This window comes from Trinickia sp. (assembly GCF_051954495.1).
Classification (GTDB): Bacteria; Pseudomonadota; Gammaproteobacteria; order Burkholderiales; family Burkholderiaceae; genus Trinickia.
Map to the genome: position 1 here is coordinate 1 of NZ_JBQCHR010000105.1, position 57671 is coordinate 57671.

General features: G+C 63.0%; 47 protein-coding genes and 2 pseudogenes (1 of these 49 running past the window's edge). 24 read left to right on the forward strand and 25 right to left on the reverse strand.

The window, feature by feature from the left end:
* The 9 genes and pseudogenes from ACTHNR_RS14030 to ACTHNR_RS14070 all read left to right on the forward strand — a co-directional run.
* Positions 1 to 2175: bifunctional salicylyl-CoA 5-hydroxylase/oxidoreductase (locus ACTHNR_RS14030; protein ID WP_440548269.1), on the forward strand; the 2175-nt coding region annotated here is incomplete at its 5' end.
* Entirely contained in the window at positions 2172 to 2969 is a 798-nt protein-coding gene (locus ACTHNR_RS14035; protein ID WP_440548270.1) for an SDR family NAD(P)-dependent oxidoreductase, read from the forward strand. The genes ACTHNR_RS14030 and ACTHNR_RS14035, both read left to right, overlap by 4 nt.
* Positions 2966 to 3535, forward strand: coding sequence for a MarR family winged helix-turn-helix transcriptional regulator (locus tag ACTHNR_RS14040; protein WP_440548271.1), 570 nt, complete (start codon positions 2966 to 2968; stop codon positions 3533 to 3535). The genes ACTHNR_RS14035 and ACTHNR_RS14040 overlap by 4 nt, the downstream gene beginning before the upstream one ends.
* A 52-nt stretch (positions 3536 to 3587) precedes the next feature.
* Positions 3588 to 4445, forward strand: coding sequence for an enoyl-CoA hydratase family protein (locus tag ACTHNR_RS14045; RefSeq protein ID WP_440548272.1), 858 nt, complete (start codon positions 3588 to 3590; stop codon positions 4443 to 4445).
* Between the two features lies 1 nt (position 4446).
* The gene (locus ACTHNR_RS14050; protein ID WP_440548273.1) at positions 4447 to 5706 is read left to right on the forward strand and encodes an acyl-CoA dehydrogenase family protein; all 1260 of its coding nucleotides are present in this window, start codon (positions 4447 to 4449) and stop codon (positions 5704 to 5706) included.
* On the forward strand, positions 5703 to 6164 hold the full coding sequence (locus tag ACTHNR_RS14055; protein WP_440548274.1) for an acyl-CoA thioesterase: 462 nt from the start codon (positions 5703 to 5705) through the stop codon (positions 6162 to 6164). Before ACTHNR_RS14050 ends, ACTHNR_RS14055 begins: the two co-directional genes overlap by 4 nt.
* Positions 6161 to 6556 carry a RidA family protein gene (locus ACTHNR_RS14060; protein WP_440548275.1) on the forward strand — a complete coding sequence of 132 codons (396 nt, stop codon included), beginning with the start codon at positions 6161 to 6163 and terminating at the stop codon, positions 6554 to 6556. Before ACTHNR_RS14055 ends, ACTHNR_RS14060 begins: the two co-directional genes overlap by 4 nt.
* 14 nt (positions 6557 to 6570) lie before the next feature.
* A complete protein-coding gene (locus tag ACTHNR_RS14065) occupies positions 6571 to 8208 on the forward strand; it encodes an AMP-binding protein (RefSeq protein ID WP_440548276.1) in 1638 nt (545 codons plus the stop codon).
* A 22-nt stretch (positions 8209 to 8230) separates the two neighbouring features.
* Positions 8231 to 8770: pseudogene (locus ACTHNR_RS14070) on the forward strand (IS3 family transposase); the annotation flags it as partial.
* A gap of 117 nt (positions 8771 to 8887) precedes the next feature.
* Here the strand turns inward: ACTHNR_RS14070 and ACTHNR_RS14075 are convergent.
* Positions 8888 to 9844 carry a DMT family transporter gene (locus ACTHNR_RS14075; protein WP_440548277.1) on the reverse strand — a complete coding sequence of 319 codons (957 nt, stop codon included), beginning with the start codon at positions 9842 to 9844 and terminating at the stop codon, positions 8888 to 8890.
* 116 nt (positions 9845 to 9960) lie between these two features.
* On the opposite strand from ACTHNR_RS14075, the gene ACTHNR_RS14080 reads away from it, so the two are divergent.
* Together ACTHNR_RS14080 and ACTHNR_RS14085 are read left to right on the forward strand one after the other, a co-directional pair.
* A complete protein-coding gene (locus ACTHNR_RS14080; protein WP_440548278.1) occupies positions 9961 to 11367 on the forward strand; it encodes a PLP-dependent aminotransferase family protein in 1407 nt (468 codons plus the stop codon).
* A gap of 317 nt (positions 11368 to 11684) precedes the next feature.
* Positions 11685 to 12661 (forward strand): annotated as a pseudogene (locus tag ACTHNR_RS14085) (IS5 family transposase).
* 405 nt (positions 12662 to 13066) lie between these two features.
* Here the strand turns inward: ACTHNR_RS14085 and ACTHNR_RS14090 are convergent.
* From ACTHNR_RS14090 to ACTHNR_RS14110, 5 genes are read right to left on the reverse strand one after another with little or no spacing between them, the layout of a single operon-like run.
* On the reverse strand, positions 13067 to 14245 hold the full coding sequence (locus tag ACTHNR_RS14090) for an ABC transporter permease (RefSeq protein ID WP_440548279.1): 1179 nt from the start codon (positions 14243 to 14245) through the stop codon (positions 13067 to 13069).
* Positions 14242 to 15387: an ABC transporter permease gene (locus ACTHNR_RS14095; RefSeq protein WP_440548280.1), complete on the reverse strand. Its 1146-nt coding sequence runs from the start codon at positions 15385 to 15387 to the stop codon at positions 14242 to 14244. Before ACTHNR_RS14095 ends, ACTHNR_RS14090 begins: the two co-directional genes overlap by 4 nt.
* A 12-nt stretch (positions 15388 to 15399) precedes the next feature.
* On the reverse strand, positions 15400 to 16095 hold the full coding sequence (locus ACTHNR_RS14100; protein WP_440548281.1) for an ABC transporter ATP-binding protein: 696 nt from the start codon (positions 16093 to 16095) through the stop codon (positions 15400 to 15402).
* A gap of 55 nt (positions 16096 to 16150) precedes the next feature.
* On the reverse strand, positions 16151 to 17404 hold the full coding sequence (locus ACTHNR_RS14105) for an efflux RND transporter periplasmic adaptor subunit (protein WP_440548282.1): 1254 nt from the start codon (positions 17402 to 17404) through the stop codon (positions 16151 to 16153).
* Positions 17405 to 17454: 50 nt separating this feature from the next.
* Positions 17455 to 18990 carry an efflux transporter outer membrane subunit gene (locus ACTHNR_RS14110; protein WP_440548283.1) on the reverse strand — a complete coding sequence of 512 codons (1536 nt, stop codon included), beginning with the start codon at positions 18988 to 18990 and terminating at the stop codon, positions 17455 to 17457.
* A gap of 717 nt (positions 18991 to 19707) precedes the next feature.
* Here ACTHNR_RS14110 and ACTHNR_RS14115 point away from each other — a divergent pair.
* Positions 19708 to 23433 carry a CheR family methyltransferase gene (locus tag ACTHNR_RS14115; RefSeq protein WP_440548284.1) on the forward strand — a complete coding sequence of 1242 codons (3726 nt, stop codon included), beginning with the start codon at positions 19708 to 19710 and terminating at the stop codon, positions 23431 to 23433.
* A gap of 86 nt (positions 23434 to 23519) precedes the next feature.
* Here the strand turns inward: ACTHNR_RS14115 and ACTHNR_RS14120 are convergent, their stop codons facing one another.
* The 13 genes from ACTHNR_RS14120 to ACTHNR_RS14180 all read right to left on the reverse strand — a co-directional run bounded on the left by ACTHNR_RS14120 (position 23520) and on the right by ACTHNR_RS14180 (position 40915).
* Positions 23520 to 24134, reverse strand: a complete 615-nt coding sequence (locus tag ACTHNR_RS14120; protein ID WP_440548285.1) for a helix-turn-helix domain-containing protein — start codon at positions 24132 to 24134, stop codon at positions 23520 to 23522.
* On the reverse strand, positions 24131 to 27295 hold the full coding sequence (locus tag ACTHNR_RS14125) for a multidrug efflux RND transporter permease subunit (protein ID WP_440548286.1): 3165 nt from the start codon (positions 27293 to 27295) through the stop codon (positions 24131 to 24133). The genes ACTHNR_RS14120 and ACTHNR_RS14125 overlap by 4 nt, the downstream gene beginning before the upstream one ends.
* A 92-nt stretch (positions 27296 to 27387) precedes the next feature.
* Positions 27388 to 28989: an ABC transporter ATP-binding protein gene (locus ACTHNR_RS14130; protein WP_440548287.1), complete on the reverse strand. Its 1602-nt coding sequence runs from the start codon at positions 28987 to 28989 to the stop codon at positions 27388 to 27390.
* The gene (locus tag ACTHNR_RS14135; protein ID WP_440548288.1) at positions 28989 to 30098 is read right to left on the reverse strand and encodes an ABC transporter permease; all 1110 of its coding nucleotides are present in this window, start codon (positions 30096 to 30098) and stop codon (positions 28989 to 28991) included. Before ACTHNR_RS14135 ends, ACTHNR_RS14130 begins: the two co-directional genes overlap by 1 nt.
* Complete coding sequence (locus tag ACTHNR_RS14140) at positions 30052 to 31110, reverse strand: microcin C ABC transporter permease YejB (protein ID WP_440548289.1); 1059 nt, start codon at positions 31108 to 31110, stop codon at positions 30052 to 30054. The genes ACTHNR_RS14135 and ACTHNR_RS14140 overlap by 47 nt, the downstream gene beginning before the upstream one ends.
* 24 nt (positions 31111 to 31134) lie before the next feature.
* A complete protein-coding gene (locus tag ACTHNR_RS14145; protein WP_440548290.1) occupies positions 31135 to 33006 on the reverse strand; it encodes an extracellular solute-binding protein in 1872 nt (623 codons plus the stop codon).
* 142 nt (positions 33007 to 33148) lie between these two features.
* Entirely contained in the window at positions 33149 to 34354 is a 1206-nt protein-coding gene (locus ACTHNR_RS14150; RefSeq protein ID WP_440548291.1) for a tetratricopeptide repeat protein, read from the reverse strand.
* 10 nt (positions 34355 to 34364) lie between these two features.
* Positions 34365 to 34796: an ExbD/TolR family protein gene (locus tag ACTHNR_RS14155; protein WP_440548292.1), complete on the reverse strand. Its 432-nt coding sequence runs from the start codon at positions 34794 to 34796 to the stop codon at positions 34365 to 34367.
* 9 nt (positions 34797 to 34805) lie between these two features.
* Positions 34806 to 35231: an ExbD/TolR family protein gene (locus ACTHNR_RS14160; RefSeq protein WP_440548293.1), complete on the reverse strand. Its 426-nt coding sequence runs from the start codon at positions 35229 to 35231 to the stop codon at positions 34806 to 34808.
* 26 nt (positions 35232 to 35257) lie between these two features.
* Positions 35258 to 36169, reverse strand: a complete 912-nt coding sequence (locus tag ACTHNR_RS14165; RefSeq protein WP_440548294.1) for a MotA/TolQ/ExbB proton channel family protein — start codon at positions 36167 to 36169, stop codon at positions 35258 to 35260.
* Positions 36170 to 36301: 132 nt separating this feature from the next.
* Positions 36302 to 36997, reverse strand: a complete 696-nt coding sequence (locus ACTHNR_RS14170) for an energy transducer TonB (RefSeq protein ID WP_440548295.1) — start codon at positions 36995 to 36997, stop codon at positions 36302 to 36304.
* A gap of 219 nt (positions 36998 to 37216) precedes the next feature.
* Positions 37217 to 39961 carry a TonB-dependent receptor gene (locus tag ACTHNR_RS14175; protein ID WP_440548296.1) on the reverse strand — a complete coding sequence of 915 codons (2745 nt, stop codon included), beginning with the start codon at positions 39959 to 39961 and terminating at the stop codon, positions 37217 to 37219.
* A 378-nt stretch (positions 39962 to 40339) separates the two neighbouring features.
* Positions 40340 to 40915, reverse strand: coding sequence for a helix-turn-helix domain-containing protein (locus ACTHNR_RS14180; RefSeq protein WP_440548297.1), 576 nt, complete (start codon positions 40913 to 40915; stop codon positions 40340 to 40342).
* A gap of 714 nt (positions 40916 to 41629) precedes the next feature.
* Here ACTHNR_RS14180 and ACTHNR_RS14185 point away from each other — a divergent pair.
* Positions 41630 to 42379 carry a DNA/RNA non-specific endonuclease gene (locus tag ACTHNR_RS14185; protein ID WP_440548298.1) on the forward strand — a complete coding sequence of 250 codons (750 nt, stop codon included), beginning with the start codon at positions 41630 to 41632 and terminating at the stop codon, positions 42377 to 42379.
* Positions 42372 to 42638, forward strand: a complete 267-nt coding sequence (locus ACTHNR_RS14190) for a hypothetical protein (RefSeq protein WP_440548299.1) — start codon at positions 42372 to 42374, stop codon at positions 42636 to 42638. The genes ACTHNR_RS14185 and ACTHNR_RS14190 overlap by 8 nt, the downstream gene beginning before the upstream one ends.
* An 81-nt stretch (positions 42639 to 42719) precedes the next feature.
* On the opposite strand, the gene ACTHNR_RS14195 is transcribed toward ACTHNR_RS14190, so the two are convergent.
* Positions 42720 to 43010, reverse strand: a complete 291-nt coding sequence (locus ACTHNR_RS14195) for an addiction module antidote protein (RefSeq protein WP_440548300.1) — start codon at positions 43008 to 43010, stop codon at positions 42720 to 42722.
* 1 nt (position 43011) lies between these two features.
* Positions 43012 to 43260, reverse strand: coding sequence for a type II toxin-antitoxin system RelE/ParE family toxin (locus tag ACTHNR_RS14200; RefSeq protein ID WP_440548334.1), 249 nt, complete (start codon positions 43258 to 43260; stop codon positions 43012 to 43014).
* On the opposite strand from ACTHNR_RS14200, the gene ACTHNR_RS14205 reads away from it, so the two are divergent.
* A complete protein-coding gene (locus tag ACTHNR_RS14205) occupies positions 43162 to 43383 on the forward strand; it encodes a hypothetical protein (protein ID WP_440548337.1) in 222 nt (73 codons plus the stop codon). The genes ACTHNR_RS14200 and ACTHNR_RS14205 overlap by 99 nt on opposite strands.
* A gap of 256 nt (positions 43384 to 43639) precedes the next feature.
* Positions 43640 to 44179 (forward strand): Mpo1 family 2-hydroxy fatty acid dioxygenase, encoded by a 540-nt coding sequence (locus ACTHNR_RS14210; RefSeq protein WP_440548301.1) that lies wholly within the window; start codon positions 43640 to 43642, stop codon positions 44177 to 44179.
* On the opposite strand, the gene rarD is transcribed toward ACTHNR_RS14210, so the two are convergent.
* Together rarD and ACTHNR_RS14220 are read right to left on the reverse strand one after the other, a co-directional pair.
* A complete protein-coding gene (rarD, locus tag ACTHNR_RS14215) occupies positions 44167 to 45078 on the reverse strand; it encodes an EamA family transporter RarD (RefSeq protein WP_440548302.1) in 912 nt (303 codons plus the stop codon). The genes ACTHNR_RS14210 and rarD overlap by 13 nt on opposite strands.
* Positions 45079 to 45125: 47 nt before the next feature.
* Complete coding sequence (locus ACTHNR_RS14220) at positions 45126 to 45422, reverse strand: acylphosphatase (RefSeq protein ID WP_440548303.1); 297 nt, start codon at positions 45420 to 45422, stop codon at positions 45126 to 45128.
* A gap of 168 nt (positions 45423 to 45590) precedes the next feature.
* Between ACTHNR_RS14220 and ACTHNR_RS14225 the strand changes: the two genes are divergently transcribed.
* The 3 genes from ACTHNR_RS14225 (at position 45591) to ACTHNR_RS14235 (ending at position 50454) form a co-directional block, all read left to right on the forward strand.
* Positions 45591 to 48740 carry a sensor domain-containing protein gene (locus tag ACTHNR_RS14225; RefSeq protein ID WP_440548304.1) on the forward strand — a complete coding sequence of 1050 codons (3150 nt, stop codon included), beginning with the start codon at positions 45591 to 45593 and terminating at the stop codon, positions 48738 to 48740.
* Between the two features lie 88 nt (positions 48741 to 48828).
* Complete coding sequence (gene hpnA, locus ACTHNR_RS14230; RefSeq protein ID WP_440548305.1) at positions 48829 to 49839, forward strand: hopanoid-associated sugar epimerase; 1011 nt, start codon at positions 48829 to 48831, stop codon at positions 49837 to 49839.
* Between the two features lie 99 nt (positions 49840 to 49938).
* On the forward strand, positions 49939 to 50454 hold the full coding sequence (locus tag ACTHNR_RS14235) for a hypothetical protein (RefSeq protein WP_440548306.1): 516 nt from the start codon (positions 49939 to 49941) through the stop codon (positions 50452 to 50454).
* Between the two features lie 13 nt (positions 50455 to 50467).
* On the opposite strand, the gene ACTHNR_RS14240 is transcribed toward ACTHNR_RS14235, so the two are convergent.
* Entirely contained in the window at positions 50468 to 51649 is a 1182-nt protein-coding gene (locus tag ACTHNR_RS14240) for a glycosyltransferase (protein ID WP_440548307.1), read from the reverse strand.
* 350 nt (positions 51650 to 51999) lie between these two features.
* Between ACTHNR_RS14240 and ispH the strand changes: the two genes are divergently transcribed.
* The 4 genes from ispH (at position 52000) to ACTHNR_RS14260 (ending at position 56268) form a co-directional block, all read left to right on the forward strand.
* Positions 52000 to 52944 (forward strand): 4-hydroxy-3-methylbut-2-enyl diphosphate reductase, encoded by a 945-nt coding sequence (gene ispH / locus ACTHNR_RS14245; protein WP_440548308.1) that lies wholly within the window; start codon positions 52000 to 52002, stop codon positions 52942 to 52944.
* A 10-nt stretch (positions 52945 to 52954) separates the two neighbouring features.
* Entirely contained in the window at positions 52955 to 54106 is a 1152-nt protein-coding gene (hpnH, locus tag ACTHNR_RS14250; RefSeq protein ID WP_440548309.1) for an adenosyl-hopene transferase HpnH, read from the forward strand.
* Between the two features lie 90 nt (positions 54107 to 54196).
* Positions 54197 to 55627: a cache domain-containing protein gene (locus tag ACTHNR_RS14255; protein ID WP_440548335.1), complete on the forward strand. Its 1431-nt coding sequence runs from the start codon at positions 54197 to 54199 to the stop codon at positions 55625 to 55627.
* Positions 55624 to 56268 carry a response regulator gene (locus ACTHNR_RS14260; protein ID WP_440548310.1) on the forward strand — a complete coding sequence of 215 codons (645 nt, stop codon included), beginning with the start codon at positions 55624 to 55626 and terminating at the stop codon, positions 56266 to 56268. Before ACTHNR_RS14255 ends, ACTHNR_RS14260 begins: the two co-directional genes overlap by 4 nt.
* A 26-nt stretch (positions 56269 to 56294) precedes the next feature.
* Here the strand turns inward: ACTHNR_RS14260 and ACTHNR_RS14265 are convergent, their stop codons facing one another.
* Positions 56295 to 56891, reverse strand: coding sequence for an MlaC/ttg2D family ABC transporter substrate-binding protein (locus ACTHNR_RS14265; RefSeq protein WP_440548311.1), 597 nt, complete (start codon positions 56889 to 56891; stop codon positions 56295 to 56297).
* A 265-nt stretch (positions 56892 to 57156) separates the two neighbouring features.
* Between ACTHNR_RS14265 and ACTHNR_RS14270 the strand changes: the two genes are divergently transcribed.
* A protein-coding gene (locus ACTHNR_RS14270; RefSeq protein ID WP_440548312.1) for an MMPL family transporter crosses the window boundary here: on the forward strand, positions 57157 to 57671 show its 5' end (the start). Its footprint extends 2122 nt past the window's final position; the window shows 515 of its 2637 coding nt (coding positions 1-515); its start codon is at positions 57157 to 57159; its stop codon lies beyond the right edge, outside the window.

A 57671-nucleotide genomic window follows, 5' to 3' on the forward strand; every position in this document is an offset into this window, starting at 1 on the left:
GAGATGATCCTCGACGCGTTCAACCACTGGGACGACATCGACGTTCATTTCGGCGGCCGCACCATTCGCTCGTCGGGCCACGGCTTCTGCGGCATCGGCCGCAAACGTCTGCTCAATATCCTTCAGGCGCGCTGCGAGGCGCTCGGCGTCAAGCTCGTCTTCGAAACGAACGTCACGAACGACGACGAGTACGACGCCGATCTCATCATCGCTTGCGACGGCGCTAATAGCCCCATCCGTCAGAAGTACGCCGATACCTACCGTCCCGACATCGACCTGCGCGACTGCCGTTTCGTGTGGCTCGGCACGCACAAGCTGTTCGATGCGTTCACGTTCGCCTTCGAAAAAACCGAATGGGGTTGGTTTCAAGCACACGCGTATCGATTCGACCAAGACACTTCCACGTTCATCGTCGAAGCGCCCGAGCGCGTATGGCGCGCCGCCGGCCTCGACGAAATGAGCAAGGAAGACAGCATCGCCTTCTGCGAGCGGCTGTTCGCGAAGTATTTGGACGGGCATCCGTTGATGTCGAACGCCGCTCACCTGCGCGGCTCGGCCCAATGGATTCGCTTCCCGCGCGTCGTGAATCAAGAGTGGGTGCACTATCGGCCGCGGGCCAACGGCGGCGTGACGCCGATCGTGTTGATGGGCGACGCGGCGCACACCGCACACTTCTCGATCGGCTCCGGCACGAAGCTCGCACTCGAAGATGCGATCGCCTTGGCCGATAGCATCGATGCGCATCCAGACGATCTACGCGCGGCGCTCACGCACTACACGCAAACGCGCAGCGTCGACGTGCTGCGCATTCAAAACGCCGCCCGCAATTCCACGGAATGGTTCGAGCACGTTGACCGATACGCATCGTTCGAACCGGAGCAATTCGCCTATTCGCTGCTGACCCGCTCGCAGCGCATCTCTCACGAAAACCTGCGCGAACGCGATGCGGACTACGTCCGCTCGTTCGAACAATGGCTCGCAGAAAAAGCGGGCGCACGACACGCACGCGACGCCAAGCAATCGATTCCTCCGATGTTCACGCCATTCCGGCTGCGCGAGGTCACGCTCAAGAATCGTGTCGTCGTATCGCCGATGGCGCAGTACTTGGCCGTCGACGGTACGGTAGGCGACTATCACCTCACGCATCTGGGCGCGCGAGCCATGGGCGGCGCGGGGCTCGTCATGACGGAGATGACCTGCGTCTCGCCCGAAGGCCGCATTACACCGGGCTGCCCGGGCATGTACACGCCCGAGCATATGCGGGCTTGGCGCCGCATCGTCGATTTCGTGCACGGTACGAGCGATGCGAAGATCGGCATGCAGCTAGGCCACGCCGGTGCGAAGGCCTCGACCCGCGTGAGCTGGGAGGGCATCGATCAACCGCTGCCCGAGGGCAATTGGCCGATCGTCTCCGCATCGCGCCAGCAATACCTGCCCGGCATCAGCCAGTGGTCCCACGCCGCCACGCACGAGGAACTGCGTGAAATCGAAGCGCAATTCGTGCGCGCCGCGAAGATGGCCGACGAAGCCGGCTTCGACTGGCTCGAACTGCACTGCGCGCACGGATACTTTCTCTCGAGCTTCATTTCGCCGCTCACGAATCAGCGCACCGACGAGTACGGCGGCTCGCTCGAGAATCGCTTGCGCTATCCGCTGCAAGTCTTCAAGGCGATTCGAAACGTCTGGCCGCAAGGCAAGCCGATCTCGGTGCGGATTTCGGCGAACGATTGGGTCGAAGGCGGTACGACGCCCGACGACGCGGTGCAAATCGGGCGCGCCTTCAAGGCAGCCGGCGCGGATATGATCGACGTGTCGTCCGGGCAAGTCAGCAAGGCGGAAAAGCCCGTCTACGGCCGCATGTTCCAGACGCCGTTCGCCGACCGCATTCGCAACGAAGCCGGAATCGCCACGATCGCGGTGGGCGCGATTTCGGAAGCCGATCACGTCAACAGCATCATCGCGGCCGGCCGCGCCGATCTGTGCGCCGTCGCCCGGCCGCACCTCGCGAATCCGGCCTGGACGCTGACCGAAGCGGCCAAAATCGGCTATTTCGACGTTGCCTGGCCGAAGCAGTACACAGCCGCGAAATCGCAGCTCGAGCGCAACTTCGAACGCGAACGCGCGATGCATGCGGCGCCGGTCGCAGCAGCCGCCGCGGCGGAGGCGGCGCAATGAACGCCCATCCGCATTCGGCCACACGCGCACTCGACGATATGCATGCAGTCGTCACAGGCGGCGGCAGCGGAATAGGCGCGGCCATCGCCCAGGCGCTCGTCGATGCGGGCGCACGCGTGACGCTCATCGGACGCGACGCGGCGAAACTCGACGCCCAGCGCGAGCAGCTCGGCGCATCGCCGCTCGTCCACTGCGCGACCGCCGACGTCACGAAAGCCGAGGAAGTAGAGGAAGCATTCGCCCAAGCGCGCGATGCACTCGGCCCCGTCGACATTCTCATCAACAACGCCGGCCAAGCGCAAGCCGCCCCTTTCGCCAAAACCGATCTCGGCCTGTGGCAGCGCATGCTCGACGTCAATCTGACGGGTGTCTTCCTCTGCACGCAAGCCGCATTGCCTTCGATGATCGAACGCGGCTTCGGGCGCATCGTCAACGTCGCGAGCACGGCTGGGCAGATCGGCTATCCGTACGTCGCGGCGTACTGCGCCGCCAAGCACGGCGTGATCGGCTTGACGCGCTCCCTCGCGCTCGAAACCGCGACGACGGGCGTGACCGTCAACGCCGTCTGCCCCGGCTATACGGAAACGCCGCTGCTGCAGACGTCGCTCGATCAGGTCGTCTCGAAGACTGGCCGCAGCGCGGACGACGCACGCACGGCGCTGCAGCGCTCGAATCCGCAACGGCGCTTCATCACGCCCGATGAAGTCGCGCATGCGGTGCTGTGGCTCGTCATGCCCGAGTCGGGTTCGATCACAGGCCAATCGATATCCATTTCCGGTGGAGAAGTAATGTGAGCGAAGCCATTCGCGCATCGACGAAGAAAAAGGACAAAGACAAAGAGAAGGACAAGGCCGGCACGCGCGTGCAACGTGCGGAGAACGTCGTCGACCTCGAAATGAGCACCGGCGCGGACAGCCATATGAGCTTGCGCCTCTGGTTGCGTCTTTTAACGACGACGAACCTCGTGCAAACCGAGCTGCGCCGTCGGCTGCGCGCGGAGTTCGACACCACGCTGCCGCGCTTCGACTTCATGGCTCAGCTCGAGCGTCATCCCGAAGGGCTGAAGATGAGCGAGATCTCTCGCCGCCTCATGGTGACGGGCGGCAACGTGACCGGCTTGACCGATCAGCTCGAAAAAGAAGGGCTCGTTGCGCGCGACGCCGATCCCAACGATCGGCGCGCGTTCACAGTTCGGCTCACGCCCGCCGGCCGCACGCTATTCGACAAGATGGCGCAGGCGCACGAGCGCTGGGTGGTGGAGTTGTTCGGCGGGCTGGGCATCGACGACAAATCGAAGATGCACCAGCGCCTGGGCAAGCTCAAGGCGCATCTGCTCGATTGCATCGACAGCCAAAGCTGACGATCGAAATGCGCCGCGACGCTGGCCCGCGAATGAATAGGAGAACGAATCAATGACCGATGCTGCCTTCAACGCCGACGCTTTGCGTGCCGGCAATCGCACGACGCTCGTCTCGTATTCGCCCCACCACTTCGGCTGGCGGCTCGAGGCGGGCGTCGGGACGATTCTGTTGAATCGCCCGGAGCGCAAGAACCCCCTCACGTTCGATTCCTACGCCGAGCTGCGCGACTTGTTCCGGGAGCTCGCCTACGCGACGGACGTCAAGGCCATCGTCATCCATGGCGCGGGCGAAAACTTCTGCTCGGGCGGCGACGTGCACGAGATCATCGGCCCGCTGATCGGCCTGCCGATGCCGGAGCTGCTGATGTTCACGCGCATGACGGGCGATCTCGTCAAAGCCATGCGCCATTGTCCGCAGCCGATCGTCGCGGCCGTCGACGGCGTGTGCGCCGGCGCCGGTGCAATCATCGCGATGGCGTCGGATATGCGGCTGGCTACCGCGCGCAGCAAGCTAGCATTTCTCTTCACGCGGGTGGGCTTGGCCGGCTGCGACATGGGCGCCTGCTCGATCCTGCCGCGCATCATCGGCCAGGGACGCGCCTCCGAATTGCTGTTCACGGGCCGCTCCGCCTCGGGCGACGAAGGCCTCGCCTGGGGCTTCTACAACCGCCTTTGCGACCCCGAGCAATTGCTGGCCGACGCCGATGCGCTCGCCCGCTCGATCGCGTGCGGCCCGACGTTCGCCCACGGCGTCACAAAGAAGATGCTTCATCAGGAATGGAGCATGAGCGTGGACGAAGCGATCGAATCCGAGGCGCAGGCACAAGCGATCTGCATGGCGACGCGCGATTTCGAGCGCGCCTATCGCGCCTTCGCGGCCAAGACGCGCCCCACGTTCGAAGGGAATTGACATGATGCACACCGATCAGGCCTGCGGTTCGGACATGCTCGACTGGCCGTTTTTCGAGGATCGGCATCGCCGCTTGGCGCGCGAACTCGAAGCGTGGTGCCGGGCCAATCGAAGCCTGCTAGCTCATGACGAGCCGCCCGAATCCGGTCCGCATGGGCGGGCGAGCGTCGATGCACACTGCCGGCGGCTTGTGCGCGCGCTGGGCGAAGATGGATGGCTGCGCTACGGCGTGGGCGGCAAGGCGTTCGGCGGCCACGGCGATACGATCGATACGCGCGCCGTTTGCCTGCTACGTGAAACGCTCGCCAAGCATGCGGGTCTGGCCGATTTCGCGCTTGCCATGCAAGGGCTCGGCTCCGGCGCGATCTCGCTCGCGGGTACCGACGAGCAAAAGCAACGCTATCTGCCGCGCGTGGCGAGCGGGCACGCGATCGCCGCGTTCGCCCTGTCGGAGCCCGATGCCGGTTCCGATGTCGCCGCGCTCGCGCTCGCAGCCCGAGATGAAGGCGATGGCTATGTGCTCGACGGCGAGAAGACGTGGATCTCGAACGGCGGCATCGCCGATTTCTACGTCGTCTTCGCGCGCACCGGCGAGGCGCCGGGCGCGCGAGGGATCACCGCGTTCGTCGTCGATGCCGATACACCCGGCTTCGAAATTGCCGAACGCATCGACGTGATCGCGCCTCATCCGCTAGCCCGCCTTCGTTTCAACGGCGCGCGCGTGCCGAAGTCCCAAAGGCTCGGCGCGGCCGGCGAAGGCTTCAAGCTCGCGATGCGCACGCTCGATATCTTTCGGACGTCGGTGGCGGCCGCTTCGCTCGGCTTTGCCCGCCATGCGCTGGCCGAAGGGCTCGAGCGCGCGGCGTCGCGCCGCATGTTCGGGCAGACGCTCGGCGATTTTCAACTGACGCAAGCGAAGCTCGCCGAGATGGCGCTGACGATCGATTCCGCGGCCCTGCTCGTCTATCGCGCGGCGTGGATGCGCGATCAAGGCAAACGCGTGACGCGCGAAGCGGCCATGGCGAAATGGCACGCGAGCGAGGGCGCGCAGCGCGTGATCGATGCGGCCGTGCAGCTTTGGGGCGGTCAAGGCGTCTGCAGCGGGACGCCCGTCGAGACGCTTTATCGCGAGATTCGCGCCCTGCGCATCTATGAAGGCGCGACCGAAGTCCAGCAGTTGATCGTCGGGCGCGATCTGCTCAAAGAGCATGCGGCGAGCAAGGGCAATGAAGGCTCACACCCAGGCGGGCAATCGTCATGACCGAGCATGCCCCTGTCGTCTTCGAACGCCCGGTGCGGATTCGCTTCGCGCATTGCGATCCGGCCGGCATCGTGTTCTTCCCGCAATATCTGACGCTCACGAATGCGCTCGTCGAAGATTGGTTCACCGATTCGCTCGGCATCGACTATGCCCACATGATCGGCCAACGCCGCGTCGGGCTGCCCATCGTCAAGCTCGAATGCGAATTCGCGCGGCCGAGCCGGATGGGCGAGACGATCTCGCTCGCGTTGACGCTCCTGCGCATCGGGCGGCGTTCGCTCGATATCCGCATCGTTGGCCGCGGCCCCGACGAGGTGCGCTTCGCCGCCAATCAGGTGCTCGTCACGATGTCGCTCGATACAGGCGAATCGATCGGTATTCCCGATGATATCCGCGCGGCCCTCACGCACGCGGCCGCCCACCCCATTCACCCCGAACACGAAGGCACGACATCATGAAACGTCCGCTCTTACCGGCCGGATGGCCGAAACCGCGCGGCTATGCAAACGGTGTCGCCGCGCACGGCACGCAGATCTTCATTGCCGGCCAGATCGGCTGGGACGAAACGGCGCAGTTCCGCTCCGATTCGTTCGCCGATCAAGCACGGCAAGCGCTCGAAAACATCGTTGCCGTATTGAAGGAAGCCGGCGCGCGCCCCGAGCATCTGGTGCGGATGACCTGGTACGTGACCGATAAGCGCGAATACCTCGCGGCTTCGCGTGACATCGGTCAGGCGTTTCGCGAACTCATCGGCGATTACGACATCGCCATGAGCGCGGTACAAGTGGCCGCGCTCATCGAAGACCGGGCCAAAGTAGAAATCGAAGCCACCGCCGTGATCCCTGACTGACACCGGAGCGAGCCATGGAACCGTCAGCCCATGTCGATACGTTTGCGCGAGACAACCTGCCGCCGCAGGACCTGTGGCCGGTCTTGCTGCTCGATCAACCCGACATCGCCTATCCCAAGCGCTTGAACTGCGCGACGGAACTCCTCGACGCCACGATCGCCGCCGGCCATGGCGCACGCGTGGCGATCTGGTCGGATGACGGCGGAGCGCCCCGTGGCACGAGCTACCTCGAATTGAAAGCGATGGTCGATCGATGGGCCCACGTGCTCGTCGAAGACATGGCGCTCGTTCCGGGCAATCGCGTGCTGCTGCGCGGCCCGAACACCTTGCAGATGGCGGCGGCGTTCTTAGCCAGCCTGAAGGCGGGCCTTGTCGTGGTTCCTACCATGCCGCTGCTTCGTGCGAAGGAGCTCAAGCAGATCATCGACAAGGCGAGGATCCAAGCCGCCCTGTGCGATGCGCGGCTGATCGAAGAGATCGAGCGGTGCCGCAATTCGGAAAGCGAGTTTTTCTGCGCCGACTTGGCGGACGTGCGCGTGTTTCATAGCGACGCGCCGGAGGCGATCGAATCGCTTGCCGCGAACAAGCCTGCCGAGTTCTCGGCTTGCGATACGTCGGCCGACGATGTCTGCTTGATCGCCTTCACGAGCGGCACGACGGGCGCGCCGAAAGGCTGCATGCATTTTCATCGCGACGTGCTCGCCATGTGCGATCTGTTTCCGCGCCATGTCCTGCGGCCCACGTGCGACGACGTCTTTTGCGGCACCCCGCCGCTCGCTTTCACCTTCGGGCTCGGCGGGCTGCTCTGCTTCCCGATGCGCGTGGGCGCATCGACGGTGCTGATCGAAAAACTCACGCCCGAGACGTTGCTGCAAACCGTCGAGCGCTTCAAGGCGACGACGATGTTCACCGCCCCAACGTTCTATCGTCAGATGGCCGCGCTCGTCACGCGCTTCGATCTATCGAGCCTGACGAAAAGCGTATCGGCCGGCGAAGCGCTGCCGGATTCGACGCGCGATCTTTGGCGCAAGGCCACGGGAATCGAAATGATCGACGGGATCGGCGGCACGGAGATGATTCACATCTTCATCTCGTCGGCGGGCAAGGACGTTCGGCCTCACGCAATCGGAAAAGCCGTGCCCGGCTACGAGATCGCGGTGGTGGACGACGAGATGCGCCCCGTGCCGGTGGGGACAGTCGGCAAATTGGCCGTGCGCGGCCCCACGGGGTGCCGGTATCTAGCCGACGAGCGTCAAAAGAAATTCGTGCGTGATGGATGGAATCTGCCCGGCGACGCGGTCTATGTCGATGCCGACGGTTACGTGTTTTATCAAGCGCGCGCGGACGACATGATCGTCTCGGCCGGCTACAACATCTCGGGGCCGGAGGTGGAAAGCGTATTGATGCAGCACGAAGCCGTCGCTGAATGCGGCGTGATTGGCGCGCCCGATGACGAGCGTGGCCAAATCGTGAAAGCATTCGTCGTCGTGAAGCCTGGCTTCACAGCCGACGACGCGCTTGTCGCCCAGTTGCAGGCGTTCGTCAAACAAACGGTCGCGCCGTACAAGTACCCGCGCGTGATTCAGTTCATCGATGCCCTGCCCCGCACGGAGACGGGCAAGCTGAAACGGTTCGCGTTGCGAAGCATGTAGAAGCGGCTAATCCAACGCAAAGCGCATCAAGCCTCGCAAGCGGCTTGTACGGCAGGCGCCGGAGCCGCTGATCGTGCCGGCATCGGTCAATGCGGTGTGGTCGATGGATTTCATGCACGATCAGTTGAAGGACGGGCGCAGTATCCGGCTGTTCAACGTGATCGACGACTTTAACCGCGAAGCGTTGGGCATCGAGATCGACTTCTCGTTACCCTCTGCGCGCGTCATCCGGGCCCTGGAGCAGATCATCGGCTGGAGAGGAAAGCCGCTGGCGATAAGGTGCGATAACGGTCCGGAGTACCTGAGTGATGCGATCACGCAATGGGCTGCCACGCGGGGCATCGCGTTGAACTACATTCAGCCCGGCAAGCCGCAGCAGAACGCCTACGTGGAGCGATTCAACCGGACGGTACGCTATGAATGGCTGTCGCAATACTACTGGGACGACCTTGCGCATGTACAGCACTTCGCAACCGAATGGATGTGGCAATACAATCACGAGCGCCCGAACATGGGCCTTGGCGGCATGGCGCCGAAACAGCGGCTCATGGCCGCAGCATAGTCCCTACTTCTGACTAGCGTTAAAAGCGGGGGGATTACCGTCTCGCTTTGTGTGAGCGTAACGTAGTGCTGAGCAAGCGCCTGGCAGCAGACGAGTTAGATTAACACCGAGGTTTGCTCAGCGTTCCCTCGCGCTGCCACCGTAGTTTGAAGCAAAATTCCATTTTCGCTGATAGAGATTATTCGACAATAGTGACGTGCCAACCAGCAATGCCCCAAGTAACTGCCTCGAATCAATTGGCGCACCGGTCAGCGCAGTGATTGCAAATGCCGTCAAAGGCACAATGTCCAGAAACAGCACCCCATTGACAGGGGAAATAATCTTGTTTCCCATATTCCAGCACAGCACCGCCAGAACGCCCGCAATCAGCACCATATAGAAAAGATGCGGTAGGACAGACATGACGGTTTCCATGTTTGGCCGGGAATGGAAGGCAAGCGCAATCACCGCCTCATTTGAAGCCAGAATGGTGATGAGCCCAAGAAGCGTGGTGATCGCAGTATAACGATATGCACTCCACGTTGGAAAAAACGAGCCGCCCACAGTATAGAAAGCCCACGACACAGCACCCAATAGCAAAAACGCGGTGGATTCAAAAGTGATTGAATGCGCCAGTAGCGTCGCTGGGTTTCCCTTCGTAAGCACCAACATAACACCGACGAACGACATGACTATGCAACCGAAGGAAGTCGCAGACGGACGACTGCCACGTAATATCCAGTTGAGAACTTGAGTAAGCATTGGCGTTGTTGCTATCATGACAGAAGCCGATAGGGCGCCAGATTTTCCAGCCAACTGTTGACCGTGAAAAATAAAGAAGCCGTAGCCACAGAAGCCTGATGAACCTAGTAGCCACGCAAGCACGAAGCGCTCGCCTTTCAAATTTAGCGCTTGGGTTCCCTCCTTTGAAATAAGCAAAACCACGAAAATTGTTGCAGCTGCGCTGTATCGCATCGCCGTGAAGCTGAAGGGGTCAATCGTCGCGAGAGTCTCATCCATTACTGGAAATGAAATACCCCAAGACATTGCCGCGACCGCGCAGAGCGCTATGCCTGTCATGTACGTTTTTGGCACGTCTACTCCTTATAGGAATCGTCTCGATCATGCAATTCTAGGCTGACAGAAGCAGTACAGAAATGGACAGATTGAGTATAATTCAACGTACTGTCCTGCTCAAAAATGGAATACAGATGAGGAGTTTTTCGCGATCGCTCGTGTCTGATCAAACGTTGATCGAGCAAGTGGTTCGTTACCTTTTCGAGTCGATTGAATCGAACCGAATCCTTCCTGGCACCAAACTCCCGTCCATCAGGGAATTTGCGGCGGCGAGCAAGATCTCAAAGTCAACGGTCGTGGAGGCGTACGATCGGCTCGTTGCCCTAGGGTTCATATCTTCCAAGTCAAAGTCCGGTTTCTATGTGTTGGGGCGTCCTGCTGTATTGGACATTTCTAGACAAGGAGCCATGACAGATCGCGAAGTGGATCCATTCTGGATGCTGCGGCACTCATTGCAACTACCACCGGAATTTCTGCGCCCCGGATGCGGTTGGCTACCTACGGACTATTTGAATGGGGAAGGCATACGACGCGCTCTAGGGAGCATGCGTCGCGAGTCTGATACCACGTTGACAGAATATGGTCACCCTGCAGGCTTTCGAAATCTGCGTGAGCAGCTACAGAGATATCTCGCTGCTCGTGACATCGAGGTGGGAGTTGACCAGATTGTGCTAACCGACAGCGGCAGCCAAGCGTTGGATCTAGCCATCCGCCTGCTCGTTCAGCCTGGCGACACGGTACTCCTGGATGATCCTTGCTATTTCAATTTCCAGGCGAGTCTAAAAGCTCACAGGGTTAATGTGGTCGGGGTCCCCCTTACGCCAAGCGGACCGGACCTGACCGAATTCGAGCAGGCTGTCGCCCGGTCACGCCCTCGTTTATACATTACCAATTCGATTCTCCATAACCCGACCGGCGCATCCTTTACACCTGCCCATGCGCATAAGGTATTGCTCTTGGCGAGACAATATGATGTCTCGATTATTGAAGACGACACCCTCGCTGATTTAAACGAACGTCATGGAACGAGACTTTCTTCACTCGACCAATTACAACGCGTGATATACGTGGGCAGTTTTTCGAAGACTCTGTCAGGCGCAGTACGCTGCGGGCATATCGCAGCAAAGCCCGAATGGATCGACTCACTCGTTGACTTGAAGCTAGCTACGTCGTTTGGCAACAACGAATTGTCGGCAAGGCTGATTCACAAACTTCTTATTGATGGAACCTATAGGAAACACGTTGATGGCATCCGTCAACGTCTACGCCGCACCTCCGTCACTACGCGCAAACAGATAAAGAATTGCGGCATGAAGATTTGGGGAGACCCTGAGGGCGGCCTTTTTTTGTGGGCGGAAGCGAGCAAAGACTGCGATAGCTCCAAGATTGCACAGAAGGCTCTGCAGAATAACATTCTCCTCGCACCGGGAAATGTTTTTAGCGTCACCAAAGCAGCCAACCGCTTTTTCCGCTTTAACACTGCCAACTCACAAGATTCGAGAATTTTCGAGTTCTTAAAGAGTGAGCTCAACGTGCGTTAACGCCACGCTGTTATATACAACAACGCGACCGGTCCGCGGTGGCGAGAAAGGCGGTTTGGTTTGAATGACATAGCGCCGCGCTCGTAAACTGTAGGCGGATGTCGTTCACTCCGTGTCGTGATACACAAGTGTCGGCATCACCGTCATCGCGCAATAAGCGCATGGTTTCCGCGGCGATATGAACTTTCATAAGTGGTCGGACCTGAACAATCGTGCGAGGCGTATGCAGTAAGGCTGTGAAGCTAAAACGGTGTTGTTGGATTCGCAGGAAGCGGGCATATTGATGCACGTATCCTGCAAATCCTGACGAGATGTCGATGGGTCCGAAGACGCCGGTGCCAGAGGGAGATTTCTTCCGCCAACCGCTGCGCGAGCAGATCAACTTGAAGCATTCGTTGGTTCGCCTTGCCGACTTGATCGACTGGGAGCGGTTGAACGCGGTGATGAGTGCGAGTTTCGTGTCGCACCGAGGCCGACCGGCAACGTCGCCGCGGTGCATCGCCGGGCTGCTGTACTTGCAGCATGCCTTTGACCTGTCGGACGAAGAGGTGGTCTGGCAATGGCTTGAGAACCCGTATTGGCAGGTGTTCACCGGCGAGACGTACTTGCAGACGCAGCCGCCGGTTGATCCGTCGAGCCTGACGCGCTGGTGCAAGCGGCTGGGCGAAGCCGGCGTCGAAGAGTTGCTGGCCCAGGCGATCGAAGCGGCCAAGCGTGCGAACGTCATCAAGACGTCGAGCCTGAAGCGGGTAATCGTCGATACGACGGTCATGGAGAAAGCGATTGCCCATCCCACCGATTCGCGCCTGCTCGAACGTTGCCGGGAGCATCGGGTGAAGGCTGCTGCCCAGCATGGGCTGAAGCTGCGGCAGAACTACAACCGCGAAGCGCCGCGGCTGGCGGGCCAAATCGGCCGCTACGCGCATGCGAAGCAGTACAAGCGGATGAAGAAATCGCTGCGCACCTTGCGTTCTCGAGCGGGACGCGTTATGCGCGACGTCGAGCGGCAACTGGGCGACGTTGCTCAGCAAAGCCCGGCGGAGCTGGAAGATCTGATTGCCCGCACGAAGCGCATTCTCACGCAGAAGCAGAAGGACAAAAACAAGCTGTATGCGCTGCATGCGCCGGAAGTCGAGGCAATTGGCTTAAGGGTTCGTTGGGCGATGCGATTCATGCGGTGCTGTGCGGCGCTGGCCACAACCTGCGCATGATCCTGCGCAAGCTGCGGCTTTTTTACGCCCCGATTCTGGTCGCTTTGCTTAGCTTCAAAACCGCTACGCCGTCGGCAGCGTGAACTTTCTTGCCGGGTAAAACGAATTGTTCAGGGCCGACCAGCTAGCCGCGTTCCGCTCGAAGGTGGCCGTCCCGCTACGAACAGCCACCCGGGAGGAGCGGGCCCGTGTTTGCGCCATATTGCCGGATCGCGCCTTAGATGTTGGAGAAGAGCTTGTTACGCATGCAGAGCATGCACAGAACAGTCATCCAAGCGCGCTCCTTAGCGCAGCACCTCCTATCCAATCGGGAGAAGCCATGCAAGACGATGATGGAAACCGAACGCCATGTTGACGAAATCGAACAGATCGGCGGCACGTATGTGCTAAGTGCGAACGGGCGGCAGTACTCGATAGTCCGCCCAGAGGCCCCTTTCGCCTCCCGTCGCGGCCCAGGAGGCCGCCACGCAGCGCGCCCATCGACGCCCTCAACTCGCCCGCAACGCCGTGGCGATCGGCACGCGGGCCGCGCGTATCGCCGGCAACAAGCCGCCCAGCATGCCGATCGAGCACGCGACGAACACGCCGGACACGAGCAACGACGCGGTGACGGTCAAATGAAACACGATTTGGCTGAAGCCCGCGCCGAGCGTGTTGACCGTATTGCCGTTGAAGAACAGCCAGGCCGCCGCCGATCCGATCGCGCTGCCGATCACCGATAGCAACAGCGATTCCACCAGCACCGAGATCACGATCGGCATGCCGCTGAACCCGATCGCACGCAATGTTGCGATCTCCCTTGTGCGCGTCGACACGGCCGTATACATCGTATTGAGCGCCCCGAAGCATGCGCCCAGCGCCATGATGCCGCCGACGAAATACGCGAGCAGGTTCAGGAGTTTCGACAAGTTGCGCGATTGGGCCGCGTAGTAATCGGCTTCGCGCTGCACGCTCACCTTCAGCGTCGGGTCGGTCGTCAACGCGCCTTTGAAGCGGTCGAAGGCCGCGGCCGAATCGAGCATCACCGTCACCGATTGGAACCCGTTGCGCCGGTAGGCCGAGAGCACGGTTTCCACGTCGCCCTGCAACTCCGATTCGTGCGCATCGCCGCCGCTCTCGAAGATACCGACTACCGTCCACTCGGAATCGCGAAACGCGATGCGGCTGCCCAGTTCCAGCCCCTTGAACTGCGCGACGGCCGATTTGCCCACGATCAACTCGCGTACAGCCGGATGGAACATGCGTCCGGCGATCAAATGCATCTCGGGCCGCAGCTTCATCGCATTCGCGCTCACGCCGCGCAGCGTCACGTTCGCGTCGGCGTTGTCCTTTTTCTGCGGAAGGGCGACGATGACGACGGCTTCAGCGGAGGCGACGGGCCGCCCCGCTTCGTCCTTGCGCACGCCGGATGCATCCATGATCGTCTGCGCGTTTTCGCGATCGATCGTGCTTTCCAGTTCGGCCTGCGAGCCGGCACGCAGAACGATGGCCCGGTCGGCGCGCGCCGTGCCTTTGAGCGTGTGCTGGAAGCCCGCCGCCATCGCCAACACGGACACTAGAACCGCCACCGTCACGGCAATGCCGATGACGATCACCCAAGCCGTGCCGATGCGCTGCGGCAAGCTGCGCAGATTCATCGACGTCACCGCCAAAATTTGCTTGATCATGAGCGCAGCGCCTCCACGATGACGAGCCGCTTGGCACGCCAAGCGGGAACGATGCCCGTCGCAATCGCCAGCAACGCGGCCATCAACACACCCTCGGCGATGACGGTCACCGGCATGCTGACGACGCCGAGCGTGTTGCGCAGCATCGGAAACATGAGATCGGCGAGACCCAGGCCGAGCAGCGCGGCCACGACGCACAGCGTCAGCGATTGGACCAGAACGAGCACGAGCATGCGCGTGTCGCTGAAGCCCAGCGTCTTGAGCACCGCGAGTTCGGGCACTTGCTCGCGCACGGCCTGCATGACGGTGCTGCCCACGGCGAACAGCAAAGCGAAAAACACCGCAAAGAGAATGTACGTGACGATCAGATTGATGTCGCCGATCTGCTTCATGAACGACTGCTGGAACTCCTTCTCCGTTTGCGTCTTCGTTTCATCGGGCGAGTTCGCGAAGCGGCGGTCGATTTCCTGCGCGATCTGCGCCGATTGGCTCGGGTCCTTCAGCTGAACGATGTACCAGCCGACCTTGCCCTTCGCAAAACTGCGCGCTTCGTCGAAGTACTTGTAGTTGAAGAACATGGCGTCTTCGCGCGAACGCTCGCTTGGAACTTCGTAAATGCCGACGATGTTGAAATCCCAATCGGAATTGCCGTCGGCCGCTTTCACCCAGATCGTCGAATGCAGCGGGATATGGTCGCCGATCTTCCATCCGTACTTCTTGGCCAATCCTGCGCCGATGATCGCGCCGTCACGCGTGTGCTCCAGCGCCGTCAGTTGATCCTTCGGCACGACCATTTCCGGGTGGACCGGGAATTCGCGCTCGGGCTCGACCGGGAACGCCGCGATGAAGTTCTTCGGGTCTTGATAGTACGGGCCGAACCACGACTCGTGCGAAACGCCCTTCACGCCGGGGATCGTTTCGATCTGACCCATGTAGGCATAAGGCAGGCTCTCGGTGATCGAAATCTTGTTCGTGACGACGAGTCGGTCGACGTTGGAGCGCTCGATCGTTTGCTTGAAGGCGGAATTCACGCCTTGCAGCATGCCGAACAGCAAGAACGCGATCAGAATCGACAGCAGCGTGAGCGACGTGCGCACTTTCTTGCGCCACAGCATCGCCCATATCAGCGGTATGAATTTCATCGGCGCCCCCGGTCAGGCTTCGGTCTTTTGACGCTCTTCGACGAATCTGCCCTTGTCGAGATGAAGCGTATGGGTGGCGAAGTCGGCCGCCTTTTGGTCGTGCGTGACCATGACGATCGTCTTGCCGTACTCGCGGTTCAGCACTTGCAGCAGGTGCAGGATTTCGTCGGCGGTGGTGCGGTCCAAATCGCCCGTCGGTTCGTCGCATACGAGCAGCTTCGGATCGGAAACGAGCGCGCGAGCAATCGCCACGCGCTGCGCTTGCCCGCCGGAGAGCTCCGAAGGCTTGTGCTTGGCGCGATCCTCCAAGCCGACGACGGCGAGCGCGGCGCGCACGCGCTTCATCCGTTCGCCCTTGGGCAGCGAGGTCAGCAGCAGCGGCAACTCGACGTTGCGCTCGGCGCTGAGCATCGGCATCAGGTTGTAGAACTGAAACACGAAGCCGACCGTGTTCGACCGCCAGCGCGCGAGGCTGCCGCCGCGCAGTTGATCGATGCGCTCGCCGGCGACGAAGATCTCGCCGCTCGTCGGATGATCGATACCGCCGATCAAGTTGAGAACCGTGGTCTTGCCCGATCCCGAGGGACCCATCAAAGCGACGAAATCGCCGTCGGACACCTGCAGATCGAGACGATGCAGCACCTCCACCAACTGCTTGCCCCGCGTATACGTCTTGACGACGTTCTTCAACGACACCATGGCAGTCATTTGCTTCACTCCTCGTTCGAGCTAGGCGCCGATATCGGCCATCGGCCCAGCCCGGTTATCGATCGACGACTTTCACGTGCTCGCCGTCGGACAGTTTCGTGAAATCGCCGACGGCCACGCGCTCGCCGGCAGCAAGCCCCGCCAGCACCGTCTGCGAATCGCCGTCTCGCGCGCCGAGCTTGACCTCGCGGCGCTCGAGCGTGTCCTCGTGCAACACATATACGGTGCCCGTGGCCGCGCCCGCGCTCGCCTGCACCGCATCCGAAGGCAGCGTGACGCCGGGCGCGCCGCTCCCGCCGCCCGCCGCGTTTTGCTCGCGGCTCAGGAACGATACGCGCGCCCCCATCTCGGGCAAGATGCGCGGATCGCGCGACTTGAAGCCCACGCGCACCTTGACCGTCGCTTTGCTACGATCGGCCGGGGGCACCACGGCGATCACATAGGCGGGAATCTGCCAGTCAGGATAGGCGTTCAACTTGAGCGTCGCCGGCTCGTTCGCGCGCACGCGGCCGATGAAGTTCTCGCTGACATCCACTTCCACCTCGAGCGAGTCCATATCGACGAGCGTGCATATCCCGCTGCGCGTGAAGCCTCCGCCCGCGGACAGCGGCGACACGATTTCGCCGGGCTGCGCGTTCTTCGTCGTCACGACGCCCGTGAACGGCGCCCGCACGATCGTATCGTCCAGATCGCGCTGCGCGATCTCGAGCGCGGCCTTGCGCACGGCCAAGTTGCCTTCCGCTACCGCCACGTCGGTCTGCTTCGCGTCGTAATTCGCCTTGCTCTGCTCGAGCGCCGTCGCGCTGATCACACTGGCCGCAGCCAGCTTGCGGTCGCGCTCGTAGATCGGCGTAATGTCCGCCGCCGCGGCCTTCGCCTGCAACAGCGCGCTTTGCGCCTGCTGCACGCCGGCCTTGGCCTGCAGCAGGTTGGCCGTCGCATTGCGGTTGTCGAGCGTCGCGACGACGTCGCCTTCCTTGACATGCACGCCTTCTTCGATGAACAGCTGCTCGAGCTTGCCCGTGATCTTGGCCGACACGGTCGCTTGCCGGCGGGCGACCACATAGCCCGACGCGTCCAGGATCGATGCGCCGCTCTGCCCAGCCGCGCCCGACTGCAACGGCTTGGCGACCGCGACCTTCACGGCGGGCGCCGCCGAGCGCAGCCATAAATACGATGCGGCCCCGATCGCGAGCAGCAGCAGCACGAGCACGAGCGCCCACCACCAACGCCGCGAAGAGGCTGCTTGCGCCGGCCTTTCGTCGCGCTCGATCCGCAACTGCCGCAACAACTCCGATTTGTCGGTCATGTCGAAAACTTCCGCGATTGAAATGTTTGAATCGTTGCCTTGCGGCGCACTCAGCGCTTGGCCGATACGGCCTCGCCCGCCTGCTTCCAGTCGCCGCCCAGCGCGAGAAACAGCGCGGCGGTGTCTTGGTAGCGCGCCGCCAGCGCCTGCACGTAGGCGACGCGCGAGCGTTGATACTGCTGCTGCGCGACGAGCAAGTCGAGGTGGTTTGCGCCGCCGAGGCCGAAGCGCTGTTCGATCAGATGCAAGCTGTCCGCGGCGGACTGTTGCGCGCGGTATTGCGCAGCCAGAGTTTGTGCGTCGGCGTCGAGCGCACGCAGCGCATCGGCCACATTCTTGAACGCGAGCAGAACGGTCTGCCGATATTGTGCGAGCGCTTGGTCATAGGCAGCGATGGCGCCCCTGCGTTTCGCGCTCAGGGCGCCGCCCTGAAACAACGGCTGCGTGATGTTCGCTCCGAGCGAAAACACGTTGCTCGAAAAAATCGACCGGAACGACGACGTCGAATCGCCATAGCTTCCGGTGAGCCCGATTTGCGGCAGCATGTTGGCCGTGGCGACGCCGATCTGCGCGCTCGCCTCGTGCAACTGCGCCTGTGCGCGCCGGATGTCGGGCCGCTGGCGAACGATCTCCGACGGCACCATCAACGGAATATCCAGCGGCAGTTGCAGCGAAGCGAGATCGAATTCACGCTCGTCGTACTCGCTCGGCGGCTTGCCCAAATACACGGCAAGCTGGGTGCGCGCGGCGGCGAGCTGCTGTCGCAGCGGCGGCAACGTCGCTTGAACCGACGCCAGATTCGATTCGGCGGACAAGACATCCGAGCGCGCGGCGCCGCCCAGCTCGAAGTCCTGACGGCTCAAATCGACTTCATGCTGCGCCGATGCGATGAGTTCGTTCGTGGCGTCGATTTGCGCGCGCAGCGAGGCTTCGAGCACGGCGGCCGTGACGACGTTCGCCGCCAGCGTCTGGTAGGTCGCCTGCAACGCCTCGCGCTGCGCATCGCGCCCCGCCTCCTGCGCCTCGATGCCGCGCCGCACACCGCCGAACACATCGAAGTTGTATGACAGATTGACCGAGGCGTTATAGAGCGTGAACAGAAAATTGCCGGCTTGCGGAAAACCTTGGGACGCGCCGTTGATTTTTTCCCGCGCCGCGCCGATGCTGCCGCCGACCGATGGGAACAGCCCGCCGCGCTGTGCGTTGACCTGCTCTTGCGCCGCGCGCAGCGCCGCTTGAGCAGAGGCGATCGTCGGACTATTGGTCAGCGCTTCCGATACCAGCCGATTCAATTGATCCGACCCGTACGACGTCCACCATTGCGACGACAGAACGGCGGCCGGATCGAAGCTTTGCGCCGCGCCGCCCGCGACCGGCGTCGCTTGCGTCTGGGCGGGCAACGGCTCGCGCGTGACGCTCGACGCCGAGGGCGCCGCGGGCGCGGCGAAATCGGGACCGACCGCGCATCCGCCGGCTGCGAGCGCCGCGACAAGCAAGAGCACGGCAGCCGCCGCCCGCTCACGCAACGTGCTCGATTCGCAGGCGGACATCGATCCGCGCAGTTGGCCTCGCTCGGTCTTTTCCATAATCAGAATGGGGGGTTCAACATAATTCCCCGTAATTGGGAGCGGGGAAAATGAAACGGACTATCGGTATCGGCAATGAAATGCGGCACAGAGTATAACGCCCGCTCTACGTTATCGATAGTCGCATTCCGCAATCCGATGTGTGGATGCGTTCAAGCGCCGCACGTTTCGGCTTAAGTCGTGCGCCCGCTCACCGACGCCTGCCCGCGCGGCATTAGGTGTCCGCCTATCCCTCCTTTCACTACGAAAAGCCGTGGCAGTCATTTTGCATTCGATTAGACATGTGCGGAATACACCCTGAAAAACCCAATCCTGCGAGATCGCATTCCGCCTTATGTTCGTGACAATTCGAAGGCGGTGCGTTCGTCGCCGGCAAGCACGGAACTTGGGCGCATGCGAGACAAAATATTACGAAACGCTTTCACATGCAATACGCGGATGGCAAGTGCGGCGGCCAGCCCTGAACGACGCGTCGCGGCGCGCGCACTTGTCCCCATCCGGCGCGAGGCGGATACTCGCTTTCGTAGGAGGCGAGCGCTGAAAAACCGTGTGATGCGCACGATGCCGCGTATCATATTGGCCTGGACTCACCATACGAATCAACAAGGCCGCGCGCGGCATTAGGCCATGCCGGAGCGCCGGCCAGCCCCGAGCAAAATCGTCGCGATGGCGCCGACGCTGCGCGCGCGCCAGACCCACTTCTGCCGACAGATCTATATGTCCGACCAAAGCCGAGGACGTTCGCTCCCAAGCCGATTCGCGTTCCCCGTTGTGGGGATCGGCGCTTCGGCCAACGACATCGACGCATTGACGAAGTTTTTCGATGCGATGCCGGCCTCGCCCGGCGCTGCGTTCGTGATCGTCTTGGATGCGCCGGTACAGCCCGGCGAGCCGTTGATCGACGGTATCCAACCGGCCACGGCGATGCCCGTGGTACCGGTGCCGCAGGCCAGGCAGATCGAGCCGAATCATGTGTACGTCGTCGAGCCTCCGCTCCTGTGGACGATCGTCGAGCACGAATTGCGCGCCCGGCCGTCGAACGGCGCGGACGAACTGCGCAATGCGAGCGCCGTATTCTTCGATTCGCTGGCCGCAGCCTACGGCGAACGAGCGATCGGGGTCGTCCTCGCGGGCGCCGACCTGGACGGCGCGCTCGGCCTGATGCGCCTCAAGGAATTGGGCGGCATTACGTTCGCGCAGGACAACAGCGCGATGCGCCTGGACGGAGCCGCCTGGCCCCTGGGCGTGACGAGCGCGATCGATTTCGTGCTCGACGTCGGAAAGATGCCGCAACGCATGCTCGATTTGTGGGCCAACGCGAAGAAGATCCGCTTGACGCGCGTGCCCGGTGCGCCAGCGCCCGACGACGACGACGAAATCGTCGAGCCCGGCGCGGGAACGAGCAACGACGAACGCACGCTGCGCGAAATCATGATGATCTTGCGCAATCGCACAACGCACGATTTTCGGCATTACAAGCGAGCAACCGTCCTGCGGCGAATCGAACGCCGACTGCAGGTAAGCGGACTGTCCGACCTGCAGCAGTACCGCGATTATCTGCAGTCGCACCCCGAGGAAACGGCCACGCTGCTGCAGGATATGTTGATCAGCGTGACGAATTTCTTCCGCGACAAGGAAGCCTACGACGTTCTCACCGATCACGTCCTACCCGCCATCTTCGAGAATCGCCGCCAGGAAGAGCCGATCCGCGCCTGGGTCGTCGGCTGCGCCACGGGCGAGGAAGCCTATACGGTGGCCATGCTGCTGCAGGAGGCGTCGGCCCGCGTGCGCGAACCGGCGCCGTTCCAAGTGTTCGCCACGGACATCAGCGAGCGTGCCGTCGCCGCGGCGCGGGAGGGGCTCTATCCGGCGTCGATCGCGGCCGATGTCGACCAGAATCGTTTGCGTCAATTCTTCACGCGCGACGGCGATCACTTTCGCGTGAAAAAAGAATTGCGCGAACGCGTGCTGTTCGCGCTGCACAACGTGCTCAGCGATCCGCCGTTCTCGCGGCTCGATCTGATCTGCTGCCGCAATCTCCTGATCTACCTCGATCGCGAAGCGCAGATCGATACGTTGCGTACGTTCCATTTCGCGCTTCGCCCGGGCGGCAATCTATTCCTCGGCAGCTCGGAAACGGCCGACAGCGTCTGCGGCCTGTTCGCCGTCGTCGACAAGAAAGCGCGCGTCTATCGAGCGAGCGTTGCGGTGCGCACCGATACCCCCGTTCCCGTGGCCGCGCCCGGCTCGCTCAACGCGCGTCCCGCGATCGCGCATTTGCAACCCGTCGGCAAGCGCAAGTTCTCGTTCGGCGAATTGCATCAGCGCGTGGTCGAACAGCACGCGCCGCCGAGCGTGCTCGTCAATCGCGACTCCGACATCGTGCATCTTTCCGAGCGCGCCGGCCGGTTTCTGCAATACGTCGGCGGCGAGCCCTCGCACAACATTCTCACGGTCGTGCGACGCGAGCTGCGGCTCGAGTTGCGCTCGGCCATTTATCAAGCGCTGCAATCGGATATCAGCGTGGAATCGCGGCGCGTTCGGCTCGATCGAGACGGCCGGTCGTTTTACATCAAAATGACCGCGCGTCCTGTGCACGACGAAGGCGCCAATGCCGATTTCGTGCTCGTCTTGTTCGATGAAGTGGAGGACAGCGTAGGCGAAGTCGACGAGGCAGTGCCGGACGATCAGCGCGATCCCGTCATCGCTCAACTCGAACGCGAACTGCAGCGCACGCGAGAGCAATTGCAGGCGACGATCGAACAATCCGAAACGTCGACAGAAGAGCTGAAAGCGTCGAACGAAGAGCTGCAGGCGATTAACGAGGAATTGCGCTCGGCCACCGAGGAACTCGAGACGAGCAAGGAAGAGCTTCAGGCGATCAACGAAGAACTCACGACGGTCAACGCCGAACTGAAGGCCAAGGTCGAGGAAACGAGCAAGATCAACGACGACTTGCAAAACCTCATCATGGCCACCGATATCGGCACGATCTTCGTCGACCGCACCTTGTCGATCAAGCGCTACACGCCCCGCGCCGCCGACGTCTTCAGCATCATCGCGACCGACATCGGCCGCTCGTTGCTCGACATCACGCACCGGCTCGAATACGACAAACTGGCGGACGACGCAGCCGAAGCATTCGGCTCGCTGCGTTTGATCGAGCGTGAATTGAGGAGCACCGACGGGCGCTGGTACCTCGCGCGAATCTTGCCGTATCGCACGACGGAAAACCGCATCGACGGGGCGGTGCTCTCGTTCATCGACATCACCACGCGCCGCGCGGCCGAGGAGCGTTTGCGCAACGTGGGGCAAGCGAGCGTCGACGAAGTCGAGCGGCGCCGCGACGAATTTCTCGCCGTCGTTTCGCACGAACTGAAGCATCCGTTGAACCTCATCAGCGCGAGTACCGAGCTGATCGGCCGCTCCGCCGAGGCGCGCACGAACGGTTCGATCGCGCGGGCCGCCGACACGATACGCCGTACGGTGCTCGGGCAGGCGCAGATCATCGACGATCTGCTCGATATGTCGCGCCTGCGCACCGGCAAGTTGTCGATTACGCGCCGGCCCGTCGATCTGAAGGAAGTCGTGCAGCGCATTTGCCACACGATGCAGGATGAGGCCGAGCGCAAGGACATCGACTTTCGGTTGTCCGTGCCGGACGAAGCCGTTTCGGTCAACGCCGATCTCACGCGCATCGAGCAGATCGTCTGGAATCTCGTCAGCAATGCCCTGAAGTTCACCGAAGACGACGGCAAGATCACCGTCCATCTCTCGCTCGACGAGCATTACGCCGTGCTGAGCGTCGCCGACAACGGCATCGGTATCGACCCGCAAGCGCTGCCCCACATCTTCGAGATGTTCGAGCAAAGCCGTAGCACCGCCTCCGCCGTACGCGGCGGGCTGGGCATCGGGCTGTCGCTCGTCAAGGATCTCGTTTCCATCCATGGCGGCGACGTGCATGCGGACTCGGACGGCATCGGTCATGGCGCGACGTTCACCGTCAAGCTGCCGCGTATCGTCGAGACGGTCGATCATCAGATGGGCGGTTCTTACCCCACCACCTTCCTGAGAGGGGAGCACGTGCTGCTCATCGACGACGATCAGGAAACGGTCGAAACGTTCAGGCTGCTGCTCGAAATGGAAGGCGCCCGGGTAACCGTCGCCACGAGCGGCGAAGAAGGCCTCGATCTGCTGGGCAAGCAAGCGCCCTCGCTGATCTTGTCCGATCTCGGCATGCCCGGCATGAGCGGGTTGGACTTCATCGAAGCCGTGCGGCGGCGCCGCGAGTTCGACGGCGTCAAGGCCATCGCGCTGAGCGGCTTCGGCCGACCGTCGGATGTAGCCGAAGCCACCCGGGCCGGCTTCGATGGACATCTGACCAAGCCCGTCATGCTCGATGCACTCCTCAGCGCGATCGCGCGCGTGCGGTCGAAGCATTGAGCGTGCACAAAGACAAAGACGGCTGGCTCATCGCGCACATCGAACGATGAACGTCGAACGTTGAACTTGCCGTGGCGCACCTCGCGCTATAGCAAGTTCGGCGTGCCGACCCACATCAGCAGCGCCTCGCGCTCGCCCGTATTGCGCCAATGATGCGGGTCGGTCGAATCGTAGTGCGCGCAATCGCCCTCGCGGAACACGTAAGTCGCGCCCGCCAGAGTCAGCGTCACGGCGCCCGAGAGCACGTACCAGAACTGTTCACCTGCACGCGCCGTGATCTCGCCCAGCTGCTGGCCCGGGGGTATGCGCACGAGCAGCGCCTCCATGCGGCCGCCTTCGGTCACGCGCGTCAAGCGCGCGAAGCGCTTGGTCGCATCGGCAAAGCCGAAGAACGTCAACCGGTCGCCGCGGGCGACATAGCGTTCCTCGCGTGGCGCGTCGAGCAGGTATTGAATGTCCACGCCCAGCACCCGCGCGATCGCGACGAGCGTCGCCACCGAGGGCCGCGCCAGCCCACGCTCGACCTGCGAGAGAAACGGCGTGGAGATGCCCGCGCTCGCGGCCGCTTCGTCCAGCGTCAGCTGCATACGCTGACGCAGCGAGCGAATCTTCGGGCCGAGCACCGTCGAGTTCGGGCGCTCGTCCTCGAACCACACGCCACGCTCGTCGGTTTTGCGGCGCCTTCCCCTGCCGTCCTTCATGAAGGCTCCGTTTCAGGGTCGGCCACGCTTTCGCCCGCTTCCCCTTCGGCATCCGTCGCGCGCTCGGCATTCGGCGTCGAGCCCCGCTGCGTCGCACGCATGACCACATAAAACGCCACGGGCGTGAAGACGAGGCCCAGCACCGTGGCCGCGATCACGCCGCCGAATACGCCCGTGCCGATCGAATGCCGACTTTCCGCGCCGCCGCCGCTCGAGAACACGAGCGGCACGACGCCCAGCAAAAACGCCGCCGAGGTCATGACGATGGGCCTGAAACGCATCGCGCACGCCGCGACGATCGCATCGACGAGCGCCGTGCCGCGCGCTCTTGCATCGCGCGCGAACTGCACGATCAGAATCGCATTCTTTCCCGCGAGACCGATGACGGTGACGAGGCCAATCTTGAAATAGATGTCATGCGGCATGCCGCGCAGGTGCATCGCAGCCACAGCGCCGATCATGCCGAGCGGCACGACGATCAGCACCGAAAGCGGAATGGTCCAGCTCTCGTAAAGGGCGGCCAGCACCATGAAGACCGCGAGCAACGACAAGCCGATGAGCAGCGGGGTCTGGCGCGCGGCCTGGGTCTCGGCCAGCGCAGCGTCGGCCCAGTCGAACGCCGTGCCCTCCGGAAGCTGCGCGGCGAGCCTCTCCATCTCGGCCATCGCCGCGCCCGAGCTGTAGCCGTCGGCGGCCCGTCCGGTCACGTCGAGCGACGGATAGCCGTTGTAGCGCGACAGCATGATCGGCCCGCGCGACCACTTCAACGAGGCGAACGCCGAGAACGGCACCATCTTGCCGAGCGCATTGCGCACGGACAGGTTCAGCAAATCGGCATCGGTCATGCGGGCGGACGAATCGGCCGCCACCAGCACGCGCAACATGCGCCCGCTAGCTGGGTAATCGTCGACGTACGACGTGCCGAACGTGCTGGCCAGCACGGCATCGATCGCATCGAACGAGACGTCCATCGCATAGGCTTTCGAACGGTCGATTTCGAGCACGACGCGCGGCGCATCGGGCAGCGTCTCCGAATGGACGTCCGCCAGGATAGGGCTTTTCTTGGCCAGTTCGAGCAACCGTTCGCGCGCGGCATCGAACGCTTCCTTGCCCAAGCCGCCGCGATCTTCCAGATGAAACGTAAAGCCTTCCGCGTGGCCGAGCCCCGGCACCGAAGGCGGCAATTGCGCCGTGACCTGGGCATCGCGGATGTTTTCGAACGACTTATTCAACGTATCGCGCAAAGTCAGGGCGTCCATGCTTCGATGCGACCAATCCTTCAGGCCGACGAAAGCCATGCCGACGTTCTGCCCGCTGCCCGCGAAGCTCCAGCCGATGACGCTCGTCACATTGGCCACGGCGCTTTCCCGATGCAGAATGTCCTCGACCTGGCGCACGACTTCGTAGGTGCGCTGCTGCGACGCGCCAGGCGGCAATTGCACCATGACCTGAAGCTGGCCTTGATCTTCGGTCGGCAGAAAGCCGTCGGGCAACGACGCGTACATCAGCGCCCCGGCGCCGATCAACGCAATGTGAACGGCGAACACGCGCTTCCATGAACGAAGCAAGCGGGCAACGAGGCCGCGATACCCCACCGACGCACGCTCGAAGCCCGCCAGGAACCGCCCCGCCAACCCCGAACTTTCGCGATCCGCATGCCGTGGCGGCTTGAGCAAATTGGCGCACAGCGCCGGCGCGAGCGAGAGCGCCATGAACGCCGAGACGAGGATCGCCGCGATCATGGCGATCGAGAACTGCCGGTAGATGCCGCCCACGCCGCCCGTGAAAAACGCCATCGGCACGAAGACGGCGGTCAGCACGGCCGTGACGCCGACGATCGCGCCGCCGATCTGCGCCATTGCCTTGCGTGTGGCCGCTCGCGGCGAAAGCCCCTCGTCGCGCATGATCCGCTCGATGTTCTCGACCACGACGATCGCATCGTCGACGAGAATGCCGATGGCCAGGACGAGCCCGAACAGCGTAAAGACGTTGATCGACAGGCCGAATGCATACATGGCGGCGAACGCGCCCATCAGCGCGACGGGAATCACGACCGTCGGCACCAGGGTGTAGCGCAAATCGCGCAGGAACAGCCACATCACGCAGAAGACGAGGACGACCGCTTCCACGAGGGTGAGGAGCACCTCGCTGATGGCGATCTTCACGAAGTGGGCGCCGTCGTACGGGATCTCCACGGCGATGCCGGGCGGCAACGTCTTCGACAGCTCGGCGATTCGCCGGTGAATGGCGTTCGACGTTTCCAATGCGTTGCCGAGCGGCCCGAGCTGAATGCCCACGGTCGCGGCCGTCTTTCCATTCAAGCGCGACCAGAACGTATAGCTGTCACGCCCGAGCTCGACGCGCGCCACATCGCCGAGCCGCACGACGGAACCGTCCGCCCGCGCTTTGAGGACGATCGCCGCGAACTCTTGCGCGGAACGCAACTGCCCGCGCACGCTGACCGACGCCGTGATCGCCTGCCCGTCGACAGCGGGGGCATCGCCGATCGCGCCGGCCGTCACCGTCGCGTTCTGTGCGCGGATCGCCGCGCCGACATCGGCCGGCGTAAGGCCGTACTCGCGCAGCTTCATCGGATCGAGCCAGACGCGCATCGCGCGGTCGGCGTCCCATAGCTGCGCGGCGCCCACGCCCGGCGTGCGTTTGAGCTCGCGCAGCAAGAAGCGGTTCAGGTAATCGCTGAGCGCCGTCGAATCGCGCGTGCCGTCCGTCGACACGAGCGTCACCAGCATGAGAAACGTATTGGCCGCCTTGAACACCGAAATGCCCTGCTGCACCACCTGCTGCGGCAAACGCGGCTCGATTTGCTTCAAGCGGTTCTGCACGTCGACCATCGCCAAATCCGGGTTCGTGCCCGGCGCGAACGTCACGTCGATTTCGACTTCGCCCAGCGCGTCGCTGGTCGTTTCGTAGTATTGCAGACCGTCGGCGCCGTCCAGGCTCTGCTCGATCAAGCTCGCGACGTTGCGGTCGACCTCTTCCGCCGAGGCGCCCGGATACGTGGCGTCGATGATGATGCGCGGCGGCGCGAGCCGGGGATATTGAGCGACCGGTAGCATCGGCAAGGCCAGCGCGCCTGCGACGACGATCGCGAGCGCGACGATCCATGCGAAGACAGGACGGTCGATAAAGAATGACGGCACGTACGGGAACCCTCCATCGTTATCACAAGGTGCATGCCGCGCATGCTAACGCTGGAATGCCGCCGACCGACGGCGCGTGTTCCCTCCTAGGACTATCGGCATGCCGCGAGCAGCGATTGCGTGTACGGGTGCGAAGGCGAATGCAACACGTCGAGTGTCTCGCCCGCCTCCACGATGCGCCCCGACTTCATCACCACGACGCGATGCGCCATGGCGCGCATTACCGCCAAATCATGCGTAATGAACAAATAGCTGAGCCCGTACTTCTTCTGCAAGCGCGTCAGCAGCGCGAGCACTTGCTGCTGCACCGACACGTCCAGCGCACTCGTCGGCTCGTCGAGCACGAGAAGTTCGGGCTCGACGGCGAGCGCCCGCGCGATCGCGATGCGCTGGCGCTGCCCACCCGAGAATTCGTGGGGATAGCGCAAGAGCGTGTCGGCCTGCAGCCCCACCTCTTCCAGCAGTTCGACCACGCGCGCGGCCCGCGCTTTCAAGTCGAGTTGCGGCCGATGCACGCGCAGCCCCTCCCCGACGATCTGCTCGATCGTCATGCGCGGCGACAGCGAGCCGAACGGATCTTGAAACACGACCTGCATGCGCGCGCACAGCGCGGACCACTGCGCGCTGGAAGCTCGATAACTGGCGAGCGGTTTTCCGCCGATCCTGATCTCGCCGGCCGATGCACGCGTAAGCCCGAGGACCGTCGAGGCCAAGGTGGATTTGCCCGACCCCGATTCGCCGACGATACCCACCGTCTCGCCGCGCCGGAGCGCCAGGTCCACGTCCTGCACCGCGCGAAACTTCGCGCTGCCGAACAACCCCCGCAGCCCCTTCGCGCGTGTTCGATAATCGACCGCCAGCCCCTCGATTTCCAATACGTTCCCAGATTGCGCGTCGACCGGATCGACGCACCGGCGCGGCTCGCTGTCCAGCAGCCGCTTCGTGTACGGGTGTTGCGGATTCGAGAACAGCGCGTCGGTCGTATTCGCTTCGACGAGGACGCCCTTCTCCATGACGGCCACGCGCTGCGCGAAGCGGCGCACGAGATTCAGGTCGTGCGTGATCAACAGCACCGCCATGCCGCGCTCGGCAGCTTCCTGCTCCTGCAGCTCGATGAGCAAATCCACAATTTGCTGGCGCACCGTGACGTCGAGCGCGGTGGTCGGCTCGTCGGCCAACAGCAGGCGCGGACGACAAGCGAGCGCCATGGCGATCATCGCGCGCTGACGCTGACCGCCCGAAAGCTGGTGCGGGAAGCTGTCGATGCGCCGCTCTGGCTCGGGGATGCCCGTGCGGCGCAGCAGTTCGATGCCGCGCGCACGCGCGGCGTTGGGCCGGAGTCCTTCGTGCAGGCGCAGGCTTTCGGCGATTTGCTTGCCGATCGTGTAAAGCGGATTGAGCGCCGTCATCGGCTCTTGGAACACCATCGCGATATCGGCGCCGCGGATGCCGCGCATCTGCTGCTCCGTCTTCGCCAGCAGATCCTGCCCCTCGAACAGAATGCGCCCCGACACCGTCGCATGCTGCGCAAGACGCAGAATCGACAGCGCCGTCAAACTCTTCCCCGAACCCGATTCGCCGACGAGCGCGAGGCGTTCTCCGCGCGCCACCGCGAGGCTCAAATCCTTGACGCACACCTTGGCGCCGAAGCTGATCGACATATGCTCGATACCGAGCAAAGGCTGGCCTTGCATCACTTCGCCCCCCCGAATGCCGAGCCGCGATTGCGCGTATCGAGCGCGTTGCGCAGCGCGTCGCCCATGAACGTCAGCAGCAGCAACGTCACGACGAGCGCCGAGAATGCCGACACCGAAATCCACCAGGCGTCGAGGTTGTTCTTGCCTTCCTGCAGCAATTCGCCGAGGCTCGGCGTGGGCGGCGGTACGCCCAGCCCGAGAAAGTCCAAGCTCGTCAGGGACAGGATCGCGGCGCTCATCCGAAACGGCAAGAAGGTGATGACCGGCGTCAAACTGTTCGGCAACACGTGACGCCAAATGATCTGCCAGTTCGACAGTCCCATCGTGCGGGCCGCCTTCACGTAGTCGAGCGAACGGTTGCGCAGGAATTCGGCGCGCACGTAGTCGGACAGCACGAGCCAGCCGAACATCGAGAGCAGAACGAACAGCAGCCACAGCGTCGGCTCGAAGATCGAGGCGAAGATGATCAGCAGATAAAGGTCCGGCATCGAACTCCAGATTTCGATGAGCCGCTGCCCGATCAGATCCGTGCGGCCCCCGTAAAAGCCCTGCAGCGCGCCGGTCAGCACCCCGAAAAACACGCCCGACACGGTCAGCGCCAGCGCCATCAGCACCGAGACGCGAAAGCCGTAGAGCAGCCTGGACAGCACGTCGCGGCCGAACTGATCGGTGCCGAGCCAATTCGCCGAAGATGGCGGCGCCGGAAACGGCCGCACCGCGAAGTAATCGATCGTGTCGTAGTAGTTGTGATTCGGCGGATAGATCGCGAAGTTGCCGTTCGATTCGATGCGCGAGCGGATGTACGGATCGAGGTAGTTCGTCTTCGCGGGAAAATCCCCGCCGAACTGCGTCTCGGGATACACCTTCACGATCGGAAAGTAGTAATGCCCTTCGTAGCGCACGAGAAGCGGCTTATCGTTGCACAGCACCTCGCCGAGCATGCTGAGCACGAACAGAGCGACGAAAATCAGCAAGCTCCAATAGCCGAGCCGCTGCCCCTTGAAGCGCAGCCACGTGCGCCGCCAAGGCGAAGGCGACGCCACCGGCGTGCCGGCCGCCTCAGCGGTCCATGCGGTCGAATTGGATACGGGGGTCGACGAGGACATAGCAAACGTCTGCGATGAGTTTGGTTACGAGGCCGATCAAGGTGAATAGAAACAGCGAGCCGAGCACCACCGGGTAGTCGCGGCGAATCACCGAGTCGTAGGAAAGCTGGCCCATGCCGTCGAGCGAAAACAGCGTCTCGATCAGCAAGTTGCCGTTCAGGAAAGCGCCGACGAACGCCGCGGGCAACCCCGTGAGCAGCGGAATCGCAGCGTTGCGCAGAACGTGCTTCCACAGCACGTCGCGCTCGGGCGCTCCTTTGGCCCGCGCCGTGAGCACATATTGCCGCCCGATTTCATCGAGGAACGTGTTTTTCGTGAGAATCGTGACGATGGCGAAATTGCCGACGACCGATGCCGTGACCGGCAGCACCATATGCCAGAGATAATCGAGCGCCTTTCCGATCGTCGTCAAATCGTCGAAGTTATCCGAAGTCAACCCGCGCATCGGAAACACCTGCCAAAACGTGCCACCGCCGAACAGCATCAGAAGCAGCACGCCCAGCACGAAGCCAGGGATCGCATAGCCTGTCAGCACGAGCACGCTCGTGACCGCATCGAAGCGCGAACCGTTGCGCACGGCCTTGGCAATGCCGAGCGGCACCGAAATCGCATAGGTCAGCACGATCGTCCACAAGCCCAGCGAGATCGACACGGGCAGCTTGTTGCGAATGACGCGCCACACGCTCGCATGCTGGAAATACGATTGGCCGAGGTCGAACGTCGCGTAGCTCTTGAGCATCATGAAGTAGCGCGCGAGCGGCGGCTTGTCGAACCCGAACTGCTTCTTGATCTGTTCGATCTGCTGTGGGTCGACGCCTTGGCTCGCGTGGTAGCCGCCGCCACCGCCTCCGCCGCCGTCGCCCCCGTGATTGGCCGCGCCATGGCGCAATTGCGTCACCATCTGCTCGACGGGACCGCCGGGCACGAACTGCGTGACGACGAACGTCAGCGTAACGACGCCGATCAGTGTCGGAATCATCAAGAGCAGACGTCGAAGAATATAGGCAAGCATGAAAGTCCTCGGCCTCTCGAAGTCTCAATGCGCCGAAGCAAGCGCAGCGGCGGGGGAAGCCGGCGCCCTGGCGCCGCTTGCGGTGGTGGCGCGCTTGCTCGCCGGAAACCAATAATCGATGATCCAATCCTCCGACTGATACGAATCCGGCACGACGCGCGGGTGCCCGATGGTCGTCTTGTAGGCGATGCGCACGTTGCGTTCGTAGTACTGCGGCACGACGTAGTACTCGTTGATGAGCACACGGTCGAGCGCACGCGTCGCCGCTTCGAGATCGTCGAGCTTCGTCGCCGAAATCGCGGCCCGTACGAGCGCGTCGACAGCCTTGGAACGAATGCCGGAGTAATTCTCCGAACCGACTTCCGACGCGGCCTTGCTGCTGAAACGACGCTCCAGCTCGATCCCCGGAATCGTCACGGGCGGATAGATGTACGTGGTCATGTCGAACTGGAAGCTGTCGATCCGCTTCTGATAGAGCGCGCTGTCGATCTCGCGCATGTGCGCGTCGATACCGAGCGTCTGAAGTGCTTGCATGTACGGAATCAACAGGCGGTCGAAGCCGGGCTCGTCGTCCATGATCTCGATCCGCATCGGCTCGCCCGCCTCGTTGCGCAATGCGCCGTCGCGGTAGTGCCATCCGGCCTCGCCCAGCAGTTCTCGCGCTTGCCGCAGATTGGCGCGCAACGAGCCCGGCGGTTTCGTGCTCGGCTGCTGCACCATCGGCCCGAATACCTCCGGCGGCAGTGTCGCGCGGAACGGTTCGAGCAGCTTGAGCTCCTTCTCTCCCGGCATGCCGGTCGCGCCGAACGGGCTTGCATCCCAGAAGCTGTTCAGGCGCGTGTATTGGCCATAGAACATCATCCGGTTCATCCAGTCGTAATCGAAGGCCAGCGCCAACGCGTGCCGCACGCGCCGATCCTGAAACTCGGGCTTGCGCGTGTTGATCATGAAGCCTTGCATCTGCGCGGGACCATCGGGAAACGTCTCTTTCTTGAGCAAGCCGGAATCGAAGTTCTTGCCGACGTACTTGCGGGCCCATTGCGTGGCGCTGTACTCGCGATCGACGTCGTCGTTGCCGGCCTTGAACGCTTCGAGCTTCGTGTACTGATCGAGGTACAGCTTGAAGACGATGCGGTCGAAATGAAACATGCCGCGCCGGGACGGCAGATTCGCCGCCCAATAGTTCGGATCGCGCCGGTAGACGATTTCCTTGTCGTTCTTGCGCGCCTCGACCAAGTACGGGCCGCTTGCGATAGGCGGCTCGATCGAAATTTGGTCGAACGGCAGCCGCTTGCCGTCCGGCTGCATGCCCCACTTCGGCGAAAACACCGGGATGTCGCCCGCGATCAGCGGCGCGGCGCGCGAATCGTCGATGAAATCGAAGCGCACCGTCGAGCGATCGAGCACCGTTGCGCGCTTGATCTCGGAAAACTGCGAGGAGATCATCGGCGAGGCCTGCCGGCTCTTGAGCGTATCGAGCGAATACTTGACGTCGGCCGCGGTGATCGGGTCGCCGTTCGAAAAGCGCGCCCTCGGGTCGATATGAAACGTGGCCGACATGCCGTCCGGCGCCACCTCGACATTGTCCGCGACGAGCGGATACTCCGAAGCCAGCTCGTCCCAGCTGCGCTGCATCAACGTGTCGAACATCAGGTTGCGCACGTCGGGCGCGAAGAGCCCCCGTACGATGAACGGATTGAGCGAGTCGTAGCTTTGCGACTGATCGTACTTCTGGAAATTGAGCGTGCCGGTATTCGGCGCATCGACATCCGCATAATCGAAGTGCGTGAAATTCGGCGGATATTTAGGATCGCCGAACTGCGCGATCGCGCTCTTCGCCTGCGCGCCGACCGCGCACGCCAAACCCAACGCCATCGCGAAGGCCAGGCGAAACATGGAAGATCTCATTGATTCAGTGCGTGTGTGGACGCACGCCGGCGCGTACCGGCGCGTAATTCATCGGAGCGGTAAGGGGCGAACCGATAATGAGCCGTCGCGGGGTTTGCAGCGCCCCGCGACGGCCGCCCCTAGCGCCGCCTCACTTCGACGCTACCAGCAACCAGAGCCGGGCCAAATCGCTCGACCCGTCCGTGCCCTTCACCGCGCGAAACGCCTGAACGGCGCGCGCCTTTTGTCCGGCCACGTAATACGCGACGCCCAAATGCAATTGCGCCTGGTCGGGATGCTGAAGTCCCCCCTTCGCGATGGCGGCTTCCATCATCGATAGGCCGTCTTTCGCTTGGCCGGAGAAGACACGGTTGAGCCCATCGTCGACGGGCGATAGCGGATTGGCCTTGTCCGGGCCTGCTTGCAGGCGCTTGGCGGCCAACGCCTGCAGCCGCTTTTCGCGCTCGGCCTGCGGATCGTGCCCGAGCACGCCCGATGCGAAGCCTTGGTCGATCACCTGCTTCGCTTCCGCCGTGCTGCCCGCGACGAGCGCGAGCTGCGTCATCTCCATGTAATCGTCGACACTCGTCAACGCGCCGGTGGCGCGGCGCAAACGGTAGGTGTCGATGTCGAGCCGCGACGAATACCCCGGCTTGTTGCGAATCGCCGACAGCAAATCGTCCCAGTACGACTCTTTGGGATGATAGGCGACGAGCGCCTCGAGCGCGCCGCGATACGCCGCATCGTTCTTCGTGCGTTGCGCGCAGGTGCCGAGCAACTGCAGCTGCGATTCGTCGGGCGCATGGCCCGCCTTCGTCTGCGCATCGATGCCGGGCTTGAGCAGATTGACCACGCTCGCACAATCGTTGGATAGGTAGTACGACTGCACGAGCACCATGCGCATCTGCGGATCGGCGCCGCCCGCCTTCATGTAGCGCTGCGCGGTCACGATGGCTCGCGGATAATTGCGCTCCTGAAAATAGATGCTGGCAAGCGTCGCGGTCACGCGCTGCTCGTCCTCGCCTTGCAGCTTGCCGCCGGCCAATAGCGATTCGTAAGCCTGGGAAGCCAAGGCCGTATCGCCGGCGGCCATCGCCGCGGCCCCGCGCATTTCCTCGACCATGTACGTCTCGTACGGCGTCTTGCCCGATACCGCCGCCGCCTGGGCGATTTTGGCGAGCGCCTCCTTGTACTTGTGCGCGCGATACAAGGTTTGCGCGTCGTTCAAGGGCTTGCCCACTTCAGGGGGAAGCGTATCGGCCGCATAGGTCGAGGACGGCGCGGCGGCCAGTGCGAACAGCGCGCAACCGAGCGCCGCGAGCGCGGCCTGCTTGAACCGTCGATGGATCGTTCGCATGACGCCTTCCTTATTGCATGTATTGCTCGTTGCCGATCAACCCGATTTTCGTCGCGCCCACGCGCTGCGCCGCCGCCATCACGGCCGCGACGTCCTTGTAGGGCACGAGCTTGTTCGGCCGTACGTGAATCTCGTCTTGCACGGGCTCGGCGGCCACTTGCGCAAGCTTCGATTCGAGCGCGGCCTTGTCGGGAACGGGAGCGCCGTTCCACGTCATCGTGCCGTCGAAGTCGATGTCGATCTGCACGACCTGCGGCTGCACCGCGGGCGGCGGCGGGTTGCCCACCGGCAGGTTCATCTTCACCGCGTGCATCTGAATCGGAATCGTGATGATCAGCATGATCAACAGCACGAGCATCACGTCGATCAACGGCGTGGTGTTGATGTCGACCATCACTTCCGGTTCGCCGCCGCTGCCGCCCGAGGAAACGTTCATTCCCATAATCGACTCCTAGCCTCCCCGCGCGGGCGGTTCGGTGATGAATGACACCTTGGCGATGCCGGCGCGCTCGCAGGCCGTGATGACCCGCCCGATAAATTCGTAGCGCGTGCTCTGATCGCCGCGCACGTGAATCTCGGGCTGCGGCGCCATGACCGACACCGTCTTGAGCTTCGTCAGCAGCGTCGGGCCGTCGACGTGGGCTTCGTTCCAGAAAAAGTCGCCGTCCTTGTTGACTGCGATTTCGATGCTCTTGGGCGTCGTCTGCAGCGGTTGCACCGTTTCCTTGGGCAGCTGCAGCGGCACCGTATGCGTGACGACCGGGATGGTGATCAAAAAGATGATCAACAGCACGAGCATCACGTCGACGAGCGGCGTCGTGTTGATGGCGGCGATGACTTCGTCGTTGTCGTCGTCCTGCCCCACGCTCATGGCCATGGTGGACCTCGCTTATCGGTGCGGGATTACTGAACGAGCGACGCCGCGCGGTTCGCGGCGCGCGCCGGCCGCTTGCCGCCAGCGAGCACGACCGTATGCAGTTGAGCGCCGAATGCGCGCACGCGCTCCATCACCGACTTGTTGCGGCGAACCAGGAAGTTGTAGCCGAGCACGGCCGGCACGGCCACGGCCAGGCCGATCGCCGTCATGATCAGCGCTTCGCCGACCGGGCCCGCGACTTTGTCGATCGACGCTTGGCCGGCGATGCCGATCGCCGTCAGCGCGTGATAGATCCCCCACACGGTGCCGAACAGGCCGACGAATGGCGCGGTGGAGCCGACCGTCGCCAGGAAAGCCAAACCGTCTTGCAGTCGGTTCGAGACGTTCGTGATGGCGCGATCGACGGACGCATCGATCCACGTATTGCGATCGACCGCTTCGAGCAGCGCTTCGTCGTGATGCTCGCCGGCTTCGATCGCCGTCTCGGCGATGAAGCGGAAGGGCGACGAGTCCTCGAGCTGCTTCGCGCCTTCGGCCAGCGACGGCGCGCTCCACAGTTGCTGATCGGCGGCCTTGGCGCGGCGATTCGCGCGGAATTGCTCGAAGAACTTGGTGATCATGATGTACCAGCTCCCCATCGACATGATGACGAGCAGGATCAGCACGAAGCGCGCGACGAAATCCCCGTTCTTCCAAAGCGCGCCGAGGCCGTAGGGGTTATTGACCGTTTCGGTAGCGGCGGGCATCGGGGGCGGAGCCGGTTGATCGCCGGCGGGGGCCGCTTGCGGCGCGGCGCTCTGACTCGATGCCGCCGCCGTTGCGGCGGTGGCCGCCGCGTCGCTTGCTTGCGCGTAGGCGGCTTGCGGCAGGGCGGCACTCGCCGTGGCGACGGCGATCAACGTGGTGGCGGCCAGTGCGGCGAGGGAATGCTTCTTCATGATCTGCTCCAGTCCAGTTCAGTTCGATCGTTGAACTCGTGAAATCCGTTGTGCTGACTTCGTTCGAGTGAAGGTGTCCGCGGTCGCTCGATGCTCGACGCTCGACTTCGCGGCCCGTTGCCGGGGCTCTGCTCAGTTGAGGTTGAACGAGAACGGCACCTGCACACGAACGGCTTGACCTTGTGCGATACAGTTGAATCGCTTGACCGCTTTGAACGCGGCGTCATCGAGACTGTCGTGATCCGACGACTTCGCCACGCGCTCGTTGGTGACGTGACCTTGCGGGTCCACGGTGAATTCGATGAGCACGTCGCCCGTATCGCCGTTTTCCTGCGCATCCTTCGGATAAGCGATCGAGCCGCGAATCTGATCCGAATTCGGACACACCACGCCGACTTCCGTGTGTACGACGCTCTTGGCCGGCGCGGGTGCGGGCGGCGCGAGCACGGGCGCGGATTGCACCGGCGTCGCTTGATGCGTGATCGTCGCTTGCGGCGGCGCCTGCACCGGCACTTCGGGCGGAGGCACGAACGGCGGAGGCGGCGGCGCGAACTTCGGCGGCGGCAGTTGCACGGGCGGCAACGGCGGCGGAGGCGGCGGCTTCACCGGCTCGATGATCTTGGTTTCGATCGGATGCTGGATGACGTGCACGACCTTCGTTGCAAGGCCGTTGAGCAGCGCATAAACGAGCACGACATGCAAACCGATGACGACTGCGATGCCGCCAAAGCGGCGCGCGGGGCTTTGCTGCTTGCGCCCGAACTCCCGTGGCCGGCCCGACCACGCCAGCCCAGGCGCCGCACCGGGCGATTGTCCTTCCACTTTCATACCCACCTTCGATCCTCCGGGGCGTGAATCGACTTGTTCCGTGATGGCGGCGCTCGTCATGTAACGAACCGCGGGATGAGGCCGATCACAACGCACTCTTTGCTACGCTCTGCAAAACAAGTCCACCACCTTCGCGCGCTTGGCGTCGCCTTCGTTGCCGGCATTGCGTAGACGGCGAAGGCGGTGGACCGACCAGCTCTCTCGAGACGCTTTGTCGTTTTAGAACTTATAGGTCGCGCCGATCTGCGCGAAACGGCCGATGTACGTATAGATCGATTGGTCGTAACCGTTCAGATCCAACGTGCCTTGCGCGAACAGCGGGTCGTACGGGGGCGTGCGATTGAAGATGTTGTCGATGCCGCCGTAGATCGTCCAATGCTTGAAGCCCGTGTACGTCATCATCAAGTTGAACTGGCTGTACGAGCCGACTTTTGCCGGAGCGGGCTGCGGCAACAGGTTCTGCGCGTACGGACCCGTGAACTGCCACGTCAAAGCCGCATCGAACTTGTGATACGTCCAGTCCAGCGTGGTGTTGCCGCGCCAACGCGGGAAGCTGCCGCCGAATGGCTGCGTGAGCGTGTAGTTGTTGCCCGCGCCGTCGATCGGCGCGCGCCCCGGGAAGCCGATCTTGAACTTATCGACGTACGCCCAATCGCCCAGCAGCGTGAACGTACCGACCGACGTCGGCACCGCTTGGCGGAATGTGCCCTCGAAGCCGTTCGTGTCGAGGTAGCCCAGGTTTTCGTACGGGATGAACTTGTACAGGATGTCGCCCGTCGCCGGATCGGTGACGATTTGCGACGGCTTGCCTTGGCCGATCACGTTGTCGACGCGAATCTTGTACCAGTCGAAGCCGATGTCGGTGGTGCGCGTCGGCGACAATTGAAAGCCGATGTTGAAGTTGCGCGTGCGCTCCGGCGACAGGTTCGGGTTGCCGACCGTGATCGATGTGTAGTTCAGGCCCGTAGCCGGATCGATCTGAATCCCCATCGTCTGCGACTTGCTGTCCTCGACGAACGTCGGGGCGCGGAAGCCGCGGTTGTAGGACGTGTACATCGTCAGCGCCTGAACCGGCTGATAGCGCAACGCGAAGCGCGGCGAGAACGCGCCGCCGACATCGCTGTAGTGGTCGTAGCGTCCCGATTGGCTGAACGTCAAATTGCGAATGATGGGCACGTCGATCTGGTAGTACACGGCGCCGACGTTGCGTTGGCCCACCACTGTCTGCAGATCGGGGTTGAGCACAGCGCCGCTGGAAAACTCGGAGCCCGGCGTCAACGCGATGCTTTGGTGCGTGAATTGCGCGCCGAAGCCGAGGCCGACGTCGCCCGTCGGCAGATGGAACAGATTCGGCGTGGAAATCGTCGCGTCGATCGTGTCCAGCTTCGAGATGCCGAGATTTCCGGCGTTCTGATACAGCCCGGCGAGGTTGTTCGCCGTGGGGCCGTTCTGATAGATGTCGTTCAGCGCGGCGACGTTCAGCTGATTCGTGAACACGTTCGACACGACGCTTTGCGAATGGCTGATCGAGGTCGCCCAGTCCCAATCGCCGCGCGGCAGCGAAAACGAACCCTTGACGCCCGTGGACGCCCGCCAGTAAGTCGCATCGGTCTTTTCGGCGATCGTGTTCGGGAACGAAAAGGTCAGCGGGGTCGCCACCCCGAACGGGTTGAGCGGGTTGCTGGCCGGCACCACCGTACTGAACGGTCCGAGCTGCTGAGTCGCCGGGTTCCAGACGAGCGGCGGGTTCTGCGGGTTGCCTACCGTGTTGCCCCAGATGCCGTCATTCGTCGTGGTTTGGTTGCGGCTCACGAGGAAGTCCGCGAATGCCGTCGTCTTGTCGTCGATCTTGAAGTCGGCGTGAATCTTGGCGTTCAGGCGTTGCGTCTGCGGCAGAATCGACATCCCGCCCGCGGTGTTGATGCCGCACAGCGTACCCGCCATGCCGGGCGTGAGCGAGTTCGTCGCCGCGGGTTGAACCGAGCCGCCGAATGCGCACGAACTGAATGGTTGCGCGCTGCCGTCGGGCATGTTCCAGTAAGACGGCGCGAGCACCGACAGGCCGCCCGGTTTGCCCGTCCAATCCTCGTTGCGCGTCGAATCGCGATCGGCCAGCGTGAAGCCGCTCGATTGATAGAAGCTCGCTGCCGCCGTGACGTTGAAGCGGTCGCTGTTCAGATTGCCGAAGCCGGCGAGGATGCCGAACTTCGTCGTGCCGTCGCCGTTGCCGCCGTTGATCGCGCTGCCATAGCTGCCGTCGAGTTGCACGCCATGAAAGTTGTGCTTCGTGATGATGTTGACGACGCCGCCGATGGCGTCCGAACCGTATTGCGACACGGCGCCCGTCTTGACGATTTCGATACGCTCGATGTCGTTCAACGGCAGTGTGTTCAAGTCGAAGAACGAGTCGACCGTATTCGAGAAGAACGCGAACGGTGCAACGCGCTGGCCGTCGACCAGGACGAGCGTGTACTTTTCGCTCAGCCCGCGCAGCGCCATGCCGGCCGCGCCCGCCGCGAAGTTGCCGGTTTGACCTTCGCTCCAGCTATTGGCCGAGTTCGCCGTGGTGTTGCGCAAAAAATCGGCAACCGTCGCCGCGCCGCTTTGCTGAATCTCCTTGGCCGTCACCGTTTGAACCTGATTGAAACCGACTTTGTCGGAGCTTCGGATCAGCGAGCCCGTGACTTCGAAGCGTTGCAGCTTCTGCACATTGCCGGTCGACGCCGCCGCGGCGCCGGAAGCCGGCGCGGCAGCCGCTGCCGCTGCACTAGCCGGGGCAGCGGCAGCGGCCGCGCCCGATGCGCCCGCAGGCGCCGCCGCCGTCGAAGGCGCCGCGGTGGAGGGTGCGCCCGCGGCCGCGGGTTGACTTTGAGCGAAGGCGACGGAGGTACCCAATGCAGCCGTCAACGCCATCTCAGCCCAAACGATCTTTCGTATGGCCGATCCTAAAGCCGTCAGTTTCATTTTTCCCCTTCTCTCGTCAGTAACGCCAAGTCGTTTTATCGCGAAGGCCTGGCTCACCTTCAGCGCTTGCGGCACCCCTACACCGCCCCTTTGACTGCACCGTTCTTTCACTGCGCGACAACATCCTTGACCGCCACCGCGTGCCAATTCTTTGGGCCAAAAGGGTGCGGTTATCCAGCTAGTTAGGACTCCTAACTCATTGATATTGCATAAAGCGCGCTTGCCGATCGACGGCGTGCAAGCGTGCGACCTCGGTCGCAATCAGGGCGACGAGATTCGCTCGGATCGATGGTCATTCGCTCAATATTTAGGAATTCTTTAGGATTCCTAACTGTCATGCAAAGACCGTCACCCGCAAGGAAAACGAACAGCGGTTAATCAAAACAATCTTGGCGTTCCGACCCAAACGAGCACGGTCTCGTCGCCGGCGGTATTGGCCCATCCGTGGGGAACGGTCGACTCGTAATGCGCGCTGTCCCCCGCGTGCAATACGAAAGTCGCGCCCTCGAGGCTGAGTGTTATTTCACCGCGCAGCACGTAGAGAAACTCTTCTCCCGCATGCGTCGTCACTTCCGACGGCGGCTTCCCCGCGGGCAACCGGACGAGAATGGCGTCGAGTTGCCTGTCCCCCGAGACGTTCGTGAGCCGGGCGAAAAGGTTGGCCGAATCGGCAAAGCTAAAGAACTGCAATTCGTCCGCGCGCCTAACGGATCTAGCTTCCGTCGGCGTGTCGACGAAGTATTGCACCGTCACTCCAAGCGCTCTCGCAATGCCCGCCAACGACGTAATGGACGGGGTTGCCAGCCCTCGCTCGACCTGCGAAAGGAACGGCTTCGAGATGCCCGCCGCCGTGGCCGTTTCGTCAAGTGTGCGTTGGAGCCTTTTACGAAGCGCCCTGATTTTGCTGCCCAGCACAAGAGCAGCGCATGTCTTATCTTCAGTGTGCGGAACCATAGCAGGACAGAAACGGGTCGTCAAAAATTGTTTGATAGAAGCAAATTACGTTTACTGGCGCCTCATGCTTTTCTCTTTGCACCGCTTCAGTGCCCATCGCACACCCTGCTCGCGGCAGCGGCATATCACGCGACTCGTCCAAGCGCGCGAGCGAAAGGCAGGTGCAACCTCGGGATCGACCGGCCGATGCGGGGGGCATAGCCCAACGGATAAGGCTTATCGAGCAAATCGAATTGACTCGCCAAGCGCCTATACCACTCGGTATGGGCATGGAGTTGCAACCGAATTTATATAATTGCAACCCGCACCAATGCCATGCGGTCTTTTAACCGTCATCACGATAGCAGGATGACATTCACAATCGGAGCGACGACATTTAGAGTCCTTCATCTAACTTTGTTAACCCAGATATTTCAATTACCTTTCTTATCTCTTTCGCATTCAATTCCATAGTTCATCTGCCGTCAGGTCATCGACAACCTCGTGCGTTCGTCTAATATGCTGCTCCGCACCATTCACGTTCGATAACCCTATGCCGATGGCGCATCTGCCTTCAGTTCGCGAACGGCAGCAATCGAGCAAGCCGAATACTTCATATTGATAGGAGTCCTAACAATTTTCTCGGCTGGCGAAGAAATCGATTCGCCATCGGCCCCGACATCGCTATACTTTGCGTCCCTTTTCCTCCACTCCTTTCCGCAACGACTCCCCTCGATGAAGAAGCTGTTCGCCGCTTTATGGATCGCCGCCAGTGCACATGTGGTCGCCGCACCGGCGTGCTCGCAGTTCGTGCCGAACGCGCAGTTTCCCGTGCTTGCCAACGCGAAGTTGGCCGCCAAGACCCGCATGCTTTGCTATTCCGATTTCGCCGTGTTGCATTCCGGCGTGACGCACGGGCCGCTGTGGTCGGCCGAACATCTGACGCGTGCGCATCTGAACGATGCGAAGGAACAGGTGCGCACGAACAAGTTCTTCGAAGACCCGACGTTGCCGCCAGGCGAAGGGGCGACGCTGGCCGACTACAAACGCAGCGGTTTCGATCGCGGCCATATGAGCCCCGCGGGAGATCGCTGGAACGACGAGGCGATGGCGCAGTCGTTTACGCTCGCCAACATCGTGCCTCAGGACCGCGAAAACAATCAGCACCTGTGGGCGCACATCGAATCGGCTGTGCGCAAGATCGCGATGCGCTACGGCGATGCTTACGTCGTGACCGGCCCGCTATTCGCCGGGCAAACGCTTCGCACGATCGGTCCCACACGCGTATTCGTACCGACGCAGCTGTTCAAAGTCGTGTATGTGCCCGCGGCGAACGAGGCGTTCGCGGTCGTCGTCGATAACGTCGCGACGAACCGTTACGATGTGAAGACCGTGCACGAGTTGGAAACGATGAGCGGCATCCGGTTCACCGGTATTCCGGAGGCGCTCAAGGATCAACGAATCGGAGGGCTCAAAGGTGTCTGACTTTCATGCGTTCGCGAACGACGAGGACGTGCTCAATATCGAAGGCGATGCGCTGACGGTATCGAACGGCACGACGAATATCGAGGTGGCCGGAACGCTGCGGATCGGCAAGGACAAACGCGGGGTGAAGGCGGCGCGCGCGTTGAAGCAGGCGGTAGATGATATCGTCGCCGCGCTCGAGCGCGAAAAGGCGCTGCCCGATGAATCGAAGGACGAACCGCCGGCGCCCACGGGCAATGTCCAGAACCCGTTCGTGTAAACGACGGTGCGCGCTACGCGAAGGCGCGATGGGGCATTCGCCCACTCGCGCCAGACGGATGTACATACCGGTGTTGCACATTCATGCGTGCGCGACCTTCGTCGTCAATTCGAGACCCAACGCATTCATGACCGCTAGGATGGTTTTGAGCGTCGGGTTGCCTCGCTCACTGAACGTGCGATAGAGCTGCTCGCGCGAAAGCCCAGTGAGCCCGGCGATCTGCGCCATTCCTTTGGCTCGCGCCACCACGCCGAGCGCATGCGCGATGTAGCCGGCATCGTTTGTCTCGAAAGCCTCGGCGACGAAAACCGCGATTGCTTCCTCGCTGCTCAAATCCTCAGCGGGGTCATAGGTCGTAAGCTTTTCTGCCATTTCACTCTCCCAACTCATTTGCCAGGCGCTGCGCCGCCTCGATGTCCATCGCCTGCTCACCCTTCGTTCCACCGCACAGCAACACGACGATCGAGTCGCCCCGGCGCTGGAAATAGATTCGGTACCCCGGACCGTAGTGGATACGTAGCTCGTGAACGCCTTGTCCGACGCACCGGGCGTCCCCAACATGACCGAACGCCAGACGGTCCAGCCGCGAAGCAATCAGCCCTCTAGCACGCTCGTCCTTCAATCGGGCACGCCACTTTCGAAACGTCTCGGTTTGCCGCAAGGTTATCGTCACAAAGAACATTGTATTTTAAAAACTACCATCGAACAAGAGGTTTATGGCAGCGAGCAACAAGCGGCGTGCTGAGCACCGAAGCCGCATTGGCTCGCCCTGAACCGCCTATGCTGGCGCGACGCGACGGTGCGTCGACAAGGTTGGTGGAAAATAGGAACAAGTAACGGCGCCGCTAGCCGATCGGTCTAACTCTTGGCCCCAGCGAGGGGAAGCCTTCCCCTCCGCTTTTATGCGAATCCCACATTCAATCGCTTGAGGATCCGCGCGGCTCGTGAGAAGGTTCGATCGTTCTAGACGGCTTGCATCGGGAAGGACCGACCTACGTAAGATGAAGACGCTCACCGACCAACTCGCGCAATACGCTTCCTATCATCGCGACAAGCGCAACATCGCCACGCACTTCGTCGGCATTCCGATGATCGTCCTCGCCTTGGCGATATGGCTGAGCCGGCCGCAATGGCCGATCGCGGCGTGGCCGCTCGGCGCGTCGCCCGCACTCGTTCTTTTCGGCTGCGCCACGCTCTACTACATCGTGCTCGATAGAGCGCTCGGCCTCGCCATGGCGGTCGTATCGGCCGCGTGCCTCGTCATAGGGGCACAGCTTGCCCTGGCGTCAACGGCCGTCTGGGCCGGCAGCGGCGCCGCGCTGTTCATCGTAGGGTGGGTATTTCAGTTCGTCGGGCATGCCGCCTTCGAACACCGCAAGCCGGCATTCGTCGACGACGTGATCGGTCTCGTCATCGGGCCGCTTTTCGTTCTGGCGGAAATCCTGTTCGGCTTCGGCTGGCGCAGCAGCCTGCGCGACTCGATCGAACGCAAAGCGAGTGCGCTGCGTGACGCGCAACACGAGCGGCATCAGCCGATCTGACGCACGCCTTCCCTCGTGCGCAGCAGCAGCACGCTATGCACCGCGGTGAGGGCCACGGCTATCCAAATCGGTACGTAAGTGCCGATTTGCTCGACCGACAACGATTCGCCGAGCAGCGTCACCGAGAACAGCACCAGCAGCACCGGTTCGACATAACCGAGGATGCCGAACAATGCCATCGGCAATAGCCGGCTCGCCTTCAAATAACTCGCGAGCGCCACGGTGCTCAATGCGCCGAGCCCGGGCAGCAGCAATGCGCCCAACATCGGATCGTGCAGCGCGGCCTGCGCCTTCGCGCTCAATGCAATGATCGGCACCGTGACGGGCAGCAAAAGGAATATTTCCAACGCGAACGTGGCCAGAGAATCGCCGCCGAGCCTGCGGCGCAGCACGAAATACGGCGGATATCCGAGGGCCACGACGAGCGTCGGCCAAGAAAACGCGTGCGTCACCCACAATTCGTGCGCCACGCCCAGCGCGGCGAATGCGACGGCGAGCCACTGCAAGGGAACGAGCGGCTCTCGATAATAAAAGCGCCCGACGAGCACCATCGATAGCGGCAGCAGAAAATACCCAAGCGACACTTCGAGCATGCGCCCGTGCAACGGCGCCCACATGAAGAGCCAAAGCTGCGTGCCGAGCAGCACGCTTGCAAGCAGCAGCATGAGCGCCCGAAGCGGTTCGCGCAGCGCAGCGCCTGCGAGTTGCCTCAATTGCGCGGTGCGTCCTCGCAGTACGACGAGCAGCGTCGCGCCGGGCGCCGTCCAAACGATGCGCCAGGCAAAGATGTCGAGGCCGTCGAGCGGACGCAGCATACGGGTATACACGGACAACAGCGCGAAGAGTGTCGTGGCCGCGACCGCTAGCGCGATGCCACGCCCCGTTTCCTGTCGATTCATGACCTATGCGGCGCGCCGCCGAAAGCGTCGCTCGAGCTCATCGATACTCAATGTTGTTCGAAGCGAGCGAATCGCTTGTCGACTTGGCGCTCCTCGCTCACGACATCGGTGACGCGCGCGGAAGGCGGCCCGCGCCGCATCCATTCGAGCATGCGATCGATTTGGTTCGCGCTTCCCTGCAGCATCGCTTCGACGGAGCCGTCCGAAACGTTCGCCACCCAGCCTGTGATCCCAAGGGCGTGCGCTTGTCTAAGGGTCGCATGCCTAAATCCGACGCCTTGGACGACGCCGCGCACTCGCACGTAATACGTTTCCATCTTTTTGTCCAAATCCGGACCGTCCATCGCTGCCTCTAATGCTTTTACGCCAATCCCCGCATTGTAGACGCCAACGTCAAAATGCTTTTTTTAAGGCATCCCTTGCATCCGGCGCTAAAGAAAATGCTCGAGCCGGTCGTTATATGCATTGATTGCGTATGCGCGACAGCTCATTTGGCAAGGGGAGAGGAAACGGTGGCGCTACAGGATCACGCGGCACGGCTGCGCAGCCGCTTGCTGGGAAGCTGGTTCGACAAGCACAGCACCGCCATTCTGAGCGTCGCCGTCTGCGCGATCGCGGTCGGCATCGTCGCGTTCGGCGCGAGCCAGATTTTCGCGGCGCGCGAGCTCGACGACGCGCAGCTCACGCGGGCGTTACAGATTCGTGACAACGTCGAGCAGCTCGAAGCGCTTTATGCGGACGCCGACGCGGACTTTCTTCGCTTGGTTGCCGACCCTGCATCGGATACGGCCCCCTGGCCCGTGCCACGGGTCGAACGCGCGGAGCGGGCGCTCGATGCCCTCTCGAAGACGTTCGACGCGTCATCGAAGCAGGCCGCCCGCATCGACGCGCTTCGTCGCGCCACGCACGAATGGCAGCTCGGCATCGCACAGGCGTCGGTCGGCGCGCGCTCCGACGGGCAAGCCGTTCTTTTGCCGCGCGACGCACTGCTTGCGATAGAGGAAAGCCGGCACCGCGTCGCCATCGGTCTGCGCGCGCTAGACGCCGAGCAGCAAATGTTCACCGGCGCGCGTTCGACCAAGCTGGCGCGCCGCTATGCGTCGGAGCGGGTCGCATTTGCCGCCGCCGTGGCGGCGGCCTTCGTCTTTCTCGTCTACGGTTTTCTCGCCAATCATCGCATCGGGCTCGAACGCGCGCGCGCGCGGATCTCGGCGGAAGAAGGCGAAGCGCGCTTTCGCGAATACTTCCAAGAGCATCCGCTCCCGATGCTCATCTACGACGTCGAAACGCTCACGATCGCGGCGCTCAACGGCGCGGCGGTACGCCAATACGGTTACTCGGCCGATGAACTCACGGGGATGCCGATCTCGGCGCTGCGACCGCCCGAGGACGGCGCCGCATTCCTCGCGAGGTTCCTCGAACTCGCGTCGACGAAGGGTGCAACGGCAGGCTCGACCCAGTTCCGCACGCACGTGCGCAAGGACGGCTCGCGCTTGTTCGTGGAGCCGTCTTATCACTTCCTGACCTACGCCAATCGCCGCGCCTGTTTCGTCGTCGCCATCGATGTCACCGAAAAGGAGAACGCGAAGGAGGCGCTGCGGCAATCGAAGGGAATGCTCGAGGCCGTCATCGACAGCGTGCCGCAGCGGATCTTCTGGAAGGACACCGAATCGCGCTACCTCGGCTGCAATCGCGCGTTCGCGCACGATGTCGGCCTGGCCGACGCGTCGCAAATCGTCGGGCTCACCGACTACGATCTGCCATGGCGGGCGGCGGCCCCCAATGCACGGGCGCGTGACCGGGCGGTCATCCAAAGCGGCGAACCGATGAGCAACTACGAGGAGTTCGCCCCCTCCGCCGGTGGCGCATGGCGATGGCTGCGCAAGACGAAGGTGCCGCTGCGCGATACGCAGGGCGAAGTCATGGGTCTGCTCGCGACCTACGAAGACGTCACCGAGCGCAAAAGCGTCGATCTCGCCCTTCGATTGCGCAGCCGCGCGCTCGACGCCATCGTCAACGCCGTGCTGATCACGCGCGTAACCGAAGACGGCAACCTCATCGAATACACGAACCCCGCGTTCGAACGGATCACGGGCTACGCGGTGGCCGACGTCAAAGGGTTGGACTTTCGCTTCCTGCAAGGCGAGGATCGCCAGCAAGAAGGCATCGAATCGATCCGGCGGGCGCTGGCCGAGGAACGTGAAGTCGCCACGCTCTTGCGCAACTATCGACGCGACGGCTCGCTATTTTGGAATCAGATCTATATCGCACCGGTACGCGACGACAACGGCCTCGTCACGCATCACATCAGCGTCGTGAACGATGTGACCGAGCTGGTCCAATCGCGCGATTTGCTGAGCCAGCAAGCGAACTTCGATACGCTCACCGCGCTGCCGAATCGCCATCGGCTCAATGAACGTCTGGCGCAGGTCATCGGCGATGCACAGCGCGACAGCACGCGCGTCGCGGTCGCCTTCATGGACATCGATCACTTCAAGGATGTCAACGACAGCCTCGGCCACGGCATCGGCGACCGCCTGCTGCAGGAGATCAGCGCCCGTTTGTCGGCATGCGTGGGCGAGGCCGACATCGTCGCGCGCTATGGCGGCGATGAATTCGTCGTCGTGGTGTGCGAGGGCGCGCAAGAAGACCGGCTGACCGAAGTACTTGCGCGGGTCTCGCAAGCCTTCGCGCGTCCCGTCTGGATCGACGATACGGAGTTCTACGTCGAGACCAGCATCGGCGTGGCCTGCTTCCCGAGCGACGGCGACGACCCGGAAACGCTGCTGCGCCGCGCCGATCTGGCCATGTACCGCGCCAAATCGAATGGACGCAACGGCCTGCAGAGATTCACGCCGGAACTCGGCCGGCGCGCGGACGAGCGACTCGCGCTGTCGCGCCGCATGCGGGCCGCCTTGGCGAACGGGGAATTCAGGCTCGAATATCAGCCCCAGGTCGATCTGCAAACCAATCGCGTGACCGGCGTCGAGGCCCTACTGCGATGGACCGACAAAACGCTCGGCCCCGTCAGCCCCGCGACGTTCATTCCGATCGCGGAGGAAAACGGGCTCATCGTTCCGATCGGCGAATGGGTCATGCAGCAGGCATGCTTCCAAGCGCAGGTTTGGCAAGAGACGCTGCCCGGGTTGCGCATGTCGGTCAATCTGTCGCCGCGGCAATTCGCGCGCGGCGACATCCTGCGCGTCGTGCAGCGCGCGCTTACACGGGCGCGCTTGTCGCCGCGCCTACTGGAACTCGAAATCACCGAAGGCGCGCTGATGTCGCTCGGCGCGCTAGACGTGCTGCGCGCATTGCGCGCCATGGATATCGATCTGGCGATCGACGATTTCGGCACCGGCTATTCGAGCCTGTCCTACATCCGCAACTTCCATGCGGATCGGCTCAAGCTCGACATGTCGTTCGTCTCGGGCATCGGCCGCCATCGAGAAGACGAGGTCATCACGAGGGCAATTCTCTCGCTCGGCCGAGCGCTCGGTTTCAAGGTCGTCGCCGAAGGCGTCGAAACCGACACGCAGCTCGCATTTCTGCGCCGGCACGGCTGCGGCGTCGTGCAAGGCTACCGCTTCGCGCGGGCAATGCCCGCCGCCGATGCGCACGCATTCATCAGGCATTTCAACGAAGGCGCGATCGCTTATACGTGAGCGGCGAGCACACCAAGTACAATTTCGCCGCATCACCGCAACAACCCGCGCCATACTGCGCCATACTGCGCAATACGCACCACATACCATGACCGAATCTTCCCGCGACCTCGTGCTCGTCACGGGCGCATCGGGCTTCGTCGGCTCCGCCGTCGCCCGCGCCGCGCTTGCGCGCGGTATGCGCGTGCGCGTGCTCGTGCGTGCAACGAGCCCCCGCACGAACGTCGAAGCGCTCGACGCCGAGATCGTCGTCGGCGATATGCGCGACGTATCGTCGATGCGCGCCGCGCTGCGCGGCGTGCGCTATCTCTTCCACGTGGCCGCCGATTACCGGCTCTGGGCGCCGGACCCTTTGGCAATCGAACGCGCCAACCTCGAAGGCGCCGAAGCCACCATGCGCGCGGCGCTCGCGGAAGGCGTCGAACGCATCGTCTACACGAGCAGCGTCGCGACGTTGAAAGTCACGAGCGAAGGCCGCGTGGCCGACGAATCGGCCCCGCTCGCCGCGCAACAGGCCATCGGCGTCTATAAGCGCAGCAAGGTGCTGGCCGAGCGTGCCGTCGAGCGGATGATCGAGCGCGACGCATTGCCGGCCGTCATCGTCAATCCGTCCACGCCGATCGGGCCGCGCGACGTGCGCCCCACGCCGACGGGCCGCATCATCGTCGAAGCCGCGCTCGGCAAGATCCCCGCGTTCGTCGATACCGGCTTGAATCTCGTGCATGTCGACGACGTGGCGCAAGGGCACTTGCTCGCGCTCGATCACGGGCGCATCGGCGAGCGCTACATCCTCGGCGGCGAAAACTTGCCGCTGCAGCGCATGCTTGCCGACATCGCGGGCGAAACGGGCCGCAAGCCGCCTACCATCAGCCTACCGCGTTGGCCGCTCTATCCGCTCGCGCTCGGGGCCGAATGCGTGGCCAAGTTCACGAAGCGCGAACCGTTCGTCACGGTCGACGGCTTGAAGATGTCGAAGAACAAGATGTATTTCTCCTCGGCGAAAGCCGAGCGCGAAATCGGCTACCGGGCGAGGCCCTACATCGACGGGCTGCGCGATGCGCTTCAGTGGTTCCGCGAAGCGGGTTATCTGCAGCGCTGAGCGCTGGATGTGCATTTTGTTACAACTCGAAGGCACGGGGCGCGAATGCACTCGGCACGCAGCCGGTAGAATCGCGTCTCTTTGCCTGAGAAAGCCCGCATGAACCTGGAAGAACAGATCGGTGCGATCGACGCGCAGGTCGATCGGCTCAGCGAACTCGTCCGGCTCGCACAGGCCGCCGCCGAGCGCGACCAGACGCAGCGCGCCGAAATCGAGCGCGCACAGACCGAACCCATCGCTTCGCCCGAGACCGAGCAGCCTGCGCCAACACCCGCGCCTGCCGCCGACGAAACCTCCACGCTGCGTGTCGCACGCCCTTCGCACAACGAACTCACATTGAGCATCGGGTCGCAAACCGTCACGCTGCGTCCCGAGCAGATCGGTCAATTGATCGAGGAACTGGCCAACGCGCGCGCGTCTATGACGCCGGAGCCGCCCACCGCGCTTGCCCCCGGCTGGCGTTTCGCCTCCACGAAAAACCCGATGATGGCGATGCAAAAGCAGCCGAACGGCGATCGTCTGCTGATTGCCCGCCACACCGGCCACGGCTGGGTGCCGTTCACGTTTTCGCCCGATGCGGCCATCCAGCTCTACATGATGCTGACGCAGAAATGATCGGCGCTGTGGCTCAGCGGCCCTGAACGGGCGCCTGCACACGCGCCTTCCACTGGCCGCCCTTGCCGCGCCAATAGCGTACGGCGGACGCCACGGTCGCCCCCACGTAAAACAACGCAACGAGCGGCAACGCCGGCGCCCACCAGGGCGAACGGCCGTAATAGCGCAGCATGGGCGCGTAGGCGCAGCACATGGCGCCCCAGGCAAGCCATGCCGGCCAGCCCAACGGGCCCAGGGCCACGGCCACGACGGGCGGCACCAGATAGATCACCGTCATGCCGGCCAATGTGCCGGCCAGCAGCCAGGGCGAATAGCGCAATTGCGTGAAGGCCGTGCGCGCGATCATGTTCCAGATCTCGCTTGGGCCGTCGTACGGCCGCAACGAACGGCTGCGCGCCGCCACATCCAATCGAATGGCATGGCCGCCCTGGCCGCGATGCTTGATTTGCGCCGCGAGCGTGCAATCGTCGATGAGGGCCGCGCGAATCGAGGCCATCCCGCCCGCTTCTTCGAGCGCCGCGCGCTTGACGAGCATGCAGCCGCCGGCCGCGGCGGCGGTCTTGTTGCGCGGATCGTTGACCCACCGGAACGGGTACAGCTTGGCGAAAAAGAAGACGAACGCCGGAATCAGCGCTTTTTCCCAGATGGAATCGCAGCGCAGCCGCACCATCAGCGAGACCAGGTCCCGACGCTCGATCGTGGCGCGAGCGACGAGTTCGGCCACGGCCTCGGGCGGATGGCCGATGTCGGCGTCGGTCAGGAGCAAATAGTCGGCCGACAGCGCGCGCGATGCGACGGCCGCGACGCCTTGCGATTGCGCCCACACCTTGCCTGACCAGCCCGCCGGCAGCGGCTCGGCCGCGATGACGGTCAGCCGCTCGGGTTTGCCCAGCGCGAGGGCCGTTGCGCGCGCGGCGTCGGCGGTGCCGTCGGTGCTGTGATCGTCGACGACCACCACATGAAACTCGCCCGCATAGTCTTGCTCGATCAGCGAGGCGACCGCGGCGCCGATGACGTCCGCTTCATTGCGCGCCGGCACGACGGCCACCACGGCCGGCCACGCCTCGAACGCCGCTAGCGCCTCGGGCGCGATCGGCGGCGCGCAGCGCGTGCGCCAGAAGCCGCCCCGCGCGAACAACAGGACGGCCCAGATGACGAGCGAGACGACGGACAACCCAAAGAGCGTCGCGATCATGCGCGCTCCCGCAAACGATATGAATAATGAGCCGAAGGCATCCTACGAGCCTATGCAAAGAAATTGAACTGAAAGCGTCCGCGTAATGCAATCGTAATAATGCTCGCGAGATGCGGTAGTTTAGCGGGTCGCCGCCCGCGGCGGCATCGATCTCGACGGCGAATTCGCTGGCATTCTTGCAACGCCCGACTACCGGCCCGGAAGCGTTCGCGTCCCGATAGCGTTAGAATGCGCGTTTGGGTTGGTTTGCCGGCTATCACGCCCGCTTTCTAATAAATAGTTGGAATCTGGGCGATCGCTGCTAAAAGGCCGGCGGTTCGATACCCCGATTCGGTCGGAGTTCGCCACACATGCGAGTCATCCTTGCTCAACCCCGCGGCTTTTGTGCGGGTGTAGTACGCGCGATCGAGATCGTCGACCGCGCGCTGCAGCGGCACGGCGCCCCCGTGTACGTGCGCCACGAAATCGTGCATAACCGGCACGTCGTCGAAAACCTGCGTAATAAGGGCGCGCGTTTCGTCGAAGAACTCGATGAAGTCCCGCACGGCGCCGTGGCCATTTTCAGCGCGCACGGCGTGGCGCAAAGCGTCGAGCACGACGCCCAGGCGCGCGGGCTCGACGTGCTCGACGCCACGTGCCCGCTCGTCACGAAAGTGCACGTGCAGGGCCGTCAATACGTGGCGGCCGGGCGCACGCTGATTCTCATCGGCCACGCGGGGCATCCGGAAGTCGAAGGCACGATCGGTCAAATTCCGGGCAAGGTACTGCTCGTGCAAAGCGAAGCGGAAGTCGAGAAGCTCGATCTGCCGCTGGATACGCCGCTCGCCTACGTGACGCAAACCACGTTGTCGGTGGACGACACGCGCGGCATCATCGAAGCGCTGACGCGGCGCTTCAGCAATATCGTCGGCCCCGACACGCGCGACATTTGCTACGCCACGCAAAACCGCCAGGCCGCGGTGCGGGAGTTGAGCGAGCAGGTGGATGTCCTGCTCGTGGTCGGCGCGACGAACAGCTCGAACTCCAACCGCCTGCGCGAAATCGGCGCCGAATCGGGTGTCGCGAGCTACCTCGTCGCCGATGGCACCGAACTGAAGGCCGAATGGTTCACCGGCGCGCAAACGGTCGGCATCACCGCCGGCGCGTCCGCGCCCGAGGAAATGGTCGAGCACGTGATCGACGCGTTGCGTGCGCTGGGCCCCGTCGAAGTTTCGACGATGGCGGGCCGTGAAGAAAAAGTCGAATTCAAGCTGCCGTCGAAGCTCACCGAGCCCGACGCCGCACGCCAAGTTTAAGGAGGTTGCTTTGTCGATTCCGCTTTTGCAAAAGGTTCGCGTCGGCGCTTATATCACGCGCCAACATTTCAGCGGCAATAAGCGCTATCCGCTCGCGCTGATGCTCGAGCCGCTCTTTCGCTGCAATCTCGCCTGCAACGGCTGCGGCAAGATCGATTACCCGGATCCCATCCTCAATCAACGGCTGTCCGTCGAGGAGTGCCTCGGCGCCGTCGATGAGTGCGGCGCCCCGGTCGTGTCGATCGCCGGGGGCGAGCCGCTGCTGCACAAGGACATGCCCACCATCGTCAAGGGCATCATCGCGCGCAAGAAGTTCGTCTATTTGTGCACGAACGCGCTGCTGATGGAAAAGAAGATGGACGACTACCAGCCGAGCCCGTATTTCGTCTGGTCGGTCCATCTCGACGGCGATCAAGCCATGCACGATCACTCGGTGTCGCAAGAAGGCGTGTACGAGAAGGCCGTCGCCGCCATTCGCGAAGCGAAGCGCCGCGGTTTTCGCGTCAACATCAACTGCACGTTGTTCAACGACGCTCAGCCCGAGCGCGTGGCGGCGTTCTTCGATACGCTCGGCCCGATGGGCGTGGACGGCATTACCGTCTCCCCCGGCTATGCGTACGAGCGCGCGCCCGATCAACAGCACTTCCTCAATCGCGACAAGACCAAGCAGCTCTTCCGCGAGATCTTCAAGCGCGGCAAGCGCGGCAAGAACTGGTCGTTCAGCCAATCGGCCATGTTCCTCGACTTCCTTGCGGGCAACCAGACCTATCACTGCACGCCGTGGGGCAACCCGGCGCGTACGGTGTTCGGCTGGCAACGTCCCTGCTATCTCGTCGGCGAAGGCTATGCGAAGACCTTCAAGAAACTGATGGAAGAAACCGATTGGGACGCCTACGGCACGGGCAACTACGAAAAGTGCGCCGACTGCATGGTGCACAGCGGTTTCGAAGCGACGGCCGTGATGGATACGGTGGCGCATCCGCTGAAGGCGCTCGGCGTCAGCCTGCGCGGCCCGAAGATCGAAGGCGCGTTCGCGAAGGACATTCCGCTCGACAAGCAGCGTCCCGCGGAATACGTGTTCTCGCGCCACGTCGAGATCAAGCTCGAGGAAATCGGCCGCGCGCCGAACGTGAAGAACTCGCGCACGGCCGCGGCGCACTAAAGCGCATTTCGTTCGCTCGCCGAACGATGAGCGGCGCGGTCCGAACGGGCCGCGCCGCTTTGTTTTCGATGGATCACGCTCCTGTCGATGATGAAGATCAAGACGAAGATCTTTCTGCTGGCGATCGTCCCGTTCCTGGTGGCGATAGCGGGCATCGGCATCGGCGTGCGCATGCAGGCCGCCGCCCTCGCCAAGGCGCAGCGCGAGAGCGTCGAAGCGGCCTACATGTCGAGCAAGCAAGCCGAGCTCAAGCACTACGTCGAGCTCGCGACGAGCGCGATCGCACCGCTCTATGAAGCGAGCCGCGATGCGAAAGACGACACGGCCCTCAAGCGCGAAGCGCTCGCCATGCTGCAGCGCATGGACTTCGGGCCCGACGGCTACTTCTTCGTCTACGACATGCGCGGCGATTCGCTGATGCACCCGCGCGAGCCGGATCTCGTCGGGCACAACTGGTGGCTGCTCAGGGATCCCAAAGGGTCGCTGACGATTCAGCAGCTCATCGCCGCCGCGAACCAAGGCGGCGGATACGTTCGCTACCTGTGGCACCGCCCGTCCACCCATCGTCTCGAGCCCAAGCTCGGCTACGTGGTGCCGCTGCCGCGCTGGGGCTGGATGATTGGAACCGGCATTTATTTGGACGGCGTGACCGCGGCGCTTGCGCGCATCGATGCGACGGCGTCGGCCAATATCGCGCGCACGATGACATGGATCGGCGCCATCGCGCTAGCGGGCTTCGGCGTCATCATGGCCTGCGCGCTCTTCCTGAACGTCTCCGAATACCGCAGTGCCGATGCGAAGCTCAAGCGGCTCGCCCGGCAAGTGGTCGAATCGCAAGAGCACGAGCGAGCGCGCCTGTCGCGCGAACTGCACGACGGCATCAGCCAGATGATGGTGTCGGTGAAACTGCTGCTCGAATCGGCGCTCGCGCGTCTGGAGCATGCCGGCCATCCGCACGTGCGCGTGCCCAGCGCGGAAGCGGCGCTCGGCACGGCGCTCGGACGTCTATCGCACGTCCTGCGCGAAGTCCGCCGCATCTCGCATGCGTTGCGCCCCTCGATGCTCGACGATCTCGGCTTAGCCGCCGCGCTCGAACAATTGACGCGAGAGCTGGCCGAGGAAACCGGCATCGACATGCGCGTCGAAACGGACCCGGCATCGCGCGCGGCCGAACTGCCGACCGCCGTCAATACTGCGTTGTTCCGGATCGCTCAGGAAGCGTTGACCAACATCGTGCGGCACGCGCACGCCGCGCATGCGACGCTGACCTTCACGGTGCGCGACGCGTCGGTCCTGCTTGCGATCGCCGACGACGGGCAAGGCTTCGATCTGGCGCGCGTGCAAGCCGATGCACGCGGCGGCATCGGCCTGCGCAACATGCGCGAGAGGCTCGATGCCCTTGGCGGCGCCCTCGTCATTGCCTCGCAGCCGGGCAGTACGATCGTGACGGCGTCGGCGCCGCTCCCCCACTCGGCACGTTCGCGTACCGCCGCTTCTTCGCAAGACGACTCGCCCCCATGAACGCGCCCGCCTCTACCCGCTCCGCCAATATCATTCTCGTCGACGACCATCCGCTCGTACGCGACGGCCTGCGCCTGCGCTTGGAAGGCGTGCCGGGCCTAGTCGTGGTGGGCGAAGCCGGCAACGCGGACGAAGCGCTCGCCCTGGCGGACAGGCTTTCGCCCGACCTCGCCTTGATGGATGTCGGCATGAACGGAATGAGCGGCATCACGCTGGCCGGCATTTTTCACGAACGCTTTCCGGCGGTGCGCGTGCTGATGCTGTCGATGCACGACAACATCGAGTACGTGACGCAAGCCGTGCGGGCCGGTGCTAGCGGCTATGTGCTGAAGGATTCGCCGGCCACCGAGATCGTCCATGCGATCTCGGCGGTACTGGCGAACCGCACGTTTTTCAGCGCCGGTATCGCTGCGCGCATGATCCAAGCCAGTTCGCTGCAAACGCCGGTGGAGCGGCTGACGCCGCGCGAGAGCGAGATTCTCGATGCGTTGGCCGAGGGCCTGTCGAGCAAGCAGATCGCCGAGCGCTACGGGCTTTCCGTGCGCACGGTGGAAACGCACCGGCTGAACATCAAACGCAAGCTCGAAATCGAAGGGCAAGCCGAATTGATCAAGTTCGCCGTCGAACGGCGCCGGCGTTGACCGACGCCGAAGCTTGCATCGCCGGCTTATTGGGCGCGCGCGTTGTGGGCGGTCAAGAATTTGATGAGCCCGTCGATGCCGCCTTGGCTCAATTGGCTCTTGAATTGGTTCTGATACACCTGGATGAGCCAGGCGCCCGACATGTCGATGTCGTAAATCTTCCATTCGTTGCCCGCCTTGCCGAGGCGGTAACCCACCTGCTGACTGTCGCCGGGCGTGGTGACGGTGGACATGACGAGCGCGTCGTTGGCGCTTGCCTCTTCCGGCTTGAACGAGAAGTGGGCATCTTGCGTGCCGAGCTGCGCGAGCGACGCCGCGTAGGTACGCGTCATCAGGACTTTAAATTGCTTCGCCAGCTCTTGCTGCTGTGCAGGCGTGGCCTGCTTCCATGCGTCGCCCACGGCAATACGCGCCGTGCGGTCGAAGTTGGTCGACGGCAAGAAGTGGGATTGGACGATTTGCGAGATCTTGGCCATGTCGCCGCCGCGCGCGGCTGGATCTTGTTTCATCGCGTCGACGGTGCCGACGACAGCCTGCTTGACCACGTCCACGGGCGCCGTTTGCGCCCAAACGGCGGCGCTGACGAACATCGCGGCAAAAAATGCGAACAATTGACGTTTCATGGAATGTCCAACTCGATTGAAAGGAAAGCTGTAACGCCGCTCGCGCATAAGCGCGGGGACGGGTCGATGCCCGGGCGGAGAACGGGCGGTTCGGGCAGTATACCCACCCCCGCCGCCGGCCGCGCCGGCTTGCTTCCCGTTTCGACGCCTACCGGGGGGCAACGGTTCCGCGCCGTACTGAGCGGTAGGCGGAGCCGGCGCGCCGACCCCCGGTATACTTAGGCGTTTTGCCCCTTACGTTTCCGTTGCCGGCCGATTCCGATTCATGCTGACGCCCCTTATCGTTCGTCTCGTTGCCTGGTCCGTGCGCCGCCCGGTTTGGATCGTCGCGCTCGCGCTCGTGCTGGCCGCGGCGAGCGGCGTCTATACGGCGCGGCACTTCAAAATCAACACCGACGTCAGCAAGCTCATCGAGACGGACGCACAGTGGTCGGCGCTCAGCACCGCCATGGATCGCGCGTTCCCCGATCGGGACCAGACGATTCTCGCGGTCGTCGACGCAAACGCCCCCGAAATGGCCGACGCCGCAGCCGATGCGCTCGCCGCGGGCCTGTCGAGCCCCGCGTATCGCGCGCAAATCGGCGCCGTCTCGCAGCCTGGCGGGGGCCCGTTGTTCGAACACGGCGGCATGCTGTTCCTGTCGAGCGACAGCGTTGCGAGCACGACCGCACAGCTCACGCAGGCGCGTCCGCTCGTGAACACGTTGGCCCACGATCCGAGCGTCACGGGCCTGGCGACAACGCTATCGACGATGCTCGGCCTGCCGCTGCAATCGGGACA

Coding starts and splice junctions, on each gene's coding strand:
- rarD (WP_440548302.1), bottom strand. CDS start 45,078: ATGAATCGACAGGAAACGGGGCGTGGCATCGCGCTAGCGGTCGCGGCC.
- ACTHNR_RS14105 (WP_440548282.1), bottom strand. CDS start 17,404: ATGACCGACAAATCGGAGTTGTTGCGGCAGTTGCGGATCGAGCGCGAC.
- ispH (WP_440548308.1), top strand. CDS start 52,000: ATGCGAGTCATCCTTGCTCAACCCCGCGGCTTTTGTGCGGGTGTAGTA.
- ACTHNR_RS14155 (WP_440548292.1), bottom strand. CDS start 34,796: ATGGGAATGAACGTTTCCTCGGGCGGCAGCGGCGGCGAACCGGAAGTG.
- ACTHNR_RS14240 (WP_440548307.1), bottom strand. CDS start 51,649: ATGATCGCGACGCTCTTTGGGTTGTCCGTCGTCTCGCTCGTCATCTGG.
- ACTHNR_RS14255 (WP_440548335.1), top strand. CDS start 54,197: ATGAAGATCAAGACGAAGATCTTTCTGCTGGCGATCGTCCCGTTCCTG.
- ACTHNR_RS14130 (WP_440548287.1), bottom strand. CDS start 28,989: ATGCAAGGCCAGCCTTTGCTCGGTATCGAGCATATGTCGATCAGCTTC.
- ACTHNR_RS14195 (WP_440548300.1), bottom strand. CDS start 43,010: ATGGCAGAAAAGCTTACGACCTATGACCCCGCTGAGGATTTGAGCAGC.
- ACTHNR_RS14090 (WP_440548279.1), bottom strand. CDS start 14,245: ATGATCAAGCAAATTTTGGCGGTGACGTCGATGAATCTGCGCAGCTTG.
- ACTHNR_RS14055 (WP_440548274.1), top strand. CDS start 5,703: ATGACCGAGCATGCCCCTGTCGTCTTCGAACGCCCGGTGCGGATTCGC.
- ACTHNR_RS14120 (WP_440548285.1), bottom strand. CDS start 24,134: ATGAAGGACGGCAGGGGAAGGCGCCGCAAAACCGACGAGCGTGGCGTG.
- ACTHNR_RS14065 (WP_440548276.1), top strand. CDS start 6,571: ATGGAACCGTCAGCCCATGTCGATACGTTTGCGCGAGACAACCTGCCG.
- ACTHNR_RS14045 (WP_440548272.1), top strand. CDS start 3,588: ATGACCGATGCTGCCTTCAACGCCGACGCTTTGCGTGCCGGCAATCGC.
- ACTHNR_RS14145 (WP_440548290.1), bottom strand. CDS start 33,006: ATGTTTCGCCTGGCCTTCGCGATGGCGTTGGGTTTGGCGTGCGCGGTC.
- ACTHNR_RS14170 (WP_440548295.1), bottom strand. CDS start 36,997: ATGAAAGTGGAAGGACAATCGCCCGGTGCGGCGCCTGGGCTGGCGTGG.
- ACTHNR_RS14115 (WP_440548284.1), top strand. CDS start 19,708: ATGTCCGACCAAAGCCGAGGACGTTCGCTCCCAAGCCGATTCGCGTTC.
- ACTHNR_RS14080 (WP_440548278.1), top strand. CDS start 9,961: ATGAGGAGTTTTTCGCGATCGCTCGTGTCTGATCAAACGTTGATCGAG.
- ACTHNR_RS14110 (WP_440548283.1), bottom strand. CDS start 18,990: ATGGAAAAGACCGAGCGAGGCCAACTGCGCGGATCGATGTCCGCCTGC.
- hpnA (WP_440548305.1), top strand. CDS start 48,829: ATGACCGAATCTTCCCGCGACCTCGTGCTCGTCACGGGCGCATCGGGC.
- ACTHNR_RS14135 (WP_440548288.1), bottom strand. CDS start 30,098: ATGTCCTCGTCGACCCCCGTATCCAATTCGACCGCATGGACCGCTGAG.
- ACTHNR_RS14260 (WP_440548310.1), top strand. CDS start 55,624: ATGAACGCGCCCGCCTCTACCCGCTCCGCCAATATCATTCTCGTCGAC.
- ACTHNR_RS14160 (WP_440548293.1), bottom strand. CDS start 35,231: ATGGCCATGAGCGTGGGGCAGGACGACGACAACGACGAAGTCATCGCC.
- ACTHNR_RS14035 (WP_440548270.1), top strand. CDS start 2,172: ATGAACGCCCATCCGCATTCGGCCACACGCGCACTCGACGATATGCAT.
- ACTHNR_RS14210 (WP_440548301.1), top strand. CDS start 43,640: ATGAAGACGCTCACCGACCAACTCGCGCAATACGCTTCCTATCATCGC.
- ACTHNR_RS14060 (WP_440548275.1), top strand. CDS start 6,161: ATGAAACGTCCGCTCTTACCGGCCGGATGGCCGAAACCGCGCGGCTAT.
- ACTHNR_RS14140 (WP_440548289.1), bottom strand. CDS start 31,110: ATGCTTGCCTATATTCTTCGACGTCTGCTCTTGATGATTCCGACACTG.
- ACTHNR_RS14175 (WP_440548296.1), bottom strand. CDS start 39,961: ATGAAACTGACGGCTTTAGGATCGGCCATACGAAAGATCGTTTGGGCT.
- ACTHNR_RS14180 (WP_440548297.1), bottom strand. CDS start 40,915: ATGGTTCCGCACACTGAAGATAAGACATGCGCTGCTCTTGTGCTGGGC.
- ACTHNR_RS14100 (WP_440548281.1), bottom strand. CDS start 16,095: ATGACTGCCATGGTGTCGTTGAAGAACGTCGTCAAGACGTATACGCGG.
- ACTHNR_RS14150 (WP_440548291.1), bottom strand. CDS start 34,354: ATGCGAACGATCCATCGACGGTTCAAGCAGGCCGCGCTCGCGGCGCTC.
- ACTHNR_RS14235 (WP_440548306.1), top strand. CDS start 49,939: ATGAACCTGGAAGAACAGATCGGTGCGATCGACGCGCAGGTCGATCGG.
- ACTHNR_RS14095 (WP_440548280.1), bottom strand. CDS start 15,387: ATGAAATTCATACCGCTGATATGGGCGATGCTGTGGCGCAAGAAAGTG.
- ACTHNR_RS14265 (WP_440548311.1), bottom strand. CDS start 56,891: ATGAAACGTCAATTGTTCGCATTTTTTGCCGCGATGTTCGTCAGCGCC.
- ACTHNR_RS14185 (WP_440548298.1), top strand. CDS start 41,630: ATGAAGAAGCTGTTCGCCGCTTTATGGATCGCCGCCAGTGCACATGTG.
- ACTHNR_RS14050 (WP_440548273.1), top strand. CDS start 4,447: ATGATGCACACCGATCAGGCCTGCGGTTCGGACATGCTCGACTGGCCG.
- ACTHNR_RS14165 (WP_440548294.1), bottom strand. CDS start 36,169: ATGAAGAAGCATTCCCTCGCCGCACTGGCCGCCACCACGTTGATCGCC.
- ACTHNR_RS14220 (WP_440548303.1), bottom strand. CDS start 45,422: ATGGACGGTCCGGATTTGGACAAAAAGATGGAAACGTATTACGTGCGA.